The sequence below is a fragment of the Bacillus sp. BPN334 genome, from assembly GCF_008368885.1.
GTDB classification, from domain to species: Bacteria; Bacillota; Bacilli; order Bacillales; family Bacillaceae_G; genus Bacillus_A; species Bacillus_A wiedmannii.
Genome location: NZ_QOZW01000005.1, coordinates 57,460 through 115,130, shown reverse-complemented (window position 1 = coordinate 115,130; position 57,671 = coordinate 57,460). Strand labels below are relative to the sequence as shown.

The 57,671-nt window shown below is 36.1% G+C and carries 59 protein-coding genes, 1 tRNA gene, 1 pseudogene and 1 riboswitch (2 of these 62 only partly in view); of the genes and pseudogenes, 41 read left to right on the top strand and 20 right to left on the bottom strand.

Annotated features, from left to right (window positions below; genetic code table 11):
* The 3 genes from DN393_RS04810 to DN393_RS04800 all read left to right on the top strand — a co-directional run.
* A protein-coding gene (locus DN393_RS04810; protein WP_064476774.1) for an FAD-dependent oxidoreductase crosses the window boundary here: on the top strand, positions 1 to 487 show its 3' end. It extends 848 nt beyond the left edge of the window; 487 of the gene's 1,335 nt are visible here — the last part of the coding sequence; the start codon falls outside the window, past its left edge; the stop codon is at positions 485 to 487.
* 99 nt (positions 488 to 586) lie between these two features.
* Complete coding sequence (locus tag DN393_RS04805; protein WP_098101831.1) at positions 587 to 1,075, top strand: GNAT family N-acetyltransferase; 489 nt, start codon at positions 587 to 589, stop codon at positions 1,073 to 1,075.
* Positions 1,076 to 1,370: 295 nt separating this feature from the next.
* A complete protein-coding gene (locus DN393_RS04800) occupies positions 1,371 to 1,781 on the top strand; it encodes a DUF3908 family protein (RefSeq protein WP_000996806.1) in 411 nt (136 codons plus the stop codon).
* A gap of 30 nt (positions 1,782 to 1,811) precedes the next feature.
* On the opposite strand, the gene DN393_RS04795 is transcribed toward DN393_RS04800, so the two are convergent.
* From DN393_RS04795 to odhA, 5 genes are all read right to left on the bottom strand, one after another.
* The gene (locus DN393_RS04795; protein ID WP_088048342.1) at positions 1,812 to 3,353 is read right to left on the bottom strand and encodes a SagB family peptide dehydrogenase; all 1,542 of its coding nucleotides are present in this window, start codon (positions 3,351 to 3,353) and stop codon (positions 1,812 to 1,814) included.
* 16 nt (positions 3,354 to 3,369) lie between these two features.
* Positions 3,370 to 5,319, bottom strand: coding sequence for a TOMM precursor leader peptide-binding protein (locus DN393_RS04790; protein ID WP_088048343.1), 1,950 nt, complete (start codon positions 5,317 to 5,319; stop codon positions 3,370 to 3,372).
* A complete protein-coding gene (locus DN393_RS04785) occupies positions 5,316 to 7,235 on the bottom strand; it encodes a putative thiazole-containing bacteriocin maturation protein (protein WP_088048344.1) in 1,920 nt (639 codons plus the stop codon). The genes DN393_RS04790 and DN393_RS04785 overlap by 4 nt, the downstream gene beginning before the upstream one ends.
* A gap of 125 nt (positions 7,236 to 7,360) precedes the next feature.
* Positions 7,361 to 8,620 carry a 2-oxoglutarate dehydrogenase complex dihydrolipoyllysine-residue succinyltransferase gene (odhB, locus tag DN393_RS04780; RefSeq protein ID WP_088048345.1) on the bottom strand — a complete coding sequence of 420 codons (1,260 nt, stop codon included), beginning with the start codon at positions 8,618 to 8,620 and terminating at the stop codon, positions 7,361 to 7,363.
* A gap of 132 nt (positions 8,621 to 8,752) precedes the next feature.
* The gene (gene odhA, locus DN393_RS04775; protein ID WP_088048346.1) at positions 8,753 to 11,620 is read right to left on the bottom strand and encodes a 2-oxoglutarate dehydrogenase E1 component; all 2,868 of its coding nucleotides are present in this window, start codon (positions 11,618 to 11,620) and stop codon (positions 8,753 to 8,755) included.
* An 823-nt stretch (positions 11,621 to 12,443) separates the two neighbouring features.
* On the opposite strand from odhA, the gene DN393_RS04770 reads away from it, so the two are divergent.
* The 8 genes and pseudogenes from DN393_RS04770 (at position 12,444) to DN393_RS04735 (ending at position 14,631) form a co-directional block, all read left to right on the top strand.
* Positions 12,444 to 12,653 (top strand): helix-turn-helix transcriptional regulator, encoded by a 210-nt coding sequence (locus DN393_RS04770; RefSeq protein WP_000428506.1) that lies wholly within the window; start codon positions 12,444 to 12,446, stop codon positions 12,651 to 12,653.
* 2 nt (positions 12,654 to 12,655) lie between these two features.
* The gene (locus tag DN393_RS04765; RefSeq protein ID WP_088048347.1) at positions 12,656 to 13,033 is read left to right on the top strand and encodes a permease; all 378 of its coding nucleotides are present in this window, start codon (positions 12,656 to 12,658) and stop codon (positions 13,031 to 13,033) included.
* A 28-nt stretch (positions 13,034 to 13,061) separates the two neighbouring features.
* The gene (locus tag DN393_RS04760; protein WP_064476764.1) at positions 13,062 to 13,244 is read left to right on the top strand and encodes a DUF3976 domain-containing protein; all 183 of its coding nucleotides are present in this window, start codon (positions 13,062 to 13,064) and stop codon (positions 13,242 to 13,244) included.
* 125 nt (positions 13,245 to 13,369) lie between these two features.
* Positions 13,370 to 13,588 (top strand): annotated as a pseudogene (locus DN393_RS04755) (hypothetical protein); the annotation flags it as partial.
* A 142-nt stretch (positions 13,589 to 13,730) separates the two neighbouring features.
* Entirely contained in the window at positions 13,731 to 13,946 is a 216-nt protein-coding gene (locus tag DN393_RS04750; protein ID WP_064476762.1) for a hypothetical protein, read from the top strand.
* A gap of 13 nt (positions 13,947 to 13,959) precedes the next feature.
* A complete protein-coding gene (locus tag DN393_RS04745; RefSeq protein ID WP_064476761.1) occupies positions 13,960 to 14,157 on the top strand; it encodes a hypothetical protein in 198 nt (65 codons plus the stop codon).
* The gene (locus DN393_RS04740; RefSeq protein ID WP_064476760.1) at positions 14,158 to 14,403 is read left to right on the top strand and encodes a DUF4176 domain-containing protein; all 246 of its coding nucleotides are present in this window, start codon (positions 14,158 to 14,160) and stop codon (positions 14,401 to 14,403) included.
* Positions 14,404 to 14,442: 39 nt separating this feature from the next.
* Positions 14,443 to 14,631, top strand: coding sequence for a hypothetical protein (locus DN393_RS04735; protein ID WP_064476759.1), 189 nt, complete (start codon positions 14,443 to 14,445; stop codon positions 14,629 to 14,631).
* A 437-nt stretch (positions 14,632 to 15,068) separates the two neighbouring features.
* Here the strand turns inward: DN393_RS04735 and DN393_RS04730 are convergent.
* Positions 15,069 to 15,141 (bottom strand) — tRNA-Val (locus DN393_RS04730).
* A gap of 189 nt (positions 15,142 to 15,330) precedes the next feature.
* Positions 15,331 to 15,555: a hypothetical protein gene (locus DN393_RS04725; protein WP_063260295.1), complete on the bottom strand. Its 225-nt coding sequence runs from the start codon at positions 15,553 to 15,555 to the stop codon at positions 15,331 to 15,333.
* A 436-nt stretch (positions 15,556 to 15,991) separates the two neighbouring features.
* Here DN393_RS04725 and DN393_RS04715 point away from each other — a divergent pair, with 436 nt between their 5' ends.
* The 6 genes from DN393_RS04715 (at position 15,992) to calY (ending at position 21,043) form a co-directional block, all read left to right on the top strand.
* Positions 15,992 to 16,219, top strand: a complete 228-nt coding sequence (locus DN393_RS04715; RefSeq protein WP_000251865.1) for a hypothetical protein — start codon at positions 15,992 to 15,994, stop codon at positions 16,217 to 16,219.
* Positions 16,220 to 16,373: 154 nt separating this feature from the next.
* A complete protein-coding gene (locus DN393_RS04710; protein ID WP_088048348.1) occupies positions 16,374 to 17,660 on the top strand; it encodes a D-alanyl-D-alanine carboxypeptidase family protein in 1,287 nt (428 codons plus the stop codon).
* Positions 17,661 to 17,853: 193 nt separating this feature from the next.
* A complete protein-coding gene (sipW, locus tag DN393_RS04705; protein WP_064476757.1) occupies positions 17,854 to 18,423 on the top strand; it encodes a signal peptidase I SipW in 570 nt (189 codons plus the stop codon).
* 62 nt (positions 18,424 to 18,485) lie between these two features.
* Entirely contained in the window at positions 18,486 to 19,073 is a 588-nt protein-coding gene (locus DN393_RS04700) for a CalY family protein (protein WP_064476756.1), read from the top strand.
* Positions 19,074 to 19,235: 162 nt separating this feature from the next.
* Positions 19,236 to 20,048, top strand: coding sequence for a DUF4047 domain-containing protein (locus DN393_RS04695; protein ID WP_064476755.1), 813 nt, complete (start codon positions 19,236 to 19,238; stop codon positions 20,046 to 20,048).
* Between the two features lie 401 nt (positions 20,049 to 20,449).
* Positions 20,450 to 21,043, top strand: coding sequence for a biofilm matrix protein CalY (gene calY, locus DN393_RS04690; RefSeq protein ID WP_064476754.1), 594 nt, complete (start codon positions 20,450 to 20,452; stop codon positions 21,041 to 21,043).
* Between the two features lie 74 nt (positions 21,044 to 21,117).
* On the opposite strand, the gene DN393_RS04685 is transcribed toward calY, so the two are convergent.
* Both DN393_RS04685 and DN393_RS04680 read right to left on the bottom strand, forming a co-directional pair.
* The gene (locus DN393_RS04685) at positions 21,118 to 21,441 is read right to left on the bottom strand and encodes a helix-turn-helix domain-containing protein (protein ID WP_000578867.1); all 324 of its coding nucleotides are present in this window, start codon (positions 21,439 to 21,441) and stop codon (positions 21,118 to 21,120) included.
* 79 nt (positions 21,442 to 21,520) lie between these two features.
* Entirely contained in the window at positions 21,521 to 21,655 is a 135-nt protein-coding gene (locus DN393_RS04680; protein WP_000276217.1) for an anti-repressor SinI family protein, read from the bottom strand.
* Between the two features lie 342 nt (positions 21,656 to 21,997).
* Between DN393_RS04680 and inhA1 the strand changes: the two genes are divergently transcribed.
* From inhA1 to DN393_RS04625, 11 genes are all read left to right on the top strand, one after another.
* Positions 21,998 to 24,385 carry a M6 family metalloprotease immune inhibitor InhA1 gene (gene inhA1, locus DN393_RS04675; RefSeq protein ID WP_064476753.1) on the top strand — a complete coding sequence of 796 codons (2,388 nt, stop codon included), beginning with the start codon at positions 21,998 to 22,000 and terminating at the stop codon, positions 24,383 to 24,385.
* 171 nt (positions 24,386 to 24,556) lie between these two features.
* Positions 24,557 to 25,924 (top strand): aldehyde dehydrogenase, encoded by a 1,368-nt coding sequence (locus tag DN393_RS04670; RefSeq protein ID WP_064476752.1) that lies wholly within the window; start codon positions 24,557 to 24,559, stop codon positions 25,922 to 25,924.
* Between the two features lie 236 nt (positions 25,925 to 26,160).
* Positions 26,161 to 27,144 (top strand): spermidine/putrescine ABC transporter ATP-binding protein PotA, encoded by a 984-nt coding sequence (gene potA / locus DN393_RS04665; protein ID WP_000720323.1) that lies wholly within the window; start codon positions 26,161 to 26,163, stop codon positions 27,142 to 27,144.
* Complete coding sequence (gene potB, locus DN393_RS04660; protein ID WP_000715495.1) at positions 27,141 to 27,989, top strand: spermidine/putrescine ABC transporter permease PotB; 849 nt, start codon at positions 27,141 to 27,143, stop codon at positions 27,987 to 27,989. The genes potA and potB overlap by 4 nt, the downstream gene beginning before the upstream one ends.
* 6 nt (positions 27,990 to 27,995) lie before the next feature.
* Entirely contained in the window at positions 27,996 to 28,796 is an 801-nt protein-coding gene (potC, locus tag DN393_RS04655) for a spermidine/putrescine ABC transporter permease PotC (RefSeq protein WP_064476751.1), read from the top strand.
* Positions 28,797 to 28,834: 38 nt separating this feature from the next.
* The gene (potD, locus tag DN393_RS04650) at positions 28,835 to 29,884 is read left to right on the top strand and encodes a spermidine/putrescine ABC transporter substrate-binding protein PotD (RefSeq protein ID WP_064476750.1); all 1,050 of its coding nucleotides are present in this window, start codon (positions 28,835 to 28,837) and stop codon (positions 29,882 to 29,884) included.
* A gap of 59 nt (positions 29,885 to 29,943) precedes the next feature.
* Positions 29,944 to 30,591, top strand: a complete 648-nt coding sequence (locus tag DN393_RS04645; protein ID WP_064476749.1) for a phosphatase PAP2 family protein — start codon at positions 29,944 to 29,946, stop codon at positions 30,589 to 30,591.
* 110 nt (positions 30,592 to 30,701) lie between these two features.
* Positions 30,702 to 32,894 carry an MMPL family transporter gene (locus DN393_RS04640; RefSeq protein WP_098102698.1) on the top strand — a complete coding sequence of 731 codons (2,193 nt, stop codon included), beginning with the start codon at positions 30,702 to 30,704 and terminating at the stop codon, positions 32,892 to 32,894.
* Between the two features lie 101 nt (positions 32,895 to 32,995).
* A complete protein-coding gene (locus tag DN393_RS04635) occupies positions 32,996 to 33,412 on the top strand; it encodes a hypothetical protein (protein WP_000490295.1) in 417 nt (138 codons plus the stop codon).
* 100 nt (positions 33,413 to 33,512) lie between these two features.
* Positions 33,513 to 34,436, top strand: coding sequence for an RluA family pseudouridine synthase (locus DN393_RS04630; RefSeq protein WP_149173336.1), 924 nt, complete (start codon positions 33,513 to 33,515; stop codon positions 34,434 to 34,436).
* Between the two features lie 91 nt (positions 34,437 to 34,527).
* Positions 34,528 to 35,133, top strand: a complete 606-nt coding sequence (locus DN393_RS04625) for a DUF1648 domain-containing protein (protein WP_064476746.1) — start codon at positions 34,528 to 34,530, stop codon at positions 35,131 to 35,133.
* A gap of 40 nt (positions 35,134 to 35,173) precedes the next feature.
* Here the strand turns inward: DN393_RS04625 and DN393_RS04620 are convergent, their stop codons facing one another.
* From DN393_RS04620 to DN393_RS04605, 4 genes are all read right to left on the bottom strand, one after another.
* On the bottom strand, positions 35,174 to 36,001 hold the full coding sequence (locus tag DN393_RS04620; RefSeq protein WP_064476745.1) for a CAP domain-containing protein: 828 nt from the start codon (positions 35,999 to 36,001) through the stop codon (positions 35,174 to 35,176).
* Positions 36,002 to 36,465: 464 nt separating this feature from the next.
* Positions 36,466 to 37,794, bottom strand: a complete 1,329-nt coding sequence (locus DN393_RS04615; protein ID WP_064476744.1) for a (Fe-S)-binding protein — start codon at positions 37,792 to 37,794, stop codon at positions 36,466 to 36,468.
* On the bottom strand, positions 37,791 to 39,203 hold the full coding sequence (glcD, locus tag DN393_RS04610) for a glycolate oxidase subunit GlcD (protein WP_088048353.1): 1,413 nt from the start codon (positions 39,201 to 39,203) through the stop codon (positions 37,791 to 37,793). The genes DN393_RS04615 and glcD overlap by 4 nt, the downstream gene beginning before the upstream one ends.
* A gap of 117 nt (positions 39,204 to 39,320) precedes the next feature.
* Entirely contained in the window at positions 39,321 to 40,436 is a 1,116-nt protein-coding gene (locus DN393_RS04605; RefSeq protein ID WP_088048354.1) for a CdaR family transcriptional regulator, read from the bottom strand.
* A 136-nt stretch (positions 40,437 to 40,572) separates the two neighbouring features.
* Here DN393_RS04605 and DN393_RS04600 point away from each other — a divergent pair, with 136 nt between their 5' ends.
* The 9 genes from DN393_RS04600 (at position 40,573) to DN393_RS04560 (ending at position 48,730) form a co-directional block, all read left to right on the top strand.
* Positions 40,573 to 41,547, top strand: coding sequence for a beta-propeller fold lactonase family protein (locus tag DN393_RS04600; protein ID WP_088048355.1), 975 nt, complete (start codon positions 40,573 to 40,575; stop codon positions 41,545 to 41,547).
* On the top strand, positions 41,540 to 42,211 hold the full coding sequence (locus tag DN393_RS04595) for a response regulator transcription factor (RefSeq protein WP_064476740.1): 672 nt from the start codon (positions 41,540 to 41,542) through the stop codon (positions 42,209 to 42,211). Before DN393_RS04600 ends, DN393_RS04595 begins: the two co-directional genes overlap by 8 nt.
* Before the next feature lie 3 nt (positions 42,212 to 42,214).
* Positions 42,215 to 43,615, top strand: a complete 1,401-nt coding sequence (locus DN393_RS04590) for a sensor histidine kinase (RefSeq protein ID WP_064476739.1) — start codon at positions 42,215 to 42,217, stop codon at positions 43,613 to 43,615.
* Positions 43,616 to 43,843: 228 nt separating this feature from the next.
* A complete protein-coding gene (locus DN393_RS04585) occupies positions 43,844 to 44,533 on the top strand; it encodes a FadR/GntR family transcriptional regulator (RefSeq protein WP_254913065.1) in 690 nt (229 codons plus the stop codon).
* Positions 44,534 to 44,701: 168 nt separating this feature from the next.
* Complete coding sequence (locus tag DN393_RS04580) at positions 44,702 to 45,421, top strand: (Fe-S)-binding protein (protein ID WP_000869144.1); 720 nt, start codon at positions 44,702 to 44,704, stop codon at positions 45,419 to 45,421.
* A 16-nt stretch (positions 45,422 to 45,437) separates the two neighbouring features.
* On the top strand, positions 45,438 to 46,859 hold the full coding sequence (locus DN393_RS04575; RefSeq protein ID WP_000061930.1) for a LutB/LldF family L-lactate oxidation iron-sulfur protein: 1,422 nt from the start codon (positions 45,438 to 45,440) through the stop codon (positions 46,857 to 46,859).
* Positions 46,859 to 47,569, top strand: coding sequence for a LutC/YkgG family protein (locus DN393_RS04570; RefSeq protein WP_149173335.1), 711 nt, complete (start codon positions 46,859 to 46,861; stop codon positions 47,567 to 47,569). Before DN393_RS04575 ends, DN393_RS04570 begins: the two co-directional genes overlap by 1 nt.
* A gap of 112 nt (positions 47,570 to 47,681) precedes the next feature.
* Positions 47,682 to 48,404: a prepilin peptidase gene (locus tag DN393_RS04565; protein WP_098102703.1), complete on the top strand. Its 723-nt coding sequence runs from the start codon at positions 47,682 to 47,684 to the stop codon at positions 48,402 to 48,404.
* Between the two features lie 59 nt (positions 48,405 to 48,463).
* On the top strand, positions 48,464 to 48,730 hold the full coding sequence (locus tag DN393_RS04560) for a cyclic-phosphate processing receiver domain-containing protein (RefSeq protein WP_316250393.1): 267 nt from the start codon (positions 48,464 to 48,466) through the stop codon (positions 48,728 to 48,730).
* A gap of 27 nt (positions 48,731 to 48,757) precedes the next feature.
* Here the strand turns inward: DN393_RS04560 and DN393_RS04555 are convergent, their stop codons facing one another.
* From DN393_RS04555 to phaQ, 7 genes are all read right to left on the bottom strand, one after another.
* On the bottom strand, positions 48,758 to 49,609 hold the full coding sequence (locus DN393_RS04555) for a formate/nitrite transporter family protein (protein WP_000893044.1): 852 nt from the start codon (positions 49,607 to 49,609) through the stop codon (positions 48,758 to 48,760).
* Between the two features lie 198 nt (positions 49,610 to 49,807).
* A complete protein-coding gene (locus DN393_RS04550; protein ID WP_000383306.1) occupies positions 49,808 to 50,602 on the bottom strand; it encodes a TerC family protein in 795 nt (264 codons plus the stop codon).
* 90 nt (positions 50,603 to 50,692) lie between these two features.
* Positions 50,693 to 50,858, bottom strand: a riboswitch (yybP-ykoY riboswitch).
* A 38-nt stretch (positions 50,859 to 50,896) separates the two neighbouring features.
* Positions 50,897 to 52,216 (bottom strand): TrkH family potassium uptake protein, encoded by a 1,320-nt coding sequence (locus tag DN393_RS04545; RefSeq protein ID WP_088048358.1) that lies wholly within the window; start codon positions 52,214 to 52,216, stop codon positions 50,897 to 50,899.
* A 114-nt stretch (positions 52,217 to 52,330) separates the two neighbouring features.
* On the bottom strand, positions 52,331 to 52,516 hold the full coding sequence (locus tag DN393_RS04540) for an alpha/beta-type small acid-soluble spore protein (protein WP_000241212.1): 186 nt from the start codon (positions 52,514 to 52,516) through the stop codon (positions 52,331 to 52,333).
* Between the two features lie 147 nt (positions 52,517 to 52,663).
* Positions 52,664 to 53,107, bottom strand: a complete 444-nt coding sequence (locus DN393_RS04535; RefSeq protein WP_001067917.1) for a MaoC family dehydratase — start codon at positions 53,105 to 53,107, stop codon at positions 52,664 to 52,666.
* A 101-nt stretch (positions 53,108 to 53,208) separates the two neighbouring features.
* Positions 53,209 to 53,733 carry a polyhydroxyalkanoic acid inclusion protein PhaP gene (gene phaP / locus DN393_RS04530; protein WP_000448584.1) on the bottom strand — a complete coding sequence of 175 codons (525 nt, stop codon included), beginning with the start codon at positions 53,731 to 53,733 and terminating at the stop codon, positions 53,209 to 53,211.
* A 42-nt stretch (positions 53,734 to 53,775) separates the two neighbouring features.
* Positions 53,776 to 54,228: a poly-beta-hydroxybutyrate-responsive repressor gene (phaQ, locus tag DN393_RS04525; RefSeq protein WP_000903018.1), complete on the bottom strand. Its 453-nt coding sequence runs from the start codon at positions 54,226 to 54,228 to the stop codon at positions 53,776 to 53,778.
* Positions 54,229 to 54,426: 198 nt separating this feature from the next.
* Here phaQ and phaR point away from each other — a divergent pair, with 198 nt between their 5' ends.
* The 4 genes from phaR to DN393_RS04505 all read left to right on the top strand — a co-directional run.
* Positions 54,427 to 54,909, top strand: a complete 483-nt coding sequence (phaR, locus tag DN393_RS04520; RefSeq protein WP_000566955.1) for a polyhydroxyalkanoic acid synthase subunit PhaR — start codon at positions 54,427 to 54,429, stop codon at positions 54,907 to 54,909.
* A 153-nt stretch (positions 54,910 to 55,062) separates the two neighbouring features.
* The gene (locus DN393_RS04515; protein ID WP_000250411.1) at positions 55,063 to 55,806 is read left to right on the top strand and encodes an acetoacetyl-CoA reductase; all 744 of its coding nucleotides are present in this window, start codon (positions 55,063 to 55,065) and stop codon (positions 55,804 to 55,806) included.
* A gap of 82 nt (positions 55,807 to 55,888) precedes the next feature.
* A complete protein-coding gene (gene phaC, locus DN393_RS04510) occupies positions 55,889 to 56,974 on the top strand; it encodes a class III poly(R)-hydroxyalkanoic acid synthase subunit PhaC (protein ID WP_000206842.1) in 1,086 nt (361 codons plus the stop codon).
* Positions 56,975 to 57,068: 94 nt separating this feature from the next.
* Positions 57,069 to 57,671, top strand: partial view of an NAD(P)/FAD-dependent oxidoreductase gene (locus DN393_RS04505; protein ID WP_064476734.1) — the 5' portion only. Its footprint extends 591 nt past the window's final position; the window shows 603 of its 1,194 coding nt (coding positions 1-603); it begins with the start codon at positions 57,069 to 57,071; its stop codon lies beyond the right edge, outside the window.

Below are 57,671 nucleotides of genomic sequence, written 5' to 3'. Positions count from 1 at the left end.
CGCAACACATTACCACGTTATAAAGGAAATTCATGATCATATCCCGCTCGGAACGACTGCAAATAAACAAGGGCGACTTGCTGGACTGAATATGCTTGATAAGCGAAGAGCATTTAAGGGTACGTTAGGTACAGGTATTATTAAATTTATGGATTTGACGCTCGCAAGAACAGGCTTAAATGAAAAAGAAGCAAAAGGGCTACATATCCCATATAAAACAGTCAAAGTAGATTCAACAAATATGGCGGGCTATTATCCAAATGCGAAACCACTTTATTTGAAATTACTATATCGTTCTGACACGAAACAATTATTAGGCGGACAAGTAATTGGAGAAGAAGGTGTAGATAAACGGATTGATGTGATTGCAATGGCGCTTTTCAATAAAATGAGCATTCACGATTTAGAAGATGTCGACTTAAGTTACGCACCACCATATAACAGCGTTTGGGATCCAATTCAGCAAGCGGCAAGACGAGCGGAATAGCACTTTTTAAGTGCTATTTTTTTGCAAAGGTAGGTAAACTTTTTTAGCGAATAATAAAGAGGGAGAAACAGTTACATATAGGGAAGGGGATTATTAAAAATGTTTGTAGCACTTCAAACCGTTCAAGAATCTGAAAAAGAAATATTACGTAATCTGTACGCACTATATCTTCATGATCTCTCTACATTCACTCCTAATATAAAGATTGGGGCAAATGGATTTTTTGAATACGAAGATTTGCACATGTTTTGGGAAAATGACGGAATCACTCCGTATTTTATTAAAAGTGATAATGAGATTGTAGGATTTTTATTACTACTGGAACGTCCTTTTTTGAAGAAGGAAAACGACTTTGGTATAAATGACATTTTCATATTGAATCAGTACAAGGGGAAAGGAATCGGTAAACAAGTTATTGCGAATGTACTAAAAGAGAAACGAGGGCAGTATTTCGTTATCGAACTTCTAAAAAATGTACCAGCAGTGTCGTTTTGGAAGAAAGTATATAAAGAACTGAACATTGAATTTGATGAGAGAGAGCAGTTAATTGATGATGAAGAATGCCTCGTTCACACGTTTAAAATTTAATGAAATTGGTGTTCCTTTTATATTACTTTGAAATTTAACTTTATCCCGCTATTTGCGGACAGTAAGACCCCCACCTCAAAATCCAGCGAAAGCAAAGAAGTTAGGTGGGCGATCAACTGCCCGTAAAAGCCCGATTGGTTCAACTAATAATCAGTGGGGATGAAGACCCCTATTGATTAAAGTTTCACTTTATTTTGAATATACCGTTCACCCTTGAAAACATAGTACTTATCGCTTATATTTTCATATAGTATTTATTTTTTAATAAAGCATTGAACGAACCAGGGGGCGCAGTATGGCAATTAATATGAAAACAATCGAAGAATGGATTGTTGAATCAAATACAAGACATGAAGAAGACTTTGGACATGTTGTGGAAGAAATGAAAGAAGTATGTGTCGGACTTGATAACGCGACATTAATTTATACGAAAAATGTATTTTGTTTCGGTAAAAAAGTAGAAGTATTTTTCTTCTTCCAAGACCATGTCGTGATCGGACAAGAAAAAGACGAATATATTGAGATTGAAAAATTAAAGTATGATGCCATTACAAATAGTAATTTAAAAACAAATGACAAAAATACAACGTTAGAATTAAAGTTTGCTAACGGACAATCTATTAATTTAGATAGTTTAAATGATAACTACGGTACGAAAAATTGGTTATTTGCTAGACAAATTAAGAGTATTTTTAAATTAATCTAGTAAAAAAGCACGCCGTCCACCGGCGTGCTTCTAATTACGCAAATCCCCTTTTAACCAATTCCGCGCTCGATACGCCCCAACAGGAATTTGAATAAGAGACGTTTCATTTCCAGTATCTATCCCGTATAACTGATCACATGAATTTGTATCAAAACTTAGTAATGGATGACCGCCCATCCCCATCGCGGTTGCGGCGAAAACGAGTTTATGGACGAGTATGCCAGCTTCCATTTGGTGAATACGGTACCCTCTATAGCCTAATGCACGTGTATAGTAATCTTTCTTTCCGACTACATGTAGGCAAAGCGGTACTTGAAAAAGATTCACGTTATCCATCGTCATACTAGATTGAAGGGGATAACGAAGGTCTCCATATCGAAGTGGTTGTATGGAATGCGTTTTACTGTTATAAGCGTAAGCACCGTTTTCTATATTTTTTACGTTATAAAAACATCCATATAAGGAGACGCGCGCATTTTCATTTACATACTGACCATCAAGGTCGTTGTAATAAGGGAAGGAGAGGCTCGCTTCTTGTAGTAAAGTAGCGAGCTCGGCTGCATCCCATTTCGTGAAAGTAAAGTCAGCATCAGGGGAATACCGTTCTTTACAAAGTTGTAAGAAATCATACGATAACCGTTCTACTTGCGGCAACTGTACAGCGTGCGCATGATGTTGATAGTGCTCTTCATGATGTAGTGTGTGGAAGTGTGCTGTCGATTCGATCATAGAAGCTTCATTTATTTTGGTTATCATAGGATGTTTATCTACTTGCTTTGATCGAACGAAATGTTCGTGGGCTAACGGCGGAATTTGTTGCAACAACTCATGAGAAGTAACTGTTTTATTTTCATGGTAATCATTGTGAAACCAACCAGTTTGCGGTTCTGTACTTAAAGGAACAACAGCATACACGCTTTCTTCGCCTTCTGGCAGTCCGAGTAAATGATTGATTGCGCGGTCTAAAAACTGAAAATATACGCCATTTGTGTAGCCAAATTGTTTGGCACATGCAAGTAATTGTCCGATGAGAACACCGCTATCTAAGCCTTGAAGCCGGTACGAAAAATTATTGTATTTAAAGAAGTTTTTCCAAAACATAGTGGATACGAATGCAGCGCCAAAACAAGACTGTATGTTACAACGGTTGCCAAGTGCTTCCGAAAGATAAGAATCGAAATTTCCTTCACGAAGTAAAACAAGCCGGTGATGCGCGGCATCGTAATGGTAAATGCCGTCTGGATAATCGTCAATCTTTAAATATATATACAATTCATTCGGATATAAAGCACCACCTGAAGGGATAGATCTTCGGAATAAAATTTTTTCGCTATTTAGCTGACATAACTGAGTTAAACCGAATGAGTACCCAAGGTAATGACCAATCTTCTTTAAAGTAGGTGTAGTAGAAGAGTTAGGTAAAGATAATGAAATTTCTAAAGAGAGAGGGATGACAGGTACATTTCGATATAATTTATAAGGAAGTGGTGCATCTGCCCAGTCCACTTCATGATTCGGCATAATTTCATCGATAGAAAAATGGAGATGATGTAAAAAAGTATCCAGCTGCATAGAATCCCCTCCTTTACTATGGAAACGGATGCGGATGTGGATTTAATTGTGCATTCGTTAAAGGCTCAGCGCTATATCCAAGTGTCATCGGTACAGTATACACTCTATCTAGTCCTGTAACCCGAGTGAGATGGTGACCGAACGTCATCGGGAGCATGCCTGGAATAATGACTTTTACACAATGTAATCCGTTTTTTTCTATAAGAGGTACTGTTTGATCTACAACGATTACTTCAAGTCCAGATTGCTGCAGACGGTTTAAAAGTTGATGAAGATCGGATGTTAAATCTATATTAACTGATTGTAATGCATTCATTTCTTGGAACGATTGCACAGGGGCATCGTCACGTAAAAGGAAGTGAAGCCGTTCTTCTGCTTCTTGCAATCCGTACAGCATACTATGGTCTTCCATTTTATTAACGAGATAAGGATCGTGTAAGCAGTTTTCGTAGTGCTCTCTTTTTTGTTCGAGTTCATCGTCTGCTATTAGTAACATGCCAGCTATTTCATGGATGGCACTCTTTAAAGCACGGACAGGATCTAAATGAGAGCCTCCCGCACAAACAACGTTCATTCCATTTTCACGCGTATTTTTCGCAATTACCCATAAGCTTGGGATACCGTGTTCCATCGTTGCGTTAAAAGCATGTAACTCATACCCAGTAATCGTGTACAGTCGCTGAATCATTAATTGTAATTCCGTATCATTTGCTGAACTAAGATCAAGGCGGGGGAGAGGTAATTCGGCATACCAAGTGAGCAAAAAGGCGTCACGCTCTACAATTTCTAAAATGCCGTGAAAAATTGCTTCTTCTAAACTACCACCAATTGCACATCCATTTGATGTTTCATACACGAAAGCATCTCGATGACCGAGACTATAATAAGCAATTGATTCAGGAACTAAAAGTGGTCGGTTTTGTAATAAAGAGTAGCCCCATACCCAGTTTTGTTCATAGTCAGGATCAAACGGTTTAAACGGAAAACTATTACGATTATAATGTTCATTTGTATGTACACCGAGTAAGGGGGGATTAAGTGCATGATCCTCTAACTCATGAAAACTGCCGTGTACATTTGTCTTTTTTCCTCGAGGTGACATACCACAATATCGTTCTAAACCTTCTAAAATAGCAGTCGCTTCACTTATTGCAAATGAATGAGTTCGGCCTGCAACACCTTCATTTCCAAACATTAATGGCATGTTTATAATAACGTCAGCAAATGGTAATAAAGAGTGCTGCATTTTTCCGTTTAACATACCGACGCGATAATCTAAATAATCTCTCGTTAAAAATGTGTTTAGTTCATGAATGGAACGACAGCGATATGCTGCTTCGCTTGCTTTTAAGCTCGGTTGTAACGAAATCGCTGCTGCATCCGCCGTATCATCAGGCAAATTGCTACATACAGGGCAGAGCGGATCGGGAAGAAAAGAATGCCGTGTACATTGCAGTGTTTGTAAGTTTAGTAAAATGAGTTCATTTTCTAAAGAAGAATGGCTATGATTTAATATTTTCTCTGTTTCTGCACGAATAAGATGGCACATTTGTAACATACCATTTTGGGTGGCACGTACATCACGCCTTGTTACATTATCTGCCTTTAACGTATATTTCCGCTGTAGTTCCCACATTTCTTGTTGATCAAAGCCGGCGATAAAGCGGCGTCCATCAGAGCAGTTGGAACAGCCAGTTGCAAGAGGATGAATGTAAGGACCGATAATACCTTCACCAAATGAAGTGAATGCACGTAGCCATGGAATATGATTTGACCGAAACATTAGCTCGGCATCATGATGAATAGTAGAAGGAGAGCCATCATGTAATACGAGAGCGAGATGAATATTTTCAGGGAGTTCTTCTGTAAGGCTATGTTGGCGAATGATAGAATATTGTTTGCATAGTTGATCATGTGCATAGTTTGCAAGTAAGCCATCTCCTATAAGCAATATATTTTGAGTCATAGACTGTCCTCCTTTGCAATTAATACACCGTACACACCATCTAAGTTTTCTTTCAAAAATGATTCAATGGCTAAATCAAACACGAATGGATAAAAATTATGTTCTTCTAAATGTTGCAAGGCAAGCTGCACAGATTGCACACCTGGAACTTCTTCTTCCGCTTGTATTTCCACTCTAAAAGAATCCGTGTCATATAAAATAATAGAGGATTCAGGCAAGATATTAGCTCTGTAAGGAGTCTCTTCATTTTGAATATGAAGAAGTGATAGTTGTAGTGCGTTTCGTAAGGCTAACGTCATATTAATATTAGATGCACCGTACCAGCGATCATTTATACCGACCCAAACGACAGGGAAGCTGAGAATCTCTTCGCTTACTGCTATTTTAGGTGTTTCATGAATTGTAGAGAGAGCATCGTAATAAAATCTACAATGTTTATCATGAATTTCAGTTAAATCAATCGTCGTAATTTCTTCTAGCATATGTGACTGCCGCTCATACAATTTATTATTTAAATGTTGTTGTAGCGCCCGGTATACACCTTCTGTCATCGTTTCTCCAGCGCCAATACCGATATCATTATGTTCAGGAATAAGGCGGTGCATAATTTCCGCTACATATGTTTCAATTCCTGCTAAACCAGCTTCTCGGCGCGCTTCATTATGAGTTAAACCACCACAAGTCATAAGAGGCAGGAGGGAAGCAGGGCCATCTGATAGTGGAGTAGCTACTTGAATATGGCATTGTGATAACGGTAATTGATATGAATCTTGTTCATCCCATACATGGAATAAACCAGCTTCTTTAGAAGTTAATGAGTCGAAAAAGCGGAATAAATCAGTTGAGGTATGTTGGTTGGAACGCTGCTCAAGTTGTTCAGAAAGGTTTTCTATCGTATCAATTGTAAAACTTTCATCAGTTGCGAGAGGATGTTTTATAAAAGGATGCCATGCTCCTTCGAGTGTTTCGTAATTTAATAAAAAGAATTGTGGTTCTTTTTCCCGGTAAGAATCATCAGCGACATGTTTAAGTAATTCAAATACGATTATATTTGCTAACATTGCAGATGGAAGTGGTGAAAATGATGCTGATGAATGTTCATTTTGTAAAGTCGTTTCATGTAGCCGATGCCATGCGGATTCCCAGCATTCTTCACGATTAGCTATTACGATAGGGCCGGCTATACCAAGTGCTGATAAACAGACGGCAGGTATGAAGTTCTTTCCTACTTCTCTACAAATCGTGTGAACTGCTCTTAGGCCTTCAATATCTCCATTTTGAGAAACATACAAAATCCAGTCGAAAGGCTCGAACACTTCATGCAGGGGACGATCAATTGTCGTATCTATTTCCTGAACAAGGACATGATCATCAACTTCATGTGCAAGTTCTACTAGCTCATGAATGCGATCGTAATTTGTTTCCTCATAATCTGTAACAAGGTAATGAAAGGTAGGTAATCCTGATTCTAATAAAGAAGAAACTAAGGAAGTAAGCATATCTCCAGAACCAATTATAAGGACATTTGCCGCGCGATACGTTTCGAATTTTAGAGCGCCTGAATGAGAATCAGCTTCTAAAAATTCAATTTGTGAAGCGTATCTATCAAGTAATGCGCTATTTAATGCATGAGGTGCATCTTGACTTACATCCCGAACGAAACCATTTTCATATAAAATCTCTCCAATTTCAAATACACGATTTTGATAGGGGAGAGGGAGACCATCGGTTATTTCTGCTAAAGAATAATTCCCGTTAAACATTGGCATTAATTTTTCAATCCAGTTGTAAATTCCATCACCGTCCATACGAAATGAACTGGCATTATTTCGAAAATAGACACCCCCGTTTGAGTCGGGAAGGAAAAAAGTATCCTTATTTGCTTTAAGTTTTGCATCAATTGGAAGGTTATTCATTTTAATCCTCCTTACGTTTTAGGCATACATTATTAGCTTATGTTATGAAATTTGTCCCGTATGAATGCAATAAAAAAAGGCTGTAGAATAATTCATTCTACAGCCTTTAATAGATTATTAATCTATCAACCTTCTAATAATAATGATTTTGGATCTTCAAGCATATCTTTAACAGCAACAAGGAAGCTAACTGCTTCTTTACCATCAACAATACGGTGATCGTAAGATAGTGCAAGGTACATCATCGGACGGTTTTCCATACGCTCGTTATCAATCGCAACTGGACGTACTTGGATTTTATGCATTCCTAGAATACCTACTTGTGGGCTATTTAGGATTGGTGTTGACATTAGAGAACCGAATACACCACCGTTTGTAATTGTGAATGTACCACCTTGTAACTCTTTTAATGAAAGTTTGTTATCGCGTGCTTTCATACCTAAATTACGAATCTCGCTTTCAATTTCAGCGAAGTTCAATTGGTTAGCATCGCGTACAACTGGAACAACTAATCCATCTGGAGCTGCTACTGCAATACCGATATCATAGAATTTTTTAATGATAAGCTCGTCGCCTTGAATTTCAGCATTTAATAATGGGAATTGTTTTAATGCTGCAACAACTGCTTTTGTGAAGAATGACATGAAACCAAGACGTACATCATGTTTTTTCTCGAAAGCATCTTTACGCTCTTTACGTAATTCCATGATTGCAGTCATATCAACTTCGTTAAATGTTGTTAACATTGCAGATGTTTGTTGAACTTCTACAAGGCGTTTTGCAATTGTTTGACGGCGGCGGGACATTTTCACGCGCTCAACTGGTTTTTCGAATTCCGTTTTTGCAACTGGAGCAGGAGCTGGACTTTTTGGAGCAGCTGGTGCTTCTTTTGGTGCGGCAGCATGAGCTTGTACATCGTGTGGTCTCACACGTCCAAGTGGATCTGTGCTACGTACATCGTTTAAGTCGATACCTAATTCACGAGCCATTTTTCTAGCAGCTGGTGATGCGATAGGACGGTTCGTATTCGGTAAACCTTGTAAAGTTGTAGTTTGCTCAGCATTTGGTGCCGCAGCTTTCGGTGCTTCAGTTGTTTCTTGTTTTGGCTGTTCAGCAGCCGGTGCAGGTGTACTTACTGCAACTGGTGCTCCGTTTGCATCTAAAATTGCGATAGTTGCACCAACTTCAACTGTATCCCCAGGTTCGCCTAGTAACTTCGATACAATACCTGAATCTTCTGCAATGATTTCTACATTGACTTTATCAGTTTCAAGCTCAACAACGCTGCCACCTTTCTCAACTTTGTCGCCTACGTTGATAAGCCATTGTGAGATAGTTCCTTCAGTAATAGATTCTGCAAGCTCAGGTACTTTAATTTCGATCATTTTAAATGTCCTCCCCTTATTTGCCTAACGGTGTGTTTTTTCTTCTTTTGTCTTCGGTAATCTCCATTTGTTAGCTTGCCCCCGGGCAGAATATCTGTCCGGGGAGCAGGCTAGAAAGCTTCATTGTTACTTTCAGTTGCTGAAAACTTCAATTTCTTGTTTATCTTGACGGAAGTTATATTTCACATCTAAAGCGTGTGCAACAATTAGTTCTTGCTCAGCTTTGTGAGCGAATGGATCGCCACCAGATGGGCTAGAGCGATCTGGGCGTCCAATATAACCTGTTTTCACTTTATCTCCAGCAAGTTCGAACAGAATTGGAGCCATGTAATGCCATGCGCCCATATTACGAGGTTCTTCTTGAACCCAAATAATTTCTTCTAAGTTTTTAAAGCGTTTAATAATAGATTGAACTTTCTCAGCGGGGAATGGGTAAAGCTGTTCAATACGAACGACATGAACTTCATCTAAGTTATACTCATGTTTACCAGACTCAATTTCTGCTGCTAAGTCAATCGCCATTTTACCTGTGCTTAAAACAAGACGTTTTACTTTAGTTGGTTTTGTACCAAGGTTTTCTTGTTCTAGAGCAGGTTGGAAACGTCCTTCGCTTAACTGACTAGCAGTTGAAAGCGTAAGTGGGTGACGTAATAAACTCTTTGGCGTCATCAATACTAATGGTCGAACAGCTTCTGTTCCTAAGATAGATGCTTGACGACGTAAAATATGGAAGTATTGTGCCGCGCTCGTTAAGTTTGCAACTGTCCAGTTATTCTCAGCAGCTAACTGTAAGAATCGCTCTGGACGTGCACTAGAATGCTCTGGTCCTTGACCTTCATAACCGTGAGGTAATAGAAGAACTAAACCAGATTTTTGACCCCATTTTGCTCTTCCAGCTGAAACATATTGATCAAATAATGCTTGCGCAGTATTTGAGAAGTCACCATATTGCGCTTCCCACATAACAAGAGTTTCTGGAGCGAATACGTTATAACCATACTCGTAACCAACAACAGCAGCTTCTGATAACGGACTATTATGAACAGAGAAGGATGCATTAATGTTTGGTAAGCGATGTAATGGTGAATATGTTTCATTTGTATCAGTATCGTGTAATACGATATGACGGTGCGCGAATGTACCACGCTGTGAATCTTGACCAGTTAAACGAATTGGCGTACCTTCTTGTAAAATAGAAGCGAATGCTAATGACTCAGCAAGTGCCCATTCAATTTTACCGTTCTCTTCAAGAGCATCTTTACGGCGCTCAAGAATTTTCTTCACTTTCGGATATACGTTAAAGCCTTCTGGCCAAGATAGTAGACCTTCATTAATTGCACGAAGTGAGTCAATCTCAACACCAGTATCAATTGGCTGAATGCCTTTTGCAACAACATCTGGCACTTTAACGTGAATTGTTGCAGCGCTCGTATCAGCTGGCGGTACTTGTGCATAGTCAGATTTTAATTGCTCTTGTATAAACTGAGTCATTGTTTCAACCTCATCTGCATTTAGAACACCGGCAGCTTGTAATTGATCTGCATAAATCGCTCTTACAGTTGGGTGATTTTTAATCTTTTTGTACACTTGTGGTTGCGTAACTGCTGGGTCATCCATTTCGTTATGACCGTAGCGGCGGTAACCAATTAAATCGATTAAGAAGTCTTTTTTGAACAATGTACGATATTGAATCGCAAGGTTAGCAGCAGCAAGACAAGCTTCTGGATCATCAGCGTTCACGTGAACAATCGGAATATCGAAACCTTTTGCAAGGTCACTTGAATATTTCGTAGAACGAGAATCATAGCTATCAGTCGTAAAACCAACTGCATTGTTTGCGATAACATGAATTGTTCCGCCTGTTTGGTACGCGTTCAATCTGCTTAAGTTCAACGTTTCAGATACAATACCTTGACCAGGGAATGCAGCATCACCATGAACTAAAATTACGAATGATTTTGAAGTATCTTGTTCTGGAAGACCAGATTTTTTACGATTCTCTTGAGCCGCACGTGCAAAACCTTCTACAACAGGGTTAACGAACTCAAGGTGACTTGGGTTATTTGCTAATGTAACGCGAGTGCTAACTTCTTCGTTACTAACGACTTGTTCTCTACCTAAATGGTATTTCACGTCGCCAGTCCAGCCAGAATTTGCCACTGCGCCTTCTATTTTTGCATGTTTGAACTCAGCAAACATGTGACTATATGGTTTTTCTAATACGTGTGCAAGTACGCTTAGACGACCGCGGTGAGCCATACCAATCATGACATCTTCTACGCCGCCCTTTGCACCTTCTAGAACAATTTCATCTAGAACAGGTACAAGCATATCAACGCCCTCGATAGAGAAACGCTTTTGCCCAACGAATGTTTTATGCAAGAATTGCTCGAAACCTTCAACAGCTGTTAAACGTTTTAAAAGAGCAGTTCGTTTTTTATTTGGTAGTGGTTGACGCAATGAATTTGATTCCACCATTTGATGCAACCACGCGCGTTCTTCACTATCTTGTATATGAGAAAATTCATAAGCTAAAGATTTTGTATAAACGTCTTTTAATCTATGAATTACATCAAGTGCAGTGTGAATACCTTCTGGTGCATCTTGCCATACTGTTTTTGCTGGAATCGCTTTCAAGTCAGCATCGCTCAGTTCGTTCATTGCTTTCTCAAGAAGAGATTGTCCATTAGCAGCATCTTCCATCGGATTGATGTGAGCCAACGTATGCCCGAATGAACGAATCTGTTCAACAAGCTGAACGACTTTAAGAATTTTTTCAATGTTCCCTGTGTTTTGAGGAGAAAAATTTGTTGCTGTGTTGTCCCCTGTTACGACATCATCTTGAAACGAAGGAGCTCCAAAAATTTCAAAAAGCTCTTGTAATTCCGGATCAACAGAACCTGCTCCAGTTACGTAAAGATCATACTGCTCAATAACATAACCAAGGTTCGGACCATGGAACTTGGCCCAAGGGTTTGTCGTTGTATTCTTCCTCGTCATTTGTTTAAACCTCCCAATGCATATAATCCTTTTTCCATACAAAAGGTGCATTTTGCTCTTTTCAATAATTGATGAACCAATAATCAATGTAAATGTTTTCTTTACTCTTATGTTATTACAATAATTTACATAATACCAAACACTATTACTTATCTGTTTTGTAAAAAAACATTCACAATAACTTATCACCCAAGTTAATCTTTCATGTTATAAAGTAATTTTACAGAAAAATGGGGTGGATATATTTGGTATACCTACACGAATAACTAAAATTGTTGCATGTAAATATAAGTATAATAATTGGAATGTTTCGATAAAAACGAGTTCGAATTATGTATATTGAAATAATAAGCGCTTTCATTGATATTATACAACAATATAACGGAATATAGTATAAAAAATAAAAAATTATGAATTTATCGTAAACTTTATTTAGATAGTGTTAAATATTGAAAGGAAAGTGAAGGATTTCTACAAAAAAAGTTGCTAAACATAAAAAATGCTTCATAAACAGTTAGTTTCTATAAATATGACGAAAAACACCGTAAAACCAATAACGCATTTCGTGGAATAAAGAGATGAATGAAATATTTTAAAAGGATAAAACAAATAGGGAGATATTAAATTTTAAAAATAGAGAGGAGGAGATATAGTAAAGGTTCATTACAGTGTTCCATATTTCATTTTAAAATAGACGTGCTGAAAATGAAAAAGTTTCTTCTATATAAATAGAGTGAAACAAACTGAAATGCATGTAAAGGAAACTTGACGTAAAGCTTACTTTACATATATACTCGAGATAAGGGAGGAGGGAGAAATTTCCTTGGAAAATAAAATGGTCGAATACCGAAAAAAATTTGGACTATCTCAAGAAAAATTGGCTGAGAAACTTGGAGTTTCCAGACAAACCATCATTTCAATTGAAAAGGGAAAATACGATCCATCACTTCCGTTAGCATTTGAAATAGCAAAAACATTTCAGACAACGATAGAACATGTATTTATTTATGAAGGAAAAGAAGAGGGGGAATAGGGATGAATTATTCACAAAAGTACTTTTTAATTATGGGAATTATTTTCTGTATTATGAGTGGAACCATGATATTAGCGGGCATAATGACGCATTCCGCACCACCGGCTCCAACGTATACAGTACTTGCGATGATGATTATGTGTTTCTGCTTAAGTTACTTACATCCGCAATTTAAAGAAAAAGATGAGCGAATGAAACTCATTCGTTATAAAGGAATGTTCTTCAGCTTTTTTGCGCTAACGGCATATTACCTTCTTTTCTCTTTCGGTTTAAATCTACACGTAATTACACTATCTGCGGTTGAACTATTAAACATACTAATGGCACTTACGATGAGTACAGTTTTTATCTCATTTGTTGTTTTATCGAAAAGATATTAAGATGGAAGAGAGAAAGGAAGATTAATATATGCAAATGATGTATGCTTTTGGCATTGGGATTGTATTATTTTTAGCCGTATTCTTATTTATTCGGAAAGACGTTCAAGGTGGGACGTTAACGAAACGAGGCTTTTATAAAATGATCGGCTGTTTAGTTGTTATGTTTATAGCGATTATCGTAATGATCGTTTTAATAAATCAGTCACTATAGAATGAACCTTACTTGAGTAAGGTTTTTCTTTTTGATATAAAATCCGAAAATTCCCACTATATCCATTTACTACATATAATGGGTATTATATAATTTAATAAAATGATAGGTAGGGAGCATAGTATATGAATAAAAAAACTATCTTCTTTTTATTAACATGCCTACTACTTATAGCTAGTATTACTTATATAATATGTAACAAACGAGAACAAGTGCCACCGATGTTAGTATGGAAGGATCAAGAATACTATGTTACGAATGAACCTGTCAAAGCAGAAGAAGTCGGGCAAAGGCTCGGAGAAGTAACGAAGAAAATCGAAACGAGTAAAAAAACTACTAAAAATAGAAGGCGCTGTTGCAGAAGAGACGATAGCCTATAAATATAATTCTTCTAAAGGTTTTGGGGAGGAATTAACTCTTACTAGCAAACAAGGAGTAGCTTCTTATGTACAGGGGATTGAGGGATTTTCTTTTAAAAGTGAAAGCATGATAGCTTTACAAGTATACGAAGCGGAAATTACGAAGATTAAGATCCCTGATTATATCCCTGTATTAGGTGACTATGATATAGATGTTAAAGGTGAAATCATACTGGGTGGATATGGTTATAAAATCCGTGCAGGTGAAGAATCAGGATTTTCCGCAACAGCACCTAATGGTTATGGTGGAGGATTCTCATTTAAATTTAAGAAGGAAGAGTGAGGATGGGGTTAAAATGCGTAGAGTCACACAAGTAGTAATATGTATTGCAGCGGTACTATTAATTATACTAGCTATGATAAATGGAGAAACGTGGAAAGATAAAATTGTTATTTCGCTGGCTGTTCTTATATTTACTGGATTTTCTCTAGTGTGGAACTCATTTGTTATAAATCTTATGGAAAAAGTCAATAAAAAAAGGGGGAATAAATAAATGAAACTTTTACCGATTGGAACAGTTGTGAAGCTAGAAGATATAGAACAATTTGTGATGATTATTGGAAGAATGGTTATTTCAGCGGATAATCGTGAGTTCAATTATATAGGTGTTCCTTATCCAGTTGGCTATTTGGGTGAGGAAAAAGTATTATGCTTTAATCACGATAAGATTGTGGAAGAAATGAGAGGGTATATGACTGAGAGTGAATTGGCTCTACGTGAGAAATTAGTAGAATTGTAAAAAGAAACGTAAATCTTAAAGATATGATAGGAGAAAAAAATGGGGAAGGTAATGAGAATTATTGTAATTATTGGTATCCTTATTCCTCCAGCGTTAATGTGGAGTGCACCTGACATTCCTCTAAATGTTAAACTTCTGTTTACAGGTTTACAACTAACTGTAGGATTCATCGCAGTAGTAGTGTTAGAGGTAATATTTAGAAATCGAAAAAAGAAGAGGGCAAAATAGATATAAACTGTATAGAATGGCAGATAAGAATATTGGTGGTTAATCTTCTCAATAAAAGAAGCTAACAGAAGCAGGGAGAAATCCTTGCTTTATTTTTTGTATAGAATTACTAAGTAGAGTATCGTTAAATTAGGATATCTGAGGGGGATTACTGTAGGTGAAACTGGGAATCTGAGTTAAATAAACAGTAGTCTTAAGAGTTATCTCACTGATTTCAAAGAGTGTAAAAACTATAATTTTAATTACTATACAAACTTAAGTAGCATTTTCTTGTCAGTCCTTTCTCGGTTTTATAGAAACAAAAAAGAGGACTACCCCTGAGCCAGCTGATTTGCTGACTAGAAGTAGTCCTCTGTTAACTTGTGGTGTCTGATGGAGACCCCCACAGTTTTAGCTTTTGAGAATATCCTCTCAAGCCCTGATACTATTAGGTTTTATGACCCCGGAGAGGCTCGAACTCACGACCTCCACCCTGTCAAGGTGGCGCTCTCCCTGCTGAGCTACGGGATCTTCAAAAATGCGTATGTACCAGCAACTTTAATCTTTATGCTAAAGTAATTATATATAATTGACTGAAATTTTACAATATTTTTATATTAAACTTTTGAAGGGAAAGTAGTTGGAATGGTGCTAGTCGTGTATTAAGGAATATATAAGTAGAGAATGTAATGAAAAGTCGATTCGAATAAAGTGGTTATATTATTTTTTTCGATACCAATCTAAAGGACCTTCATCACTTAAATCAACAAGAAAAGGGAATAAGAAGTGTAAAGGTAAGCTAATAAGTTCTGGCATAGCGTTCAATGTTTTCTTTGATAGATACTGCCTTCCGAAACAATACGGACAATCTTTTTCAAATGTCACGAGTATTGACCATACATCTTTTATTGTCCACTTCGTTTTACAATACGTACAACGCGCCATAGAGTTCCTCCTCATGTTAAGTTTTCTACCATTATATTCCATTCTATTGTACGAAAGTCATTTGTATTTGGTGTGATAAAATGTAAGTTGTTTTATTTTTATGTGAATTTATTTAGTCATTTATGATCATTTACATATCGTTTGATATTTTTGCAGGATGATAGGTTTTTGGATTCAATATGCAAACTGGCCAATATATCCTTTTTACAATTTACTTAAAATCATGTATAACAGAGATACAAGATTATTTTACCCCGCATTAACGGGCAGTAAGATCCCTGCTCAAAATTCAGCGAAAGCGAAGAAGTTAGGTGGGAGATTAACTGCCCGTAAAAGCCCGATTGGTTCAACTAATAATCCGTGGGAGATGAAGAAAACCCCCACGGATTAAAGTTTCACTTTATAAATATTCAAGAGTAGAGGGAGAATTATTGTAATGGTAAGGAAAACGTTCAAGATGCGTGTATCTAGAAATAGAACGATTTCGATTAATGGATCAATTCTTGATGTGGATGTTACACATGATGAGTTTTTACAAGAGTTTGTTGAGTGGGTCGATTCTAAAGGTTGGTCATTTATGGGGATGACAGATGAGATTACACCTGAGGAAGCTAGTCAAAATTTAATAGATTCATTAATTGATGAGAAGGATAAGAAAGAATAATTCTTTCTTATTTTTTATTGTATATTTATGTTCTTTATCGTAAAAGTATGATATAGTAAAAAACAGTGAATATTCTTCCAATTTAATACAAATTACGTATGGATTGGTAAATTCAGTTTTTAGACTGTGAGAGTATAGGAAAAGGGAGAGTCATATGGTAAATTTTAAGAAAATTTTGGCTTTTATTACCGTTATTTGTTTATTTTTTTTGACACCTATGACGTTACGTGCTGAGACGAATATTGGAGTGAATCCGGAGCAAGTGGCACCACCACCTAAGGAAGGGCCAAATGTTTTTAGTCAGTTTGCAACTACGATTGATGCGAAAACTGGAGATGTTTTGTATGATAAAAACGCACATCATCGTGCATTTCCCGCTAGTATGACGAAAGTATTAACGGCGATTTTACTTATGGAGCATACGAAGCCAGAGGATCAATTTACGTTTTCACAATTAGCATTAGATCAAGAGAAGAGTAATTATCAAATTGAATTTCAACCTGGTGAGACGATTAATAGAAATACTGCGCTTATGATTTTAATGGTACTGAGTGCAAATGATGTGTCGCATGCGATTGCGGAGCGTATTGGGGGAAGTGTTGAGAATTTCGCTCATCTGATGAATGAGAAAGCGAAGCAATTAGGTGCTACAGATAGTCACTTTGTAACGCCAAATGGATTGCATGATCCGAACCATTATACAACGCCATTTGATATGGCTATGATTACGAGAGGCGTACAAAAGTATCCTGAAATTTTGCAAGCAATGAATACGAAAAGAACGACAGTTACGACATCTAGACAGACGGTTTCTATTTTTAACAAGTCTACTTATTTTGAAAACCCATATAGCATTGGCGGGAAGACGGGTTTTACAAATGAAGCGCGCAATACGCTCGTTTTATTAAATGAGAAGGATGGAAATCGTATTATAAATGTAGTGATGGCTTCTCAAAGACCTGAAATTTATGAAGATTTGAAGCAGATGGCGGACTATTCTTTCGGTCAATTTGTGAAGCAAACTGTACTAGATAAACATAGTTGGCACCAAAAGACAACGTATTTAAATAAAAATATTGATAGCGAACTTGAAAAAAGTGCAGAACTTATGCTTAAGAAAGATGAAGGGAAAAACGTGAGGACGATTTTCCGTACAGCTTCATTAGATAAAGATTCTTTGTATCATAAAGGAATTCATCGTGGTGAGGTAGTTGGTGCAGTTGATATTACGAAAAACAATCAAACAATTGCGACGATAAATGTTCTTTCCAAAGAAGATGTTACTTTTGCGATGCCTAAAAAAGATACGGCTACGCCTGAAGTAAACGAATCAAATGTGAAAATAATAAGCATTGGGATAGGTGCCGCTCTATTATTTGGAGCTATTTTATTTGTAGTGCTACGCCGAAATACAACAGGAATGAAATCAGAAGAAAAATAAATTACTAGTTAAAAGGCTGTGAAGAGACTTTGTCACAGTCTTTTTTTATATATTAAAAATAACTAATAATTGTAAATTTTCTTATTGCATTTCTGTTTTGTTCGTTATATTATTTACTTGTGTTCTTGTTAAAGAACAATAGTGAATATTGCATACTTCAAATAATATAAAACAACGGAGAGGGAGAGAGACGATGAAATTAATTTGGAAGGTGATTAGCAACGTTATCTCATTCGTTTTATTTGCGTTGATGGTTTGTTTAGCTTTTATAGTTATTTCTTCAAAAGCGAGTGGTGGTGATCCAACAGTGCTGGGATATCAATTTAAGAGCGTACTTTCAGGATCAATGGAACCAACATTTTTAACAGGATCAATCATTGCAATAGAGCCGACGAAAGATGGTTCTAAATATCAAAAAGGTGATGTTATTACTTTTAAAGAGAAAGATGAAAAAATTATCACCCACCGTATTATCGGTGTGAAAGATATAAATGGAAAAGTAATGTATGAAACAAAAGGGGATAACAACAACGGACCAGACTTAGAACCGGTGCTTGCGGACAATGTTATTGGTAAATATGCGGATATAACAGTACCTTATGCAGGGTATGCATTAAATTATGCGAATTCAAAAGCGGGAGCGGCATTGCTTCTTATTATTCCAGGAGTCTTTTTGCTAGGCTATTCCGCGATTTCTATTTTTAGCGCTATTCGTAGCATTGACGGAGAAAAGAAAGAGAAAAAAGTAGAACAATCCGTCTAGTTATTTTGGTTATACTTTCCGTTTAGGAAGTTGACAAATATATAGATTAAGGGGATATGGACATGACTTTAAAGAAAAAATTAGGGATGGGTATTGCATCAGCAGTATTAGGAGCAGCATTAGTTGGCGGAGGAACATTTGCATTCTTTAGCGATAAAGAAGTATCAAACAATACATTTGCGGCTGGTACGCTTGATTTAGCATTAAATCCATCAACAGTTGTTAATGTATCGAATTTAAAACCTGGTGATACAGTTGAAAAAGAATTTAAATTAGAAAATAAAGGTACATTAGATATTAAAAAAGTTCTATTAAAAACAGACTATAGTGTAGAAGATACGAAGAAAGATAATAAAGATGATTTTGGTAAACATATTAAAGTAACATTCTTAAAAAATGTAGATAAGCATGAGACGATTGTGAAACAAACTACATTAGATAAATTGAAGGGTGATACACTTACAGCAGTAGATAATGATTTAGCTGCTTGGTTCTGGGATGAAAAAGGTATTTCTGCAGGTAAATCTGATAAATTCAAAGTGAAATTTGAGTTCGTTGATAATAAAAAAGATCAAAATGAATTCCAAGGTGATAAACTACAATTAACTTGGACGTTTGATGCACAACAAGGCGATGCTGAAGCAAAATAATAAGGACAATAAAAAGAGACTATCAAAAGTGATAGTCTCTTTTTCTGCTAAAAGTGAAATGTAAAAAGAAACATAATTTCTTATATCATTTTATAATTCACTTTATTATAATAAAGATATAGTTCTTGATAAAGAACAAGTTGTTCGATAGGAGAGATTAAAATGCTGAAGCCACCTAGCAATTTCAAAAAGATGCTTATATTGCCATGTTTATGTTCTATTACTTTTTATTTAGGCTCTCAAATGATGACTTATACAGAAGCAGCTTTCGTTCATGAAACGAAAGTAACGGCTACCATTTCTACAGCAAGTATTTTTCCAAAAACAGTTGATCAATTAACAGAACAAGCTAAGCAACATAAGGAAGTTATTTTGCGTGAGTATGAAGGGATGAAATTGAAATTAACCTTTACTTCCATTCAAGAGTTAGAGCAGGTGCTTACTACGTGGAAGCAAGGGCGTGAGAAAATAGTTGCGGAAAGAGAATTGTTACAAAAAGTATATGTATCAATAGAGAGTCCTTATAATCAAGTGCAAGAAGAGTTAAAAAGTAATACAACCGAATCGAATAAGCAAGTATTCTCGTATGTGAATGCGGGCTTCCATATAGTGAAAGACAATTGTGAGTATGTTGATAAAGAGGTAAAGTTACAGGTGATTGATAAACAAATTCAAGATTTTGAGAAGTTACTAGTAGATGAAACAGCAAAACTAGAAGAGGGTAAGAAACAAGAAGAAGCGAAAAAATTAGAAGAGAAGAAGCAAGAAGAAGCGAAAAAGTTAGAAGAGAGTAAGAAACAAGAAGAAGCGAAAAAGTTAGAAGAAAGTAAGAAACAAGAAGAAGCGAAAAAGCTAGAGGAGAGTAAGAAGCAAGAAGAAACAAAAAAGTTAGAAGAGAAGAAGAAACAAGAAGAAGCGAAAAAGCTAGAAGAGAAGAAGAAACAAGAAGAACAGAAAAATAAAGATAGCAAGTAAAATATAGTAACATTCCAGAGCAAATAGGGATCATAAAACAAATAGGTGAGGAGGGCACTATCACTCGCCTATTTTTCGTATCCTTCTCATCTTATTTAGCCACCTAGAGGTAGTTAGATGGATGAGGGATACTAATTAGTGGAGATAGGTCAAGAAATCAACAAAATCTTTTCTTGATTTCTTGATATTTTACTGAAAAATCAAAATAATATTGAGAAATAAAAATAACTGAAAATATTAACAAATATGTGTTGTATTTATATAGGTTTGTTCGTTATAATGAACATAAGGTTTTTAAAAAAGAACAAATATTAGCTAAGCTAATATAGTTTTAGTTACATCTCTTATTTTAAATAAGAGATAGCAATAAAAATATAAAAAACAGCTAGGGGGAATTGATTGTGAGTCTGAAAAAGAAATTAGGTATGGGAGTTGCATCAGCAGCATTGGGGTTATCTTTAATTGGTGGAGGAACATTCGCTTACTTTAGCGATAAAGAAGTATCTAACAATACATTTGCAGCTGGGACGTTAGATCTTACATTAGACCCTAAAACGCTTGTAGATATTAAAGATTTAAAACCAGGGGATTCTATTAAGAAAGAGTTCTTATTAAAGAATAGCGGTACATTAACAATTAAAGACGTTAAACTAGCAACAAAGTATACTGTGAAAGATGCAAAAGGCGATAATGCTGGTGAAGACTTTGGTAAGCACGTTAAAGTGAAATTCCTTTGGAACTGGGATAAACAAAGTGAGCCTGTATATGAAACAACTTTAGCAGATTTACAAAATGCTGATCCAGATCTTTTAGCTAAAGACATCTTTGCTCCTGAGTGGGGAGAAAAGGGTGGATTAGAAGCAGGCACAGAGGATTATCTGTGGGTACAATTTGAATTTGTAGATAATGGGAAAGAACAAAATATCTTCCAAGGTGATTCATTGAATTTAGAATGGACATTCAATGCTAACCAAGAAGCTGGCGAAGAAAAATAATTAAAAAGCGGGGATTCCCCGCTTTTTTTATAAAGAAAAAAGAAGTGCTGGTTGTAAGCACTTCTTTCTATTTATTATTTTTGATCGTGCTTCCATTTTGTAAATTCAAGAAATTCACGAAATTGTTCTTTGGAGACACCTGAGCTCATCGCATCTTTAACGAGTTGTGTCCATTCGGAGTCTAAGTGATTTTCCTTTGCTGTTTCATCATGAAGTAGAGTATCAACTGGAATTTGTAGAACTGCTGCAATTTTTTCAAGAAACTGAATGGAAGGGTTTTTTTGTAAATTTCGTTCTATAGAACTAATGTAAGATTTAGCAACACCAGCTTTTTCGGCAAGTTCAGTTAATGAAATACCTTTTTGTAAGCGAAGGCGTTTTATACGTTCTCCAATCATATTTGCGCACCTTTCTATCAATATGTAGTCGTCTTATGATGTCATTATTATAACATAAACTTCGTTAAAAAGAACAAGCCTATTGAGCCTGACTGGATGGCTTCATACGTTGGAAAAAATGTTCGATATCTTGCAGGGCGATACCAGCATCTAGAGCTTCAAGTATTAAATCAATCCATTCTTGGTCCAGTGCGTCAGTCTTATCTTTGTACAAATGTAATTCCTCCCTAATTATCGGTCATAACTGCTGCTACAGAATATATGATAATGCAATCGCATTTTGTGTTTTATATAGTGAATTATCAAATATTTTGTAGATAAAACAAAGATAAAATCCCCATTAAATTCCCTCTATGGAAATTATAAAGTTTCTGACAAGTATTTTCAATATTTTCAGAAAACATTGTTGAATTGTGATATATTCGTATGCTAACTATGGAATTTTTACAAATATATTAAAAACATTACATAATATGACTAAATATTGAAAAAATATTGAATTTTTAATAAAATTCAATTTGTAATACATATTATTTATTAGGGGAGGCAATAAGGGATGAACAAGAAACCGTTCAAAGTTTTGTCATCAATCGCTTTGACAGCTGTATTAGGTCTTTCGTTCGGAGCTGGTACTCAATCTGCATATGCTGAAACGCCTGTGAATAAGACAGCTACGAGCCCAGTTGATGATCATTTAATTCCAGAAGAACGTTTAGCGGATGCGCTAAAAAAACGTGGGGTAATTGATTCGAAGGCTTCAGAGAAAGAAACAAAGAAAGCTGTCGAAAAATACGTAGAGAACAAAAAGGGTGAAAATCCTGGGAAAGAAGTAACAAATGGGGACCCACTTACGAAAGAAGCATCTGACTTTTTAAAGAAAGTGAAAGATGCAAAAGCAGATACGAAAGAAAAGTTAGACAAACCAGCAACAGGAACACCTGCAGCGACAGGCCCAGTTAAGGGTGGTCTAAATGGTAAAGTACCAACATCTCCAGCAAAGGGAAAAGAATATAACGGTGAAGTTCGTAAAGATAAAGTACTCGTTTTACTTGTAGAGTACGCTGACTTTAAACATAACAATATCGATAAAGAGCCTGGCTATATGTATTCGGAAGACTTTAACAAAGAACATTATGAAAAAATGTTATTCGGTAATGAGCCATTTGCGTTAGAGGATGGAAGCAAAATCGAAACGTTTAAACAATATTATGAAGAGCAATCTGGTGGTAGTTACACAGTAGACGGAACGGTTACAAAATGGTTAACAGTTCCTGGTAAAGCTGCTGATTACGGTGCGGATGCTGCTACAGGTCATGATAATAAAGGACCAAAAGGACCACGTGATTTAGTAAAAGATGCATTAAAAGCAGCTGTAGATAGCGGTATTGATTTATCTGAGTTTGATCAGTTCGATCAATACGATGTAAATGGTGATGGAAATCAAAAGCAACCAGACGGGTTAATTGATCACTTAATGATTATTCATGCAGGTGTTGGACAAGAAGCAGGCGGTGGTAAATTAGGTGACGATGCAATTTGGTCACATCGCTGGACAGTTGGACCAAAACCATTCCCAATTGAAGGTACACAAGCGAAAGTTCCATATTGGGGCGGAAAGATAGCGGCATTCGACTATACAATTGAGCCAGAAGATGGCGCAGTTGGTGTATTCGCGCATGAATATGGTCATGATTTAGGCCTTCCAGATGAGTATGATACAGACTATACTGGTCATGGTGAGCCAATTCAAGCTTGGTCTGTTATGAGTGGCGGAAGCTGGGCTGGTAAGATTGCAGGAACAACGCCAACGAGTTTCTCACCACAAAATAAAGAGTTTTTCCAAAAAACAATTGGTGGTAACTGGGCGAATATCGTAGAAGTAGATTACGAGAAATTAAATAAAGGTATCGGTCTAGCAACATATTTAGACCAAAGTGTTACGAAAACGAACCGTCCAGGTATGATTCGTGTAAACTTACCTGATAAAGATATAAAAACGATTGCTCCAGCATTTGGTAAGCAGTACTACTACAGCACAAAAGGTGACAATCTTCATACAACGTTAGAAACACCATTGTTCGATTTAACGAATGCAACGAATGCGAAATTTGATTTCAAATCGTTATATGAAATTGAAGCAGAGTATGATTTCCTTGAAGTACATGCTGTAACAGAAGATGGGCAAAAAACGCTAATTGAAAAACTTGGTGAGAAAGCAAATAGTGGAAATGCACATTCGACAAATGGAAAATGGGTTGATAAATCATATGATTTAAGCCAATTCAAAGGTAAGAAAGTAAAATTAACATTTGAATACATTACAGATGGTGGTTTAGCATTAAACGGTTTCCTACTTGATAATGCTTCATTAACAGTAGATGGCAAAGTAGTATTCTCTGATGATGCAGAAGGTACACCACAATTTAAACTAGATGGTTTCGCAGTTTCTAACGGAACTGAGAAGAAAAAACATAACTACTATGTAGAGTGGAGAAATCATACTGGATCAGATAGCGCATTGAAATTTGCTCGCGGTCCAGAATATAACTCTGGTATGGTTGTATGGTATGCAGACTCAGCTTACACAGATAACTGGGTTGGTTTACATCCAGGACATGGTTTCCTTGGTGTAGTTGACTCTCATCCAGAAGCAATTGTAGGAACTTTAAATGGTAAACCGACAATTGACAGTAGTACACGATTCCAAATCGCTGATGCGGCGTTCTCATTCGATAAAACGCCAGCATGGAAAGTTGTATCTCCAACTCGTGGAACGTATACGTATAACGGCTTAGCAGGTGTGTCGAAGTTTGATGATTCAAAAACGTATATTAATCAACAGATTCCAGATGCAGGACGTATTTTACCGAACCTTGGCCTAAAGTTTGAAGTAGTAGGACAAGCTGATGATAATTCTGCAGGTGCTGTTCGCTTATATCGTTAATACAGTAAAACTACCGAGAGATTTTCTTTCGGTAGTTTTTTTGTGAGCAATGAATTTTATATAAAAGAAGAAATTATATATAATGTAACTTTACGAATAGAAATTTATTATATATGAAGTCTATATAAATAATGAAAGAATTGGATAAAAATAGTGGGAGAAGGTGAATGAATGAGTGTTTCTTCTATTGTAAATAAACAAAAAGCATATTTTTATAATGGCCATACAAGAAGTGTAGAAGTGAGAAAGAATAATTTGAAGAAGCTTTATGAAGGCATTCAGCGTTTTGAAGAAGAAATATTTCAGGCATTGAAATTAGATTTAAATAAGTCAGTTCATGAGTCGTTTACAACGGAAGTTGGATATGTATTAAAAGAAATTTCCTTTCAATTGAAGCATATTTCATCGTGGAGTAAACCGAAGCGGGTTCGAACAGCACTCACTCATTTTGGATCAAAGGGGAAAGTAGTTCCTGAACCGTACGGTGTGACACTTATTATTGCACCATGGAACTATCCATTTCAATTAGCAATTGCACCTCTTGTAGGAGCGTTGGCGGCTGGAAATACAATTGTTTTAAAGCCATCAGAGCTAACGCCAAACGTTTCCAAAGTGCTTACGAGGATGTTAGAGGAATTATTCCAAGAAGAGCTTGTAGCGGTAGTAGAAGGCGGTGTAGAAAAGAGTACGGAATTGTTAAAGGAACCGTTTGATTATATTTTCTTTACAGGTAGTGTCGGTGTTGGAAAAGTTGTGATGGAAGCAGCGGCGAAACGGTTGACGCCACTCACGTTAGAACTTGGGGGAAAAAGCCCATGTATTGTACATAAAGATGCAAAAATAGATGTAACAGCAAGACGAATTGTGTGGGGGAAGTTTTTAAATGCAGGGCAAACGTGTGTAGCGCCTGATTATATGTATGTGCATGCTTCGGTGAAAGAACAGTTAATCGAGGCATTACGACACGAAATTGCGGAGCAGTATGGAAAAGATTCACTAAACAATGACAATTATGTACGAATTGTGACTGAACGTCATTTTGAACGTTTATGTGCATTTTTGAAAGATGGTAAAACGGTAATCGGCGGGAACTATAAAAAAGAAACTTTACATATAGAACCAACAGTGTTAACGAATGTTACATGGCAAAGTACTGTTATGGAAGATGAAATTTTTGGTCCGATTTTACCAATTGTAGAATATGACAACATAGAAGAGGTAATTGGAACAATTCAGCAACAACCAAAGCCGTTAGCGTTATATGTATTTTCTGAAGATAAAGAAGTACAAAAGAAAGTGACGAGTAATATTTCATATGGCGGAGGCTGTATTAATGATGTTGTCTATCATCTTGCAACGCCATATTTACCTTTTGGTGGTGTTGGAAGTAGTGGATTAGGTAGTTATCATGGGGAAGAAAGTTTTCGGACTTTTTCACATTATAAAAGCATTTTAGCCCAATCTACGGCATTCGATATGAAAATTCGTTACTCTTCTACAAAAAGTGCTTTAAAATTCATACGAAAGTTGTTAAAATGATGATGGTGTTTATCAGTAGGCGTAGCCGTATGATAATAGCCCCTTCGCAATGGAAGGGGTTTTTCTGTTCGACATATGTATCATGCAAAAATGAATCAAACATACTACATAAAGAATAGAAGAGAACGCTGCTAAACAACCATTTTTGTTTGGATCGAAACAAAAAATAGTCTATAGAACATAAATATTTATTCATGAATATAAAAATTAAAATTTAAGGTAGATAGGACGGGAAAATGAAAAAGATTATTAAAGTTGAAGCAGTAGAAAAACATTTTGGAAATCAAGTGATTATCCCACCTCTTTCTTTAGACATTAAAGAAGGGGAATTTTTAACGATTTTAGGGCCGAGTGGTTGCGGGAAAACAACGTTACTTCGCATGATCGCAGGTTTTGAAACGCCAACTAAAGGGAATCTTTTATTAGATGATGAAAAGATTAACGATTTGCCACCATATAAGCGTCATATGAACTTAGTGTTCCAACATTATGCGCTATTCCCACATATGAATGTGGAGAAAAATATTTGTTTCGGTATGAAAATGCAGAAAGTACCGGCAGCAGAGCAGAAAGAGCGTGCTGAAGAGGCAATGCGTTTAACGCAGTTACTTGAGTTCCGTAATCGTAAACCTGCAAAGCTTTCTGGTGGACAGCAACAGCGTGTAGCAATTGCGAGAGCGATTGTAAATAACCCGCGTGTATTATTACTAGATGAGCCACTTGGGGCGTTAGACTTTAAGTTAAGAAAAGATTTGCAACGTGAATTAAAAAACTTACAACGTAATTTAGGAATTACATTCATATACGTAACGCACGATCAAGAAGAAGCGATGAGCATGAGTGATCGTATTGTCGTTATGAATAAAGGACATATTGAGCAAATTGGAACGCCGAAAGAAATTTACAATAAGCCGAAAACAATGTTCGTTGCGACATTTATCGGTGAAAATAATATTGTGAAAAACGGGGAAGGCTATGTAGCAATTCGCCCTGAAAACGTAAAGGTACGTTCGGTTGAAGAGCCGATTTTAAAAGAATACCATCTTGGACATATTGAAGACGTTGAGTTTGTTGGAAATATGGAAAAGCTGTATGTACGTGACGAGAAAACATCAGAATTACTAATGGCATATCAAACTGCTGAAGAAGCAGCGCAGTGGAGCATTGGAGATAATGTATACGTAGGCTGGGAGCAAGAGGACGAGGTGACCTTAAATTGAAAAAAGGGAAATTACTCGCACTACCGACAGTCGCGTGGCTGTTAATCTTCTTCCTAATTCCCCTTCTGTTTGTATTGGCATTTGCTTTTATGCAGCGCGGGGCATATGGAACAGTGGAAATGCAATTTACGTTAGAGAATATAGCTCGTGTGTTTGATCCACTATACATGGGAACGTTATGGGAAACTGTTAAGATTGCAGTTATTACAACAGTAATCTGTTTAGTAATTGGTTATCCATTTGCTTATACAATTACAATTGTTGATCGCAAATACCGTTCCATTCTTTTATTATTGGCAACGATCCCGTTTTGGATTAACTTCCTTGTTCGTTCATACGCATGGATTGTTATTTTACGTTCACAAGGTCTTGTAAACACATTGCTATTGAAACTAGGTATTATAAGTGAACCTTTAAATTTACTATATAACACACCTTCTGTAATACTCGGAATGGTCTATTCTTTATTACCATTTATGATTTTACCGGTGTATGCAGCGATTGAGCAGCTTGATAAGCGTAAGCTAGAAGCAGCTTATGATTTAGGAGCAACACCAGCAAAGGCATTTTGGAATGTAACAGTACCAATGACGATGTCAGGGATTGCTACTGGTTCTATTTTAGTGTTTGTTTCTTCTATCGGAATGTTTGTTGTATCAGACGTTATGGGTGGATCGAAAGTAGCATTAATCGGAAACGTAATTCAAAATCAATTCTTAGGAGCGCGTGACTGGCCGTTTGGATCTGCGTTATCTATGATTGTTGTTCTATTCTCTGTTCTGTTAATTTACTTATATTATCGTGCAACGAAAGTATATAAATATGATGGAAACGGAGGGGAATAGGCAAAGATGAAGAAGTTTTTAGTTTCTTATTCTTGGTTAATTTTATTGTTCTTGTATTTTCCAATGATGGTTTTAATGGTATATTCCTTCAATGATTCTCGCATTAATGCGGAATGGGAAGGTTTTACATTCCATTGGTATACAGATTTATTTCAAAAGCAAGATGTTATTGATGCGTTTGTAAATAGTATGACGATTGCGATCGTAACGACGGTTGTAACGACAGTTCTTGGTGTGATTTTCGCGATTGCATTACATCGTTATAAATATCGTTATGAAGGGGCTATTAACGGTCTTGTGTATTTACCAATTTTAATTCCTGATATTTTAATGGGATTATCTTTACTTATCTTATTTAGTCAATTAGGTATGGAGCTTGGCAAAACAACAATTATTATTGCGCACATTACATTTAGTATTTCATTTGTTGTCGTTATTTTAGCAGCACGTCTTTCTGGAATGGGACGTGATTTAGAAGAGGCTGCCAATGATTTAGGAGCAACGCCGTGGCAAACATTTCGTTATGTAACGTTCCCGGCAATTGCACCAGGAGTTGTTTCAGCCGCATTATTAACATTCACATTATCAATTGATGATTTTGTAATTAGTTTCTTCGTATCAGGACCAGGATCAACAACATTGCCATTATACATTTACAGTATGGTTAAGCGCGGAGTATCACCAGAAATTAATGCACTTTCTACAATTTTAATTGTGGCTATCGTAGGATTAATGGTTCTATCTGAAATCTTCCGTAACAAAGGTGCAGATGGTGAAGAAAACTCTGGAGGACACCTTCCTTTATAATACGAACGATATAGAAAGTACGAGGAGGTAATAAACCGATGAAATTAATAAAAAGATTAGCCGGCGCAGCAATTAGCTTTAGCCTTGTTGCTGGTGTACTTGCTGGTTGTGGTGAAAAGAAAGAAGAGTTAAATATTTATAGCTGGGCTGACAATTTTGATGAGCAAGTGCTAAGAGATTTTGAAAAGAAATATAACGTGAAAGTTAACTATGATAAGTATGCAAGTAATGAAGAAATGCTTGCGAAATTACAAGCAGGTGGCGCGAAGTATGATTTAATTCAGCCGTCTGATTACATGGTTAAAACAATGGCGAAAATGGATTTATTAGCGCCGTTAGACAAAAAGAATATCCCGAATATCGAAAATATGGTTTCTAACTTCAAAACACCGGCGTTTGATCCAGAGAATAAATATTCTTTAGTATATACTTGGGGTGTAACAGGTATTGCATACAATAAAAAGTATGTGAAAGAAGCTCCTACAAGCTGGGCTGACCTATGGAATGAAAAATATAAAGGGCATGTAACTTTATTAAATGATTCTCGTGAAGTGTTAGGAATGGGTCTTAAAAAGCATGGATTCTCAAACAGCACGAAAGACGATACACAGTTAAAGACAGCAGCAGATGATTTAAAGAAGCTGCTTCCAAACTTATTAGCATTTGATACAGATAATATTAAACAAAAATTCATTACAGAAGATGCTTGGATCGGAACAGTTTGGTCTGGAGATGCAGCATTTATCGCAAAAGATAATAAAGATGTAGAGTACGTTGTACCAAAAGAAGGCGGCACAATTTGGGCTGATACGTTAGCAATTCCAAAAGGTGCGAAAAACAAAGAGCTTGCAGAGAAGTTTATGAACTACTTATTAGATGAAAAAGTAAGTGTGAAAAACTACGAGTCAATTGGATACAGTAATCCTAATGAAAAAGCTCATCCTCTTCATAGTAAAGAATATCGTGATAATCATATGATCTTCTTAACGAAAGAAGAATTAGATCGTACGGAATGGCTTGTTGATGTAGACGATAAGCTAAAAGACTATGATCGTTACTGGACAGAGTTAAAAACAAAAGGTAAATAAGTAAGGAAATGCGGTTTCTAAAGTAGAAATCGCATTTTTTCATAGTAGGAGGAAATCGCTTGAAAAAGAAGTTGCATCAATATGAGGTAGTATGTATCGTTTTATTACTTGCTGTATTTGGCATTGTTGCTTGGCGCGTACATGCGGGTGGCGTTACAGTGATGGATACATATGTCCGAGCATTAGTAACAGGATTACAAACAGAAGGTTCGCTTACATTTTTTTCACACTATACAAAATTAGGTTCTGCTATCGGGATTGTAACTACGCTGGCTATAAGTTTACTTGTTTTTTGGAGAAAACGTTATTATGCTGCGATGATCGTGTATCCAATGGGCATTTTAATAACACATCTTGTTAATAAAGGGATAAAAGAAATTGTGAAAAGAGAGCGTCCGTCGTTAAATGAAGCGTTGGATGCGCTTGGATATAGCTTCCCTAGTGGGCATGCAATGTTATCTATTATGACATTCGGATTTCTTGCTTATATCATTGCGGCAAATTTGAAGAGTGTAACGGGGAAATATGTTATAACGATTTTGATGGGAATCGTAATTGTATCGATTGGATTAAGTAGAGTTATTTTAAATGTACATTATCCAACTGATATTTTAGCTGGTTATTGCGTAGGTGGTATTTTGTTAATTATAGCGATTTACTGTCATCGTTTACTTACCGAGAGATTGGGGCTTAATAAAGAGAGATAAAAAAACGTCTAGAAAAACTATCATTATAGTGTTTCTAGACGTTTTTTGTTTGTACGAAGATGTGATACAGTATAAATGACAATTGAATTATTTAAAGTAGGTGAAAATGTGTGAAGACAAATGTACATAAAGTAGATAAGTGGGGGAAGTTAGGAGCTTTTTTGTATCAGTTTCGTTATACAGTAATTGTAGCATTACTATTGCTTGCGATCGCACTTGGTATTTTTGCTCCAAAGCTACCAGGAGTATTAGGTGGTGACGGTTTCCAAACGGAAGGGGACTATCAAAAAACGAAAGAAATTTTAGATAAAGATTTTAAGAGGTCTCAAGATACACTTTTACTCGTTTTTGAAAAAAATAAGGGTGCTTCACATGAGGAATTTCAAAAGCAAGTAGAGGGAATTGTAAAAAATGTACAAGAGAAAGAGACATATGAATCTTTCCATCACCCAGTGCAAAATAAAGAAATGTTACAAGATGATATCGGCTATGCGACAATTTTATTTTCCGGGAAAACAAATAAGGAACGAATGGAAAAGACATTACAATTTGCTGATAAAATCGAAAAGGAAAGTAATGCAGCGTTAAAAGTAACGCCTACAGGGTTTCCAAAAATTAATAAAGAGATTAATGAAAGAACGCAAAATGATTTAAAAGTAGCAGAGATGATTGGGTTACCGATTGCATTTCTCGTATTACTATTTTCATTTGGTAGCCTTTTAGCATCTATTTTACCAATTGTAAATGGGGCACTTAGTGTTATTAGTACGATGGGCATATTATACTTTATAGGTAGTGATAAGGAACTATCTATCTTTGTGTTAAATGTTGCACCGATGATTGGACTTGCGCTATCTATTGATTTTGCACTATTATTTGTAAATCGCTTTCGAGAGGAAGTTGCAAAGCGAACGGTAAAAGAAGCGATAGCAATTACATATCAAACAGCAGGGCGCGCTATCGTATTTTCAGGATTATGTGTATTTGTTGGATTATCCGGCTTGTTTTTCTTTAAAATCGATTATATTCAGTCTGTCGCAATTAGTGGAATGATTGTTGTGATTATGAGTATTTTATTCTCACTCACACTTCTTCCAGCGTTATTGTCATTAATTGGGAAACGAATATTAAAAAAGAATCAAGTAGCGCATACGCCGGCAAAGGCGTGGCGTAAGTTTGCACAATTTGTAATGAAACATCCAATTGCGATGATTATTGTTGTTACAACATTTATTGTTATTTGCTTATTACCGTTACGTACAGCTAATTTGCAGTTCCCTGACGTAGAAGCTCTACCTAAACAAAGTGATACAAGAATTGCATATGAGAAGTACGAAGAGGCATTTAATAAAACGGCAAAAAAACATGCTGATGTTACGTTAGTGGTAGAGACGAAAAAAGATATGAAAGAAAAAGAAAGTTTACAAAAGATAGAAGAAGTCGTTCAAAAGTTAAAAGATGATAAGAAAGTATATGAAGTGAGAAGCTTATACGACGGGTTAACTGGTATGAAAGCAGATCAAGTTGCTGGAATGTTAGAGTCGCCAGAAGCTGCGAAACTAGCTCCTATATTTGAAGCATATACGAAAGGAAATAAGACGACGATAGAAATCTTTTTGAAAACAAAACCACGTACTGAAACTGCTAAACAGTGGGTTCGTAATTTTAAACAAAATTATAAAGAAACAGATGTTACGTATTATTTAGGTGGGATGACGACGTTCCAACAAGAGTTAGAAGATGAAATTAAAGATAAAGTTGCAATTGGTATGTCTGTTATATTTGGATCTACCTTTGTTATATTATTATTTGCATTCCGATCTATACTCATTCCGATTAAGGCGATTATTATGAATATACTTAGTTTAAGTGCAACAATAGGAATTGTTGTTTGGTTATTTGAAGGTGGGCATTTTGGTTTAGAAGCGAGTCCTGTTCTATTTGTCTTACCAATCTTCATTTTCGGTCTCGTATTTGGGCTTAGCATGGATTATGAAGTCTTTCTTATTTCACGTATCCATGAACTGTATGAAGAAACAGGAGATAACGATCAAGCGACGTTAGAAGGACTTGTGTCAACAAGTAGAATCATTACATCAGCTGCGTTAATTATGATTGTTGTAACTGGTGCGTTTGCCTTTACTGATATTTTACCAGTACGGCAAATGGGGCTTGGCGTTGCATTAGCGATATTCCTTGATGCGACAATTATTCGTCTTATGCTTGTACCAAGTTTAATGAAATTGTTTGGAGACTGGAACTGGTGGTTACCATTTCGAAAGAAAAGAGAAAAATCATCGTAAAAAATACTCATCTTATAGATGAGTATTTTTTTATGAATAGCAAGACCTACATTTTGCAAATAGTATGTGATAAGAACATTACATATAAGTAGGTGAAGGCAATGTTTCGTTATTTTAAGTTTAAGCTAAATGATACAGTACAGTTTGCAGAAAACGATGGGCATATGTATCGCATTGTCGGTTATCGGTTAGAAAAAGGATTTTATCCAAAAGATGAATGGACTCATATTATTTATGAATTGCTGAGAGATTTTGATGGGTATACGATGGATGCGGAAGAGGAGGAACTTGTAAAGGTCATTCAAGTAGAGGATGAGTATTACAAAATACAAGAAGTATCGGGCTATCGTTATCCAGTAAAAATGAAGCAAAAACAACAAGTGATGAAAGTAGAAAAAATTGATGACTTATTAGATACGTATAATGATTATAAAAGATTGGCGGATTTCTTTAAAGATTTATCGTATGAGCAAAAAGCGGAAGAAGTATTGCAGGAAATGAAACGGCGTAGAGCGTGAGGGGGACAGTCTACTATAAGACTGTCCTCTATTTTTGACGGTGCATCAAATTGTGTTTTCCGTTACAATGAGAGAATCAATAGAAATAAGGTGATACAGTATGGAAACGAAGAAGAAGGGCGAATGGTGCGAAATTACTGTTCCAGCGAAATGGAATGGCATAAGTATTGATTCGTTATTAAAAATAGAATGGGAAATACCGAAAAAGTTGTTACATCAGCTTCGTATGGAAAAAGGTATTACCGTTAACGGAGAACAGAGAAGATGGAATGAGCTTTTAAAAGAAGGCGATAAGTTACAAGTGCATATGTTTATGGAAGAAGAATACGATGTAGAGCCTGAATATGGTGAATTAGATGTAGTATATGAAGACGATCACGTACTCATCGTAAATAAGCCTGAGAAGATGGATACGCATCCTGCGGAAAAAGGTGGAACGGGAACACTTGCAAACCTTGTTGCTTTTCATTTTCAAATGCAAGGTGTAGAGACGAAGATTCGTCATATTCATCGGTTAGATAAAGATACGACAGGTGGTGTCGTGTTTGCTAAGCATAGAATTGCTGGTGCAATTATGGATCGTTTATTAATGGAACGAAAAATTAAAAGAACATATGCAGCGTTTGTGGAAGGGAAAGTAAAAGGTAAGCAAGGAACAATTGACGCAGCTATTGGAAGAGATCGCCATCATGCGACGAGACGACGTGTTTCTCCAAAGGGGGACCAAGCAATCACATATTATAAAGTAGAGAAGTATTTTAAAAAACAAAATGCTACGTTCGTAACGTTACAATTAGAAACAGGTAGAACACATCAAATTCGTGTTCATATGAGCTATCATGGTAATCCATTAGTTGGAGATGTATTATACGGTGGACAAACGAAATATATGTCCAGGCAAGCATTACATGCGATGAAAATTCATTTCTTGCATCCAATTACGAAAGAAGAGATCGAAGTGGATGTACCATTTCCGACAAAATTAAATAATACAATGAAAGAATTTCAAAGAATGAATGCATAAAGTGTAAGTTTAAATTTGAGAAAAATAGATTCTTGCAGGAATTTCTCTAAAAGAAGCGAAGCCGTTAAGAGAAAAGAGAGGTGAGAATTACTTGGTCAAATATAAATATATACTAGGAATATTTTTCGCTTGTCTTTTAGTTACTCTATGCCTCTATTCATACTTACCAAACCTTATGGCAGTACATTGGAATGAAAATGGTGAGCCAAACGAGTTTATGAGTAAACAAGTTGTTATAGCATTTATTCCTTGTCTTATTATTTTTTTACATGGATTCGTGTATATTATTTCACATTATGTATATAAGCTTAATGAAGGCGAGCATGTCATTATAAGTGGATTTCTAAAGACGATTACTTTATTTATGTTGTTTATCCATCTGCTCATTCTCTTTATTAATTTTGGAAGCATGATATCCTTTCAGACAGGACTAACAATTGGAATTAGTTTGTTTCTTTTTATGCTTAGTAAAGGATTTAAAAAAGTTAAGAGTACGGAAAAGGACCCAGTCAAATTACAAAAAATTCGTTTAGTGAGTAGGCGGATTTTTCAAGTGATGGCATGTAGTATATGGTTTTCCTTGTTTTTGAACTTGAAATGGGGATTTTATGTGTTACTTAGTGTAATAAGTTGTGGCTCTATTTTGTTTATGTTCTACATATTGTACTCATACATAATAGAAAGTTATGAAACGTAAAAAAGAGTCTTCTCATTATGAGAAGACTCTTTTAATCTATTTACTTCGTAATAAATTGTTGTGTCCAGTAGTTGCCGCTTTCTACATAGCCAACACCGATGTGAGTGAAGCCGTTATTTAAGATATTTGCACGGTGTCCAGCACTGTTCATCCAAGCTTGTACTACCTCTTCAGGTGTACGTTGGCCTTGAGCGATATTTTCACCTGCAGATGTATAAGAAATACCAAATTTCTTCATCATGTCAAATGGAGACCCATATGTAGGGCTGTTATGATCAAAGTAGTTATTCTTCTGCATATCTTCAGATTTAACACGTGCTACTTTGCTTAATTCAGTATCGATTTTTAGTGCCGGTAAGCCTTGTTTTGCACGTTCAGCGTTTGTTAATTCAACAACACGTTGTTCGAATTCGCTTAAAGATTTTGCTTCTTCAGCAGGCTTTTGCTCAGCAGGTTTTTGTTCAGTAGGTTTTTGAGTATTGTTGTTTTCAGCTGGTTTTTGAGCTTCTGGTTTTTGAACTTCTTCAGCAGGCTTTTGCTCAACTGGTTTTTGCTCAGCAGGCTTTTGAGTTTCTGGCTTAGCTGTTGGTTGCTCAGTTACAACATTTTCAGTTGGTTGTTGACCAGGAATGAAGCAGTTTGGTTGGAAATTTCCTTGTTGCCATTGTGCTAATGACTCAACGCCCATAGATTGTAAGAATGCTTGTAATTCTTGTTGGTTCATTTGCTTCATCATCACTTTTGAATGCTGAATATTTTGAACCTTTATGTTAGATGGTTGTACAGTTGCAGCTTGTGCATCTAAAGATGATACTCCTAAAGTAAGAGCTGTTGCAGCAGCTACAGATAATAAAACACGCTTTTTCATGATGTGTGTCCCCCTATATAAAGTTTTAATTTGTTTTCACACGATTTGTTTTGACAGCCTGTCTGACTGACAAATTCATCGTAGCATACAATTTGCGAGAAAAAAGATGGAAAAAAATTCATAGACTTTAAAATTACCTAATTTATCCTAATTGAAGAAAAGGAAAAAAATAAGAGAAACATAGAGTATAAAAGGAATTTTCAGCATTTTTATACTTCGTTTTAAGAGGGGGTTTTTGGATAAATGTACCTATATTGAAAATGAAGAATCCTATTGTATCAATGATTTGAGCGTTTTTTCGAGGAATATACTGGATTGATTTTTACACAACTGTAATGTTTCTGTTGTTCTTTTTTATAATAAAGTAACATATTCTTAATCTTGTAGCGGACAAAAAAGCGGCTATCTCTTTACATAGACGAAGGAGATAGCCGTTTTCCTATTATTACGTATGTTACGAGTTATTACGAGTTGGTTTCAATTGCTTCTAATAATAAATCTACAATGTGAATTCCTCTCATTTTATGAGAAAGTCCTTCTCGTTCAATGCCTAATTTCATTTGTAGTAGGCAACCTGGGTTTGCAGTAACAATAGTTGCTGCTTCTGTTTCATGTACACAGTCCATTTTATAATCTAGAAATTCCATGGATAGTTCTGAATGAACAATATTGTAAATACCAGCAGAACCACAGCAGCGATCCGCATCTTTCATTTCACAGTATGTTGCGCCTTGAATTGCTTCTAGTAACATACGAGGTTCTGAAGATGTTCGCATAACATTTCGTAAATGACAAGAGTCTTGATACGTAATAATTTGCGATGGAAGTCGTAAGTCATTCCGTTTATGGAAATCTAGTTCTACTAGAATAGCAGTAATATCTTTAATTTTAGAAACAAACTGCTTTGCGCGTTCAGCCCACTGTGGATCATCTTTTAAAAGATGATCGTAGTCTACGAGGTAAGCTCCGCAACCACCTGCATTCGTAATAATATAGTCGATGTTTAAATCTTCGAATGCTTTTATATTTCGTTTCGCTAATTCTTTCGCTCCACTCTTTTCACCAGCATGCCCATGTAATGCACCGCAGCAACTTTGTGTTTTCGGAATAACGATATCACAACCAGCTAACTGAAGAAGTTTCATCGTTGCGTTATTTGTTTCTAAAAACATCGTATCCATTAAACAGCCTGTGAAGAATGCAACTTGTTTCTTCTTCGTACTTTCAGCAGGTAAAAATGCAGGACGATCTTTCATTGCTTTCATTTTAGGGACTTTTGGTAAAACAAGATCCATCGTTGCAAGTGTTTCAGGGAATAACTTCATAATCCCTGTTTTATGTGTTAGCGTTTGTAAACCAGAACGCTGATAAAATCCGATTAACCCTGTTAATGTTCTCATTCGATTTTGATGCGGGAAGAGCCCTTCAAAAACGACTTTACGAACGGCTCTCACTGGCATCGAGAACTTTTTATTTTGATTTATAATATCACGAGTTTCTTCTAATAAATGTCCATAATTTACACCAGATGGACAAACAGGTTCACAAGCACGGCAGCCAAGGCAAACATTCAATGTATTTTCAACATCTTCATCTGGCTCAATTAAACCGTCAACGACCGCTTTCATTAATGCGATACGTCCTCGTGGTGAATGTGATTCTTTATATCCAGATTGGATGTAAGTAGGGCAAGTTGGTAAGCAGAAACCGCATCGCATACAGTTTAGTAGTTCATCTTCACTTAATCGTTCTTTAAATTCCTTTTGAATGTTTTCTTTATTTAATGTTGTCATCGCTCAACCACCACTCTTTTGCGAGTGTCTTTCGCGAACATCTTGCCTGGATTCATAATGTTATTTGGATCGAAGGCTTGTTTAATTCCTTGCATAGCAGCAATACCTTCTTTACCTAATTTCATTTCTAAATACGGAGCTTTCATCGCACCAACACCATGCTCACCAGTAATCGTGCCGCCAAGTTCAATTGCTTTTGCAAATATTTCAGCAAAAGCTTGTTCAGCCCTGTGCATTTCTTCTTCATTACGAGCATCTGTCATACAAGTTGGGTGTAGGTTGCCATCACCAGCATGCCCAAACGTACAAATAGGAATGTTATATTTTTTTGCAATTGCATTAATCGCTTCAACCATTGGAGCTATTTGTGAGCGTGGTACCGTTGCATCTTCTAGTATTGTAGTAGGTTTTAATCTTGCAAGTGCTGATAGTGCACTACGGCGAGCTGTCCGAAGCGCATCTGCTTCCGCTTCATTTTTTGCAATGCGAACATCGACTGCATTCATAGAGCGGCAAACGTTAGCCATTTTTTCAATATCTCGATTGACAACTTCAGGCGGACCGTCTTGTTCGATTAATAAAATTGCTTTTACATCAGTTGGTAAACCGATTTGTGCAAACTCTTCTACTACTTCAATTGTCGGCTGGTCTAAAAACTCAAGTGTTGCTGGAATGATTTTATTTGCAATAATAGAAGAAACAGCATGTGCAGCTTCATTAATATCTTCATATAGTGCAAGCATCGTTTTCTTCGTTTCAGGCATAGGAACAAGTTTTAATATCGCTTCTGTTACGACGCCAAGTGTTCCTTCAGAACCGATAAATAAACGAGTTAAATCGTAACCAGCTACATCTTTTGCTAATTTACCGCCAGTGCGAATAATATCGCCATTTGGTAAGACAAGTTCAAGACCCATCACATAATCACGTGTTACGCCATATTTTAATCCGCGTAAGCCACCTGAGTTTTCATTAATGTTACCGCCGATTGTAGAAATTTTCATCGAGCTTGGATCAGGTGGATAAAATAAACCTTTTTCTTCTACTGCTTTAATAATATCAAGTGTAATTACACCAGCTTGTACAGTAATTGTTAAATTCTCTTCATCAATTTCTAAAATGTTATTCATATGGCGGAAGATAAGGACGATACCGCCTTCAAGTGGACATGTCCCCGCGCAAAGGTTTGTTCCAGAACCACGAACATATACAGGAATGTTGTGAGTGTTACATATCTTTAACACTTCAGCTACTTCATTTGTATTACGAGGAGCAATGACTGCATCAGGCATTGCTTGGAAGTTTGGAGTGGCATCATAACTATACGTTAAACGCCCCATATTGGATGTATCTACATTATCTTCGCCAACAATGGATACGAATGAATGAATAATTTGCTTTTCTAACATTGGAAATCCCCCTCAAACTGTTAACGTATTTAGTCATCATAAAAAACGTTGTAACAGTGCTTTCATTATAATGATAAAAAAATTGGGGGATTCTTTCTATGTATAATCATCTAAGGATTAATCTAATTTATCATTATTTTTTGTATGATTATCTAATAAGAGGAGCGAGAAGTATAAAATGTTTAAGTCTTTGAATTGTTTCGGGTCAAGTTCTGTATGCTCCTCAATCTTTTTAAGTCTGTAATGCAATGTGTTAATGTGTATATGTAATTGTTCAGCTGTTTGTTTATAGGATTGGTTATAATCAATAAATAAGCGTAAAGTGTGCATAAGCTCAGGAGATGATAGTAAGTTTTCGATGGTGCGCCTTAGAAACTGTTCCCGCGTTGCAGCAGAAATATCTTGTAAGCACATTTCTAAACGTAAATCTTCATTAAATACAATTTTTTTCGTTTCAAGTGATACGGAAAGAGCTTGTAATGCTTGCTCGTACGATAAGTTCATATTGCTTGGTGTAACGGATTGTCCAATCCCAATATATAAAGGAATAGAAAACGAATTTTCACAGTCTTGTTTTAATCTTTTTAAAAATTGATACGTTTGCTCTTTGGAGTTTGTGGCTGTAAATAAAATGAATCGATCATTTCCCCAACGAACAAATAGATGCTCCTTTGTTAATAGATTGTGTACGTGTTGCCAAATCTTACGCTGAAGCATCGTGTCATTTTGATCGATAGAGAACAAAATAAGTTGTTTCTTCTTATATAAATCAATACCAAGTGTTTTTGCACGATCGAGAAAGCTTGAAGACCAGTCTGTATTTTGAAGCCAATCAAAGACAAATGCTTCATAAGAACGGTGTTCAAGTTCTAGTTGTTCTAAAAAGTAGTTTTCGTGAATGAGTAGTTCGGTCATTTTACGTAATATTTCCCCGTATTGTGAAATGTTTTCAGGTTCGCCTGTAATTCCAATGACACCAATTACTTCGTCATGAAATAGTAAGGGGAGGTTCATACCCGCCTTTACGCCTTGCAAACGTCGTTCATCTTCTTTTGTAATAATGACAGTTTTCTTTTGTTTCGCGCATCGGAGTGCACCTTCATGAAATTGGCCGATTCTTTCTACATCTGTACTCGCGATAATAACACCTTGTATATTAATGATAATAATATTTTCTTTAATTAGTCTGCGTACTTCTCGTACAATTTTATTCGCTAAATCAGGAAAAAGCATAATTTGCACACCTCAAATTCTATTTGTTGTACATTATATATGTAAATGCAGTAAGAAAGGGAAATTTCACACTTTCCACACATTTATTTGTTATTTTACAATTATAACGAAATCATCCGAAGATGGAGGGAATCTTTTGAGAAAGTATGTTTTTCTTCTCTGTTTTTTATTTCTATTAGTAGGGTGTCAAGGAAGTTCATATACACCGATTGCTAAAGAGAAAAGTGTTATTATAACAACGAATATAAAAGAAGGTAGTATCAGTTTTGTTGATGAAAAAACTAAAAAGTTAATTACGACATGGGAACTTAATGAACCAATGGCAGGAGTTGCACTACTTCCAAACGGTGAGGACATACTTGTATATGGCAAGCAGTTAGAGTACATGTATGTATATTCACTAGCAGAAGGAAGGCAAGTGGACAAATATAAAACTGGAAAAGGCATTGTAAATGTGATTGTATCCGAGGATAAAAAACAATTATTTGCTGCCGATCAAACTGCTCAAAAGGTAAGGTTCTTTACGATAAAAGGGAAAGAGACAGGGAGTGTATCAACAGGAAAAGGACCAATAACGATGGTAGAGCACGATAACCAGTTATCTGTATTAAACTTTTATGATACGAAGCTAACGACCATTGATACAAAGAAAAAAGAAGTGATACAATCCTTTATGATTCCCCCAGCATCAACGGGAGCGACAATTAGCCCAGATGGGAAAGAAATATGGATTGGCGGACATGGTGATGGAAATCAAGTCAATGAAAAAGTATTAGTGTATTCATTGCAGAGCGGAGAAATGGTACGTTCTTTACATGCTCCGTTTATGCCTGTGAATATAACGAAGGATAATAAGTATGTATTTGCATTAAGTCACGGTTCGAATACGCTTAGAAAGTTTGATGTTAGCACGTATAAAGAGGTTGCTTCTGTAGAAGTAGGATCGAATCCATTTGCATTTTTGAAGAGCGAAGCAGAAGGATACGTAGCAAGCTATGATAGTGATGAAGTGTGCGTCATGGATATGAAGAGTTTGAAAATAAAACAAACAATTAAAGTCGGAAAAGGGCCGTTTCAACTCATAGAGAGGGAAGGGAAGGACAATGAGTAAATATAGGGTGCTAGTTGTAGATGATGAAAGTGATATGAGGCAGCTTGTTGGAATGTACTTAGATAATTTTGGATACGAGTGGGGAGAAGCTGAAAATGGAAAAGAGGCGCTAAAAAAATTAGAGACGAATCATTATGATTTCGTTGTATTAGATATTATGATGCCAGAGATGGATGGACTTTCAGTTTGTAAAGAAATTAGAAAAACGTCGGATGTACCAATTATATTTTTAACAGCAAAAGGTGAAGAGTGGAATAGGGTGAACGGCTTACGTATGGGAGCAGATGATTATATTGTAAAGCCATTTAGTCCTGGAGAATTAATTGCTCGTATGGAGGCTGTGTTAAGACGGTATACAAAGCAAGAGCAACAAGAGGAGATTCAGTTTGGACCGATCCTTATTAATGAAAAAAGTAGGAAGATTGAGGCTGATGGTGAGCCGATTTCTCTTACAGTAAAAGAGTTTGATTTACTCTATTTTCTTTGCCAACATACGGGACAAGTATTTAGCCGGGAACAATTGCTGGAAAAGGTATGGGGATATGATTATGCGGGAAGTACAAGAACAGTGGATACGCACGTGAAAACGATGCGTTTGAAGCTTGGAGAAAGTGGAAACTACATTCAAACGGTTTGGGGTGTAGGCTATAAATTTGAGGTGTAACGTATGTTTACGATGGTACAGAAGCTTTGGCTTACAGTAGTATGTGCAGTATGTGTAACAGTTTCCTTTCTTTATTTTGTATCTTTATACTCGTATGAAAAACTATACGTTGATAATTTAAAAGATTCATTAGTAATGGAAGGCAAGCGTCTTGCTGCGCAATATGATAAGCGTGAAGGAATAGCAACTTTTGAAGAGAAAGTAAGAGCATTTGATCAAATATCTAGTTCAGATGTTCTTTTCGTATCTAATCCGCGTGATTTAAGCGCGTGTTTACCTTTTGATGTGCATCATCATTCTCTTATAAGTGAAGGGGACAGGCAAGCATTATTAGATGGAAAAACTGTGACAAAGATAGGGTATGAGGAACATTTTGACCGAAATATTATGGGGGTTGTCATCCCTGTTTTAGAAAATAAAAAGTTAGTTGGCATTGTATATTCTTATATTCCTTTAAAAAGTATAAAAGACTTAATATATGATATGGGCCTTATTTTAGCACCGTTAGCACTTGCTATGACTTTACTAACAATATGGATTGGTAGAAAGATTATTATTGCTATTACGAGACCGCTTTCGCAAATGGAACGAGTTGCCAATCATTTGGCTACGGGAGATTTCTCAGAACGGATTACAATTTCTTCTGAAGATGAAATTGGACGATTAGGAAAAGCATTTAATAAAATGGCAAATTCTTTAGAGACAGAAGACGTAAAGCGTAAGGAATTTTTAGCTAACGTTTCGCATGAACTAAGAACACCGCTTAGTTATATAAAAGGATATAGTGAAGCTATTTTAGATGGCGTAGCGAAGGGACCACAACAGGAAAAAGTAACACAGCTCATTCATAAAGAAGCGGGTCGTATGCAGCGTCTCGTTCATGATTTATTAGATTTAGCACAATTAGAAGGTGAACATTTTCCGCTAAAGAAACAACCTATCGTTTTTTCACAACTGATTGAAGATGTGTTAGATACGTATGAGATTAAGTTTATAGAAAAGAAAATTCGTATTTCAACAAATTTAAATCCAGAAATCATTGTAATGATTGATGAGGATCGCATGCAACAAGTGCTTCATAACGTGTTAGATAATGCGATACGGTATACAAACCAAAACGGGGATATTATGATAACACTCAGGCAGATAGATGATTACTGTGAATTAAACATAAAAGATACAGGAATCGGTATTGAAACAGAGCATTTAGAAAATCTTGGTGAACGTTTTTACCGCGTTGATAAAGCGAGAAGTCGTCAACATGGTGGAACAGGTTTAGGCCTTGCCATTGTCAGACAAATTGTTCATATACATGATGGACAGTGGCGAATTGAAAGTGAAAAAGGGCATGGAACGACGGTTAGTATTAAATTGAAAATACAAGTTGAAGAAAGCATGTTCTAACGTGAAGGACATGCTTTTCTTCATGAGTACAAATGAATAGAGGAATACATATAAATTGATATCAAATAAATATTAAAAATTTGACGATTTTATGAACAAAACATTTGTACTTCTTACCAATTCGTTCTAAAATAGTTATGATGCAAAGTTCTTATAAATCGTTTCAATTGTTGTTTGGAAGATACTGAGGTGATTTAACTGGAGTACAAATCTATTAAACCGAAAAAGATTTACGAAGAAGTATCTGAAGCTATTTTAACAATGATTAAAAATGGTACGTTAAAACCTGGTGACAAACTACTTCCTGTACATCAATTAGCTGAGCAGTTTCAAGTTGGTAGATCTGCTGTTCGTGAAGCGCTAAGTGCGCTAAGAGCAATGGGCTTAATTGAGATGAAACAAGGAGAAGGTACATATGTGAAGAATTTCGATTCTTCTTCATTAACAAAATCATTAAACAATAAATTATTAATGAAGAAAGAAGATATTTTGAACTTATTAGAAGTACGAAAGGTGCTTGAAGTGGGGGCAGTTCGAGCAGCTGCGGCAAAACGTACGGAAGATAATTTGCAAAATATGAAGCATTGGTTAGATGAAATGGCAAAGAGCATTGGAGATGAAAAGGCTGGCGAAAAAGCAGATTTTCAGTTCCATATGGGAATTGCGGAGTCTTCGCATAACAACATTTTGCTTGAACTCATGAATCACGTTTCAGAGATGATTGCTGAAACGATTGGTGAATCAAGACGCATTATTTTATATGGTGAACAAACAACATCAGAACGACTTATAGAAGAGCATCAAGTTATATATGATGCAGTGTTAAAGCAAGATGTAGAATTAGCGCAGCAAGCAATGCTAGATCATTTAACAAATGTAGAACATATTGTCACAGGTAAAAACGATATAAATTCGTAATTTAATCTTTTAAAAATCAAATTTTTTGATAAAATAGAGAAAGATTAAGTAAGCGTTTTCTTTAGAAGGGGGAGAGGGTAGGCCATGGTTGAGCCTACTTCTTCTTTCCTTAGTCATCTGATGACCGTATGTTTGTTGGTGGAGTTGTAAAAAGGGGGAGTAATAATTATGAAAGTTACTTTATTTGTTACTTGTTTAGTCGATATGTTTGAAACAAACGTCGGCAAAGCAACAGTTGAAGTGTTGGAGCGTTTAGGTTGTGAAATTGAATTTCCAGAAGCACAAGTTTGTTGTGGGCAGCCTGCTTATAATAGCGGCCATGTAGAAGCAGCAAAAGAAGCGATGAAACATATGATTGAAACTTTCGAAGATGCAGAATATATCGTTACACCATCTGGTTCTTGTGCGACAATGTTTCATGAGTATCCGCATGTTTTTAAAGATGATCCGAAGTGGGCTAAACGTGCACAAAAGGTTGCCGATAAAACATATGAATTTACACAATTTATTGTAGATGTTTTAAAAGTGACAGATGTTGGTGCAAGCTTACCAGGGATAGCAACTATTCATAAATCTTGTCATATGACACGCCTGCTTGGAGTAAAAGAGGCACCAGGAATTTTATTATCAAACGTAAAAGGATTAACTGTGAGAGAACTGCCAAACGAACAAAATTGTTGTGGGTTTGGGGGAACGTTTTCAGTGAAGATGACTCCAATTTCTGAGCAAATGGTAGATGAAAAGGTAGATAGTGCAATGGAAACAGGTGCTGATTATTTAATCGGTGCAGATTGTGGGTGTTTGTTAAACATTGGCGGACGTATTGAGCGTTTAGGAAAAGAAATAAAAGTAATGCATATTGCTGAGGTACTAAATAGTCGCTCATGAAGGGGGAACATAAGCTATGTCTATGAAAATCAGTGAGAAAAAATTTAATGATCGCGTTGGCGATGGAATTCAAGATTCTTTTATGCGCGGAGCAGTATCTTCTGCGCAAACGCGCTTATATACGAATCGCTTAAAAGCAGCGGACGAATTAGGAAACTGGGAAGAGTGGCGTGAACTAGGTGAACAAATTCGCCAACATACGTTAGAAAATCTTGATTATTACTTAATGCAGTTAAGTGAAAATGTATCAAAAAGAGGCGGACATGTGTACTTTGCGAAAACGAAAGAGGAAGCAGCAAAGTATATTCAAGACGTTGCAAAAAAGAAACAAGCGAAGAAAGTTGTAAAATCAAAATCAATGGTAACTGAAGAAATTAGTATGAATCATGCCCTTGAAGAGATTGGTTGTGAAGTGTTAGAAAGTGACTTAGGAGAGTATATCTTGCAAGTAGATAACGATCCACCTTCACATATTATTGCGCCCGCACTTCATAAAAACAGAACGCAAATTCGTGATGTATTTAAAGAAAAGCTTGGCTATGAAAATTCTGATGATCCATATGAAATGACAAAGTTTGTTCGTAAACAACTTCGTGAGAAATTTATGGATGCAGAAATTGGTGTGACAGGTTGTAACTTTGCAGTTGCAAATACTGGCTCTCTTTGTTTAGTAACGAACGAAGGTAATGCCGATCTTGTTATGTCGATTCCGAAAACTCAAATTGCAGTAATGGGTATGGAACGTATGGTTCCGACAATGGAAGAATTAGATGTTTTAGTTGGTTTACTATGTCGTAGTGCAGTAGGGCAAAAATTAACAAGTTATGTAACTGTAGCGGGACCAATTCAAGAAGAGGAAGTAGATGGACCAGAAGAATTCCACTTAGTTGTTGTTGATAATGGCCGCTCTCAAATTCTTGGATCTGAATTCCGCTCAGTATTGCAATGTATCCGTTGTGCTGCTTGTGTTAACGTATGTCCTGTATATCGTCACGTTGGTGGACATTCGTATGGTTCTATATACTCAGGACCAATCGGTGCGGTATTAACACCACTTTTAGGCGGATATGATGATTACAAAGAGCTTCCATATGCCTCTAGTTTATGCGGAGCGTGTACAGAAGCTTGTCCAGTAAAAATACCATTGCATGATTTATTATTAAAACATCGTCAAGTAATTGTTGAGCAAGAAGGACGTGCACCACTTGCAGAAAAATTAGCAATGAAAATGTTTAGTATGGGTGCATCTTCAGCAGCTTTATATAAAATGGGATCAAAAATGGCGCCAGCAGCAATGAGTCCATTTACATCTGGCAACCGTGTATCAAAAGGTGTTGGGCCACTTAAAAACTGGACAGATATTCGTGAATTCCCGGCTCCAAGTAAAGAACGATTCCGTGATTGGTATAAAGATCATAAGAAAGGCGGGGACAAATAATGACAGGATTAATTCAAAACCGTGAGTCCTTTCTAGATAATATTGCAAAAGAACTTGGACGTGAGCGGAAAACGGAAGGCGTAAAGCGCCCAGCATGGAAAAGTAATGTGAATGTAGAAACGCTAAAAGATTATTCACAAGAAGAATTGTTAGAAGTATTTAAAAATCAATGTACAAACATTCATACAACTGTATTGGAAACGACAAACGACCGTTTACGTGAAGATATTCAAAAAGTAATCGTGGAAAACGGCGGGGGACCTATTATGTTATCGGCAGATGAACGTTTTGATTCTTATGGATTGACTTCTTTATTTAAAGAAGAGCTTCCAAAGCAAAATGTTGAAGTGAATGTATGGGATCCTGAGAAAAAAGAAGAGAATATGCGTATCGCAGAAAGAGCGAATATTGGAATCGCATTTAGTGATTATACTTTAGCTGAATCTGGTACGATTGTTGTACAAAGTCATAAAGGTCAAGGTCGTTCTTTACACTTTTTACCAACTGTTTACTTTGCTATTATTCCACGTGAAACACTTGTGCCTCGTATTACACAAGCTGTTCAGGATATGAACACACGTGTAGAAAATGGCGAGGCAGTAGCATCTTGTATTAACTTTATTACAGGACCTAGTAACTCGGCAGATATTGAAATGAATCTTGTTGTCGGAGTACACGGACCATTAAAAGCAGTATATTTCATCGTATAAAAGAGGGGAAAGCAGGCCAGAAAATGGCCTGCTTTTTTAATAGAATAGAAATAATATGAAGTAGAATTTCTCTCCTTTTTTTGCTATGTTCTTCTGGAAAGGAGAGGAAGGGATGTTCACTTATTTATATGCATTGTTAGTGGGGATGGTGTTTGGTTCTTTTTTTATGTTAATTGCGATGAGAGTGCCGCTAGGTGAGTCTATCATTACCCCTCGTTCACATTGTCATTATTGTAAGTATGTGCTAAAGCCAAAAGAATTGATCCCAATCATTTCATTTTGTATACAACGGGGACGTTGTACGAATTGTAAGAGGAAAATTTCAATTTTGTACGTAGTATTTGAACTTGTAACCGGAATGATATTTTTTCTTACTGTATATATGATTGGGGTGGAACGAGAGCTTATCATCATTTTATCGCTATTTTCGCTACTTCTTATTATTTCAGTTACAGATTACATATATATGTTAATCCCAAATCGTATTTTAGCTTGGTTTGCCTGTTTACTCATTTTAGAATGTATTTTTGTACCGTTAGTGACTTGGACAGATAGTATAGTTGGTAGTGGCGTTATATTCATTTTGTTATATTGCATGCAAAAGATATATCCAGAGGGGCTTGGTGAAGGGGATATAAAATTACTTTCGTTACTTGGATTTATAGTGGGACTGAAAGGGATTTTTATGATCTTATTTTTAGCATCTTGCTTTAGTCTTTGTTTCTTTGGAGTTGGTATAGTATTAAAACGTATGAAAATGAGGAGCCAAATTCCGTTCGGTCCTTTTATTAGTCTTGGAGCAATATGTTACATGTTGGTCACGTATATAAAATAGAGAGGGGATAGAAAATGAATGTATATATGGATGATCAAAGAAGTTGTCCGTACGGGTAGGTGCCCGCCACTACAGTAGAATGTGCTTTGCACATGGTTCGGGATTATGATGTGAATATTCTTTCCCTTAATTTTAATATGGGATGGGGGGAAAGAAATGGATTAGATTTTCTAGAGGCTTTTTGTAAAGAGGGTTTATATGTAAATGAAATTCACCTTCATACGAATGATGTCATCGGTATGCACAAGATGAAACAGAGAATTAATAAGGGAAAGGAAGAAGGAGAAATTAATCCGCACCTTGTTGTTAAATATGTGGGGAGCTAAAAACTCCAAAGTAAAACTTTGGAGTTTTTAATGTTTCATATGTGCTTGTAACGGAATGATTTCTTCTTGTTGAGCTGCTACTAATTCAGTTTCTTCTTGTTTCACGTCAGGTACTTTCTTTGTTAAGTAATGGTATACCATACCGACAAAGACGGACCCGCCAATAATGTTACCGATTGTAACTGGAATTAAGTTATGAATAGCACCTGCAAAAGAAATTGTCTCCGGATGCGGTGAAACTAAAGATAGAGCAAACAGTGATAAGTTTGCAATGCTATGCTCGTAACCAGATAAGAAGAATGTGAAAACGAGTAGCATCATCATCATAATTTTTGCTGTATCACCTTTAACTTGAGAAGGTAAGAAACACGCAAGACATACAAGCCAGTTACATAAAATTGCTTTAAAGAATAATTGCATTGTAGGTGTATTCATTTTTCCTTCTACTACTTTATTCATGAAATGGCCGTGATCAATTGCTTCGAAAATTCCAGTTGCATAAAATAGTAAGGCAAAGAATAAAGCTCCAGCTAAATTCCCTGCATAACAAGCGAACCAGTTACGAAGTGTATCAGAAATCGTTGTTTCTTTTCTTAAAGTTGCTACAGTGAAGTACATTGTGTTTCCAGTAAACAATTCAGCACCGCCATATATAATAAGAACGAGAGCAATTCCGAAAAACATAGAAGCAGCTAAATAAGTTGCTGGTGAATCTGCAATGTGAAAAAAGTTACCTAATTTAAAACATAGTACAATAATAAAACCGATATAAATACCCGCAAGTGCGGCACGAATGAAATATTGCATCGGGTTTGTATCTAGCATTTGTTTTTTGCTCTTTGCCAGTTTGACAACATAATCTAATCCTTGTTCTAGCATGAGTAATACGCTCCTTTAGTACATCATCTATAAATACTCCTTATATGAATAAAGTACATGGAATTGTTCTTAGTTTCAATAAGTTTGTGCAATGTTTCACAAAAAGGACATACATACATTAAGAAAACGTTTACAAAAGATAGTATAATGGAATTTTTTCTGGACATTGAGAGGGGGAAGGAAAAAAAAGCGCTGTAATTACAGCGCTTTTTCGTCTAAATTCTTTTCTACTTTTACTTCTACTTCTTTCGAGAAGAACCAGCCACCAACTGCGATTCCAACTAATACAATCCAGAATGTAAGTTTCCATGGCGTAGATTCTGGGAATGAATGCGGAATTACATTTAATGCAGGGTGTGCTAATGTATAAATTGCTAATTTCACACCAACCCAACCTACAATTAAAAATGCTGCGGTTTCAAGTCCTGGTTTACGTTTTAATATTTGTACGAAAGCAGTTGCTGCAAATCGCATAATGATTAATCCGATAAGTCCACCTACAAAGATAACAACGAATTGCCCAGTATCAAGACTACCAATTGTACCTAAGCCTGTTTTTGGTAAAGTCATTGCTAATGCAACAGCAGCTAAAATTGAATCAACTGCAAAGGCGATATCAGCAACCTCAACTTTAAATACAGTCCACCAAAAGTTCTCTTGTTTTTTCTTTGCTTCTTTTTCTTCTGTGTCTTCATCCGAATTCTTTTTAACATACGTTTTAAATAAGTGATTACCAGCGATAAACATAAGATAAATGGCACCGATTGCTTGCACTTGCCATACGTCGACTAGGAACGAAATCATAAATAGCGATCCGAAACGGAAAACAAATGCCCCCGCTAATCCGTAAAATAGTGCTTTCTTTCGTTTTTCTTCTGGTAAATGTTTTACCATAATTGCAAGAACGAGAGCGTTATCAGCCGCTAAAATCCCCTCTAGTGCAATTAGGATGAGTAATACCCAACCATACTCCAATAATAATGATACATCCATGTACATTCTCCTCTCATTTCTATAAGTACTAAATAAGTGAAGAATTTCCCCACTATTTAGTTTCCCCATACTCCTGCCTATTAACTTTGGAAGAATTTGGAAATTAATACAAAAAAGACCTCTGCCGTTAATAGGCAAAGGTCTTGCTAGACATATGTAATGAAAATGCCAACAAAGCCGGAAGAACTAAGTTCTACGTAATGACGACTTTGTTTCCAAGAAATATTCTTGGACGCTACTCCCCTTTGGAGATATGCTATTGTACTCTCATTATATGGATAATTTATACGGTTGTCAACCTGTTAAAATATCTTCATTCGGATATTTTATTTTTCGGTTCTTTTTACGTGCAAATGAAAAAGCCAATGTTAAAGGTCCCATCTTCCCAAAAAACATCATAAAGAGGATAATAGCTTTTCCGATCATAGTTAAGTGTGGTGTGAAATTCATACTGAGACCGACAGTCCCAAATGCTGAAAATACTTCGAAAGCACTCATCAATAGAGGAACTCGCTCAGTAATACTTAAAATTAAAATAGCAAAAAAGATAAATGAAATGGAAATAATAGTGATGGTCAATGCTTTGACAATGAGAGTATCTTTAATAGATTTTTTAAAAACGACAATATCATCTTGTTCTTGTAAAAATTTAAACACCCCAAAAAACATGATTAAAAATGTTGTTAACTTAATTCCACCACCGGTTGAAGCACTACCAGCGCCAATAAACATAAGGAGCATCATTAATAGTAGGGAAGGCTTTGATAATGCAGAAATATCAACTGTATTAAACCCGGCAGTACGAGTTGAAACCGCCTGGAAATAAGCGGCCATTCCTTCTTCAAATGGGGTAAATTCTCTCATAGAAAGGGAATTGTGGAACTCGAATATAAAAATAAAAACAGTCGCAATAATATTGACGATTAGAGTAGAAGAGAGCATAAGTTTTGAGTGTAATGTAAGGTTTTTAAAATTTTTCTTTCTTTTTATATCTACGATTACTGTAAAACCAATTCCACCTAAAATAATGAGGGAGGAAATAACGAGATTGACAAGAATGCTATGAGAATGGGACATTAAATTATCGCTCCACACAGAAAAACCAGCATTGTTAAAAGCAGAGATCGAATGAAAAAAGCTATAATAGATCCCTTTAGCAATCCCGTATTTTGGTACCCATTCAAAAGAAAGAATTAAAGTAGCGATACATTCGACTGTAAAAGAGAATAAAAATAATGCTTTGGCAAGACGAATGACGCCACCAATGTTCGTTTGATTTAACGCTTGTTGCAGTAAAATTCGGTTTTGAAGACCAATTTTTCTGCCGAGCATAATCGCAATTAAAACGGCAAAGCTCATAATGCCAAGTCCGCCCACTTGTATAAGCGTTAAAATGACACATTGGCCAAATAAGGTAAATACTTTTCCTGTGTCTACAACACCAAGCCCTGTAACCGTACAAGCAGAAACGGTTGTAAATAAAGCATCGAGCCATGAAATAGACGTTGTTGTAGCAATTGGTAGCTTTAATAAGCATGTACCGATAATTGATAACATAATAAAAGACAAAGTAAGAACACGGGGAGGACTCATGCTAATATTAATCCGTTTCATGTTACATATCGTTCCTTTCAGTTTGCTCTTACTAGTATGTGAAAAAGCACGATTATGTATGTTAAAAATAGAAAGAGGCAGAGAATATCTGCCTCTAAGCCATATGGTATAGTATTATCCACGTAATTGTTGTTGAGCTAAAGCAACAAGTCGTTTCGTTACTTCACCGCCAACTGAACCGTTAGAACGAGATGCTGTATTAGAACCTAAGCTAACACCGAATTCTTGTGCGATTTCATATTTAAATTGTTCAAGCGCTTGTTCTGCACCTGGAACTAGTAATTTGTTTGTTTTTACCATGTTGATACACATCCTTATAAGTAGTCCAGTTCAGCTAAGTACCTATCTAAACTGGTAACGTTATTTTATGTGGAAACGACGTACTCATACGCGGAAGTAATCGGTGTGATTAGAAGTTATTGGATAGAAAAAAGAGTAGCAAATTTGCTACTCTTTTTTCAGTATTGTCGCTGTACCTTCCACGACAATATCACCGGATTGATTATATATGTTTGTTTGCAACGTAATGATTTTTTTATCGTCTCGTTTTTTAATGACTTCTGCCACAACGCGAAGTGTATCACCAATTTTGACAGGAGCACGGAATGAAACGTTTTGAGATAAATAAATCGTGTTTTTGCCAGGGAGTTTCGTTCCAAGAATCGTCGAAATGAAACTGGAAACGAGCATGCCATGAGCAATACGTTCTTTAAACATTGTCGTTTTTGCAAAAGAATCTAAAATGTGAATAGGATTCACATCTCCAGTTAATTTTGCGAAATTAATAACGTCCTCATCCGTAATAGTTTTTGTAAGGGATGCTTGATCACCGACTTGAATCTCATCATAACGAAGCTCCGGAACAGTTTGTGCTTCTTGAAATGGATTCATTTTGGCCTCCTTCTTTTCCATATCGAAAAATGCCAGCCATCTTGATGTAGTAGGAGGAAGAAAGAGTTTTGTTTGTGCTGCAGTTAGCTCCCACATCTTTCTTACTTGATGGAAGTAAATAAATTTTTTGAGTTTTCCTCGAACTGCTTTGCGAGTTCTAGTTGTTTGGACTTGAACTCTCCCAAAAAAACATCTAACTGTTTTTGAACCTCGTCACGTTGTAATTGTTGTTGTTCGATAAATTGTTTTGTTGTTTCTTCAAATTGACCGCTAGTTTGAGTAAGAATAGACAAAGATGTTTTCGTAGGAGAAACAGTAAGTTGGTGCATTTGAGTAGAAAGTTCATTCCATTTTCCTTGCCACTCGTTAATTTGATCATTTAAGGAGTTTCCAGTTAATTGCTTCACGTAATCTGTATATTGGTTATTGAACTGAGCAGTGAATTGTTGTAGTTCTTTTTCTAGTTCATCTACTCCTGATGTTAATTTATGCAAAGCGTCTTGTTGTTGTTTTAAAGTTTCTAAAGTAAGTTGCTCTAATTGTTTCCCAGCTGAAGAGAAGAGGGAAAGAGATTGAGACCAGTTTTTCCAAAATGCATCGACTAATTCGTATGGCTTAGTTTCCATTGTTTGACCTCCAAATGTTTTTTTGCATATTGTGAACGCAGATTACTCTGCTGTACCACCAGGTGAAGATGAAGAATCCTTTTCATCCTTTTCTGGAGAAGTAGAAAATGGAAAGAATGCATTGGTGTATAACGTAAAAAACGTCCGCAACATATTTTGATAATGTTCAAAAGAAGTCGCACATGTTGTTAAATATTGCTCTCCATATTCTGTTAAAGAATAAATTCGTTTCGCTGGCCCGCCTTCGCTTGTATCCCAAGTAGAAGAAATAAGGTTTTCTTTTTCTAATTTGCGTAGTGTTCTATACACATTACCTTGGTCAACAGAAGAAAAGCCGATGTCCATTAGCATTTGAATGAGTTTGTAACCATGAAGACTCCAGTCTTTTAGACAGAGAAGTAAGAAAGGAACTAAGAAGTTTTTTGGCATGGAGTTTGGTTGTTTCGCTTGGTTTTTTTCCAAACTTTCTGGGTGTTCTGGTTCATTATGTAGCATGATTGTGCATCACCTCATGAATCAGTTAGATGGAATTTTTTGCTTATAAGTGCAATTTACACCTATCTGTTTTTAATGTCAACACATTTATTGGAAAATAAAGAAAAATAAAATATAGACTTGAAGTTTTATTCAGAATATTAGAAAATAGTGAATAGGTTGAATTGTTTCAAAAACGAAAAAGGGAGTGTAGGCGAAGTGATTGATCAAAAATTCGATCCATTGCAAGCATGGAAAAATGCTTATGAACAAACCGAAACATTTTGGGGAAAAGCGCTCAATGAAACAATTAAAACAGAAGAATATTCTGCTTGGATGGGCAGCGTTCTAGATTTGAATTTGTTTTATCAAAAAGCATTAAATGATACGACAAAAAATTATTTAGAACAGGTGAATGTGCCGACGAGAGAGGATATCGCTAGAGTAGCTACGCTTGTTATCAATTTAGAAAATAAAGTTGATAACATTGAGGAAATTCTAGAAGAGAAAGTGGATTCATTAGGACAAGCTCCTACATTAAAGCGTGATGTTACGAAAGTAAAACAAGATATTCGCACGCTAGAAACGAAAGTTGATCAAATTTTAGAGTTACTAGAAAAGCAAAATGCAGTACTAGAGAAACTACAAGTACCTGCAAAAGAAGAAGTAAAACCTGCGAATAAGCCGGAAAATAAAAAATGATAATAGCGTTTGTTTATAACGTGCAAAAGGGAAAGGGAGAATCTCTTTTTCATATATAAACAACGAAACATAATTAATATATGGACTCTATTCATATGAGTACCAAAATGATTCATAACAATCGTTCACAAATTCATTTAAGGGGGAAAAGAAATGGTTCAATTAAATGGCAAAGTAGCAATCGTAACAGGTGGGGCAAAAGGAATTGGAAAAGCAATTACAGTAGCATTAGCACAAGAGGGAGCAAAAGTAGTTATTAACTATAACAGCAGTAAAGAAGCAGCTGAAAACTTAGTAAATGAATTAGGAAAAGAAGGACATGACGTTTATGCAGTTCAAGCGGATGTTTCTAAAGTAGAAGATGCAAACAGACTTGTAGAAGAAGCTGTGAATCATTTTGGTAAAGTTGATATTCTTGTTAATAATGCTGGTATTACAAGAGATCGTACATTCAAAAAATTAAATCGTGAAGATTGGGAGCGCGTAATTGACGTGAACTTGAGCAGTGTATTTAATACAACAAGCGCGGTACTTCCATACATATCGGAAGCAGAAGAAGGAAGAATCATTAGTATTTCTTCTATTATTGGCCAAGCTGGTGGATTTGGACAAACAAACTACTCTGCAGCAAAAGCAGGTATGTTAGGATTTACAAAATCATTAGCATTAGAGCTTGCAAAAACAAATGTAACTGTAAACGCAATTTGCCCAGGATTTATTGATACTGAAATGGTAGCAGAAGTACCAGAAGAAGTGCGTCAAAAAATCGTTGCGAAAATCCCGAAAAAACGTTTTGGTCAAGCTGATGAAATTGCAAAAGGTGTAGTATATCTATGCCGTGACGGTGCGTATATCACAGGTCAGCAATTAAACATTAACGGCGGATTATACATGTAATGAAGTAAGAAAAAAGTGCATATCCATAGCAGGAATGCACTTCTTTTTTTAGAAATAAATCGACCGAAAAGGAGATAGAAAAATGACTACATTCGTAACGGAATGGGAAAAGCAATTGGAGTTGTACCCAGAAGAATATCGTAAAGCATATCGCCGTGTGAAAAGAGCGAGCGAAGTTTTATTACGCGAACCAGAACCACAAGTTGGTTTAACACCGAAAGAAGTTATTTGGACGAAGAATAAAACGAAGCTGTATCGTTACATTCCAAAACAAGAAAAAACACAGAGAGTTCCAATCCTATTAATATACGCGCTTATTAATAAACCGTATATTATGGATTTAACTCCAGGAAATAGTTTAGTGGAATATTTAGTAGATCGTGGTTTTGATGTGTATATGCTTGATTGGGGCACATTTGGTTTAGAAGATAGTCATTTGAAATTTGATGATTTCGTGTTTGATTATATTGCAAAAGCAGTGAAGAAAGTAATGAGAACTGCGAAATCGGACGAGATTTCTTTACTTGGTTATTGCATGGGTGGAACGCTAACTTCTATTTATGCAGCACTTCATCCGCACATGCCAATTCGCAACTTAATCTTTATGACAAGTCCTTTTGATTTCTCCGAAACAGGATTATACGGTCCTTTATTAGATGAGAAATACTTCAATTTAGATAAAGCGGTTGATACATTCGGAAATATTCCGCCAGAAATGATTGATTTCGGAAATAAGATGTTAAAACCAATTACAAACTTTGTAGGTCCATATGTTGCTTTACTCGATCGTTCAGAAAATGAGCGCTTCGTCGAAAGCTGGAAATTAGTTCAAAAGTGGGTTGGTGACGGTATTCCATTCCCAGGTGAATCGTATAGACAATGGATTCGTGATTTTTATCAAAATAATAAATTAGTGAAAGGTGAACTCGTTATTCGCGGACAAAAGGTAGACCTTGCAAATATTAAGGCGAATGTCTTAAATATTTCTGCGAAACGTGATCATATTGCCCTGCCATGCCAAGTAGAAGCTTTGCTAGATCATATTTCTAGCACAGATAAACAATATGTATGTTTACCAACGGGACATATGTCGATCGTTTACGGTGGAACAGCGGTAAAACAAACATATCCGACGGTTGGAAATTGGCTGGAGGAGCGTTCTAATTAAAAATAAAAAATCCAACTAGCGTATGTTAGTTGGATTTTTTTATGGGAAATAACAAAAGATAGAAAGGAGAAATTTATATTTTAGGAGTATAATTATGAAACTTATGACTGGTAAGTTGTTTTGGAATACAGGAGTTTCTATACCTTGTTATCCATCATTAGAAAATGATATGATATGTGATGTGCTTGTAGTCGGAAGCGGAGAAGCAGGTGCTCATATAGCTTATTCGTTAGCGAAAATTGGAATGCGTGTTACGCTCATTGAAAAACGAGCAATCGCATGTGGTAGCACAGCTGCTAATACAGGTTTACTACAATTTCTTCATGATAAACCGCTAACCTCACTTATCCATACATTTGGTGAAAAAAAAGGGGTACGAGCATATAAGCTATGTTACGAAGCGTTACGAACAATGGAGCAAGTTGTACCGACTCTCGATATTGATCCCCAGTTTATTCCACGAAGTAGTTTGTATTATGCAAGTAGAAATGAGGATGTATCGTTTTTACAAGAAGAATATAATACGTTACGCCATTATGGATTCCCGGTTGAATATTTTACCGATTCACATATGAAGAAGAAGTATTCATTTATAAAACAAGCAGCGTTATATACGCATGGTGATGCCGAAGTGAATCCGTATTTATTAGCGCATAGCCTTTTGCATAAAGCAAATCAAATGGGAGCTACTATACTT

What these genes read in the sequence shown, in the direction of transcription:
- DN393_RS04805 (WP_098101831.1), top strand. Translation starts at nt 587, where the DNA reads ATGTTTGTAGCACTTCAAACCGTTCAAGAATCTGAAAAAGAAATATTA.
- DN393_RS04800 (WP_000996806.1), top strand. Translation starts at nt 1,371, where the DNA reads ATGGCAATTAATATGAAAACAATCGAAGAATGGATTGTTGAATCAAAT.
- DN393_RS04795 (WP_088048342.1), bottom strand. Translation starts at nt 3,353, where the DNA reads ATGCAGCTGGATACTTTTTTACATCATCTCCATTTTTCTATCGATGAA.
- DN393_RS04790 (WP_088048343.1), bottom strand. Translation starts at nt 5,319, where the DNA reads ATGACTCAAAATATATTGCTTATAGGAGATGGCTTACTTGCAAACTAT.
- DN393_RS04785 (WP_088048344.1), bottom strand. Translation starts at nt 7,235, where the DNA reads ATGAATAACCTTCCAATTGATGCAAAACTTAAAGCAAATAAGGATACT.
- odhB (WP_088048345.1), bottom strand. Translation starts at nt 8,620, where the DNA reads ATGATCGAAATTAAAGTACCTGAGCTTGCAGAATCTATTACTGAAGGA.
- odhA (WP_088048346.1), bottom strand. Translation starts at nt 11,620, where the DNA reads ATGACGAGGAAGAATACAACGACAAACCCTTGGGCCAAGTTCCATGGT.
- DN393_RS04765 (WP_088048347.1), top strand. Translation starts at nt 12,656, where the DNA reads ATGAATTATTCACAAAAGTACTTTTTAATTATGGGAATTATTTTCTGT.
- DN393_RS04760 (WP_064476764.1), top strand. Translation starts at nt 13,062, where the DNA reads ATGCAAATGATGTATGCTTTTGGCATTGGGATTGTATTATTTTTAGCC.
- DN393_RS04750 (WP_064476762.1), top strand. Translation starts at nt 13,731, where the DNA reads ATGATAGCTTTACAAGTATACGAAGCGGAAATTACGAAGATTAAGATC.
- DN393_RS04745 (WP_064476761.1), top strand. Translation starts at nt 13,960, where the DNA reads ATGCGTAGAGTCACACAAGTAGTAATATGTATTGCAGCGGTACTATTA.
- DN393_RS04740 (WP_064476760.1), top strand. Translation starts at nt 14,158, where the DNA reads ATGAAACTTTTACCGATTGGAACAGTTGTGAAGCTAGAAGATATAGAA.
- DN393_RS04735 (WP_064476759.1), top strand. Translation starts at nt 14,443, where the DNA reads ATGGGGAAGGTAATGAGAATTATTGTAATTATTGGTATCCTTATTCCT.
- DN393_RS04725 (WP_063260295.1), bottom strand. Translation starts at nt 15,555, where the DNA reads ATGGCGCGTTGTACGTATTGTAAAACGAAGTGGACAATAAAAGATGTA.
- DN393_RS04715 (WP_000251865.1), top strand. Translation starts at nt 15,992, where the DNA reads ATGGTAAGGAAAACGTTCAAGATGCGTGTATCTAGAAATAGAACGATT.
- DN393_RS04710 (WP_088048348.1), top strand. Translation starts at nt 16,374, where the DNA reads ATGGTAAATTTTAAGAAAATTTTGGCTTTTATTACCGTTATTTGTTTA.
- sipW (WP_064476757.1), top strand. Translation starts at nt 17,854, where the DNA reads ATGAAATTAATTTGGAAGGTGATTAGCAACGTTATCTCATTCGTTTTA.
- DN393_RS04700 (WP_064476756.1), top strand. Translation starts at nt 18,486, where the DNA reads ATGACTTTAAAGAAAAAATTAGGGATGGGTATTGCATCAGCAGTATTA.
- DN393_RS04695 (WP_064476755.1), top strand. Translation starts at nt 19,236, where the DNA reads ATGCTGAAGCCACCTAGCAATTTCAAAAAGATGCTTATATTGCCATGT.
- DN393_RS04685 (WP_000578867.1), bottom strand. Translation starts at nt 21,441, where the DNA reads ATGATTGGAGAACGTATAAAACGCCTTCGCTTACAAAAAGGTATTTCA.
- inhA1 (WP_064476753.1), top strand. Translation starts at nt 21,998, where the DNA reads ATGAACAAGAAACCGTTCAAAGTTTTGTCATCAATCGCTTTGACAGCT.
- DN393_RS04670 (WP_064476752.1), top strand. Translation starts at nt 24,557, where the DNA reads ATGAGTGTTTCTTCTATTGTAAATAAACAAAAAGCATATTTTTATAAT.
- potA (WP_000720323.1), top strand. Translation starts at nt 26,161, where the DNA reads ATGAAAAAGATTATTAAAGTTGAAGCAGTAGAAAAACATTTTGGAAAT.
- potC (WP_064476751.1), top strand. Translation starts at nt 27,996, where the DNA reads ATGAAGAAGTTTTTAGTTTCTTATTCTTGGTTAATTTTATTGTTCTTG.
- potD (WP_064476750.1), top strand. Translation starts at nt 28,835, where the DNA reads ATGAAATTAATAAAAAGATTAGCCGGCGCAGCAATTAGCTTTAGCCTT.
- DN393_RS04635 (WP_000490295.1), top strand. Translation starts at nt 32,996, where the DNA reads ATGTTTCGTTATTTTAAGTTTAAGCTAAATGATACAGTACAGTTTGCA.
- DN393_RS04630 (WP_149173336.1), top strand. Translation starts at nt 33,513, where the DNA reads ATGGAAACGAAGAAGAAGGGCGAATGGTGCGAAATTACTGTTCCAGCG.
- DN393_RS04620 (WP_064476745.1), bottom strand. Translation starts at nt 36,001, where the DNA reads ATGAAAAAGCGTGTTTTATTATCTGTAGCTGCTGCAACAGCTCTTACT.
- DN393_RS04615 (WP_064476744.1), bottom strand. Translation starts at nt 37,794, where the DNA reads ATGACAACATTAAATAAAGAAAACATTCAAAAGGAATTTAAAGAACGA.
- glcD (WP_088048353.1), bottom strand. Translation starts at nt 39,203, where the DNA reads ATGTTAGAAAAGCAAATTATTCATTCATTCGTATCCATTGTTGGCGAA.
- DN393_RS04605 (WP_088048354.1), bottom strand. Translation starts at nt 40,436, where the DNA reads ATGCTTTTTCCTGATTTAGCGAATAAAATTGTACGAGAAGTACGCAGA.
- DN393_RS04595 (WP_064476740.1), top strand. Translation starts at nt 41,540, where the DNA reads ATGAGTAAATATAGGGTGCTAGTTGTAGATGATGAAAGTGATATGAGG.
- DN393_RS04590 (WP_064476739.1), top strand. Translation starts at nt 42,215, where the DNA reads ATGTTTACGATGGTACAGAAGCTTTGGCTTACAGTAGTATGTGCAGTA.
- DN393_RS04580 (WP_000869144.1), top strand. Translation starts at nt 44,702, where the DNA reads ATGAAAGTTACTTTATTTGTTACTTGTTTAGTCGATATGTTTGAAACA.
- DN393_RS04575 (WP_000061930.1), top strand. Translation starts at nt 45,438, where the DNA reads ATGTCTATGAAAATCAGTGAGAAAAAATTTAATGATCGCGTTGGCGAT.
- DN393_RS04570 (WP_149173335.1), top strand. Translation starts at nt 46,859, where the DNA reads ATGACAGGATTAATTCAAAACCGTGAGTCCTTTCTAGATAATATTGCA.
- DN393_RS04565 (WP_098102703.1), top strand. Translation starts at nt 47,682, where the DNA reads ATGTTCACTTATTTATATGCATTGTTAGTGGGGATGGTGTTTGGTTCT.
- DN393_RS04555 (WP_000893044.1), bottom strand. Translation starts at nt 49,609, where the DNA reads ATGCTAGAACAAGGATTAGATTATGTTGTCAAACTGGCAAAGAGCAAA.
- DN393_RS04550 (WP_000383306.1), bottom strand. Translation starts at nt 50,602, where the DNA reads ATGGATGTATCATTATTATTGGAGTATGGTTGGGTATTACTCATCCTA.
- DN393_RS04545 (WP_088048358.1), bottom strand. Translation starts at nt 52,216, where the DNA reads ATGAAACGGATTAATATTAGCATGAGTCCTCCCCGTGTTCTTACTTTG.
- DN393_RS04540 (WP_000241212.1), bottom strand. Translation starts at nt 52,516, where the DNA reads ATGGTAAAAACAAACAAATTACTAGTTCCAGGTGCAGAACAAGCGCTT.
- DN393_RS04535 (WP_001067917.1), bottom strand. Translation starts at nt 53,107, where the DNA reads ATGAATCCATTTCAAGAAGCACAAACTGTTCCGGAGCTTCGTTATGAT.
- phaP (WP_000448584.1), bottom strand. Translation starts at nt 53,733, where the DNA reads ATGGAAACTAAGCCATACGAATTAGTCGATGCATTTTGGAAAAACTGG.
- phaQ (WP_000903018.1), bottom strand. Translation starts at nt 54,228, where the DNA reads ATGCTACATAATGAACCAGAACACCCAGAAAGTTTGGAAAAAAACCAA.
- DN393_RS04515 (WP_000250411.1), top strand. Translation starts at nt 55,063, where the DNA reads ATGGTTCAATTAAATGGCAAAGTAGCAATCGTAACAGGTGGGGCAAAA.
- phaC (WP_000206842.1), top strand. Translation starts at nt 55,889, where the DNA reads ATGACTACATTCGTAACGGAATGGGAAAAGCAATTGGAGTTGTACCCA.